The organism is Pseudaquabacterium rugosum (genome assembly GCF_038066575.1).
Lineage (GTDB): Bacteria > Pseudomonadota > Gammaproteobacteria > Burkholderiales > Burkholderiaceae_C > Pseudaquabacterium > Pseudaquabacterium rugosum.
In genome coordinates, this window is the sequence record NZ_JBBUTF010000012.1 from 168069 (window position 1) to 215424 (window position 47356).

The 47356-nt window shown below is 72.8% G+C and carries 48 protein-coding genes and 1 pseudogene (1 of these 49 running past the window's edge); 28 read left to right on the top strand and 21 right to left on the bottom strand.

The window, feature by feature from the left end:
• The 5 genes in view from AACH11_RS14200 to AACH11_RS14220 are tightly spaced (at most 53 nt apart) and all read right to left on the bottom strand, a layout consistent with a single transcriptional unit that may run on beyond the window.
• Window positions 1-766, bottom strand: the beginning of a protein-coding gene (locus AACH11_RS14200) for an FAD/NAD(P)-dependent oxidoreductase (RefSeq protein WP_341374946.1). It extends 821 nt beyond the left edge of the window; the window shows 766 of its 1587 coding nt (coding positions 1-766); the start codon lies at window positions 764-766; the stop codon falls past the left edge of the window.
• 41 nt (window positions 767-807) lie between these two features.
• Window positions 808-1131, bottom strand: a complete 324-nt coding sequence (locus tag AACH11_RS14205; protein ID WP_341374893.1) for a (2Fe-2S)-binding protein — start codon at window positions 1129-1131, stop codon at window positions 808-810.
• An 11-nt stretch (window positions 1132-1142) separates the two neighbouring features.
• Window positions 1143-1946, bottom strand: a complete 804-nt coding sequence (locus tag AACH11_RS14210) for an ABC transporter permease (RefSeq protein WP_341374894.1) — start codon at window positions 1944-1946, stop codon at window positions 1143-1145.
• Between the two features lie 4 nt (window positions 1947-1950).
• Window positions 1951-2742, bottom strand: coding sequence for an ABC transporter permease (locus AACH11_RS14215; RefSeq protein WP_341374947.1), 792 nt, complete (start codon window positions 2740-2742; stop codon window positions 1951-1953).
• Window positions 2743-2795: 53 nt separating this feature from the next.
• On the bottom strand, window positions 2796-3761 hold the full coding sequence (locus AACH11_RS14220; protein ID WP_341374895.1) for an ABC transporter ATP-binding protein: 966 nt from the start codon (window positions 3759-3761) through the stop codon (window positions 2796-2798).
• 192 nt (window positions 3762-3953) lie between these two features.
• Here AACH11_RS14220 and AACH11_RS14225 point away from each other — a divergent pair, with 192 nt between their 5' ends.
• The 8 genes from AACH11_RS14225 (at window position 3954) to AACH11_RS14260 (ending at window position 11575) form a co-directional block, all read left to right on the top strand.
• The gene (locus AACH11_RS14225; protein ID WP_341374896.1) at window positions 3954-4817 is read left to right on the top strand and encodes an IclR family transcriptional regulator; all 864 of its coding nucleotides are present in this window, start codon (window positions 3954-3956) and stop codon (window positions 4815-4817) included.
• A gap of 189 nt (window positions 4818-5006) precedes the next feature.
• Complete coding sequence (locus AACH11_RS14230) at window positions 5007-5945, top strand: LysR family transcriptional regulator (RefSeq protein ID WP_341374897.1); 939 nt, start codon at window positions 5007-5009, stop codon at window positions 5943-5945.
• Between the two features lie 132 nt (window positions 5946-6077).
• The gene (locus AACH11_RS14235) at window positions 6078-7040 is read left to right on the top strand and encodes a TRAP transporter substrate-binding protein (protein WP_341374898.1); all 963 of its coding nucleotides are present in this window, start codon (window positions 6078-6080) and stop codon (window positions 7038-7040) included.
• Window positions 7041-7110: 70 nt separating this feature from the next.
• Window positions 7111-7617, top strand: a complete 507-nt coding sequence (locus AACH11_RS14240; protein WP_341374899.1) for a TRAP transporter small permease — start codon at window positions 7111-7113, stop codon at window positions 7615-7617.
• A gap of 12 nt (window positions 7618-7629) precedes the next feature.
• Window positions 7630-8928, top strand: coding sequence for a TRAP transporter large permease (locus tag AACH11_RS14245; protein WP_341374900.1), 1299 nt, complete (start codon window positions 7630-7632; stop codon window positions 8926-8928).
• Window positions 8929-8971: 43 nt separating this feature from the next.
• Complete coding sequence (pxpB, locus tag AACH11_RS14250) at window positions 8972-9724, top strand: 5-oxoprolinase subunit PxpB (protein ID WP_341374901.1); 753 nt, start codon at window positions 8972-8974, stop codon at window positions 9722-9724.
• A complete protein-coding gene (locus AACH11_RS14255; protein ID WP_341374902.1) occupies window positions 9721-10752 on the top strand; it encodes a 5-oxoprolinase subunit C family protein in 1032 nt (343 codons plus the stop codon). Before pxpB ends, AACH11_RS14255 begins: the two co-directional genes overlap by 4 nt.
• Before the next feature lie 55 nt (window positions 10753-10807).
• Complete coding sequence (locus AACH11_RS14260) at window positions 10808-11575, top strand: 5-oxoprolinase subunit PxpA (RefSeq protein WP_341374903.1); 768 nt, start codon at window positions 10808-10810, stop codon at window positions 11573-11575.
• A gap of 71 nt (window positions 11576-11646) precedes the next feature.
• Here the strand turns inward: AACH11_RS14260 and AACH11_RS14265 are convergent, their stop codons facing one another.
• Window positions 11647-12378 carry a DUF4126 domain-containing protein gene (locus AACH11_RS14265; RefSeq protein WP_423228745.1) on the bottom strand — a complete coding sequence of 244 codons (732 nt, stop codon included), beginning with the start codon at window positions 12376-12378 and terminating at the stop codon, window positions 11647-11649.
• A 474-nt stretch (window positions 12379-12852) separates the two neighbouring features.
• Between AACH11_RS14265 and AACH11_RS14270 the strand changes: the two genes are divergently transcribed.
• From AACH11_RS14270 to AACH11_RS14315, 10 genes are all read left to right on the top strand, one after another.
• Window positions 12853-13836, top strand: coding sequence for a DUF4394 domain-containing protein (locus AACH11_RS14270; RefSeq protein ID WP_341374904.1), 984 nt, complete (start codon window positions 12853-12855; stop codon window positions 13834-13836).
• Between the two features lie 62 nt (window positions 13837-13898).
• The gene (locus tag AACH11_RS14275; RefSeq protein WP_341374905.1) at window positions 13899-14597 is read left to right on the top strand and encodes a methylamine utilization protein; all 699 of its coding nucleotides are present in this window, start codon (window positions 13899-13901) and stop codon (window positions 14595-14597) included.
• Window positions 14598-14618: 21 nt separating this feature from the next.
• Window positions 14619-16985, top strand: a complete 2367-nt coding sequence (locus AACH11_RS14280) for a putative bifunctional diguanylate cyclase/phosphodiesterase (protein ID WP_341374906.1) — start codon at window positions 14619-14621, stop codon at window positions 16983-16985.
• A 124-nt stretch (window positions 16986-17109) separates the two neighbouring features.
• Window positions 17110-17328, top strand: a complete 219-nt coding sequence (locus AACH11_RS14285; protein ID WP_341374907.1) for a hypothetical protein — start codon at window positions 17110-17112, stop codon at window positions 17326-17328.
• Between the two features lie 148 nt (window positions 17329-17476).
• Window positions 17477-18652 (top strand): alpha/beta hydrolase family protein, encoded by a 1176-nt coding sequence (locus AACH11_RS14290; protein WP_341374908.1) that lies wholly within the window; start codon window positions 17477-17479, stop codon window positions 18650-18652.
• 91 nt (window positions 18653-18743) lie between these two features.
• Window positions 18744-19688: a VOC family protein gene (locus tag AACH11_RS14295; protein WP_341374909.1), complete on the top strand. Its 945-nt coding sequence runs from the start codon at window positions 18744-18746 to the stop codon at window positions 19686-19688.
• Between the two features lie 42 nt (window positions 19689-19730).
• On the top strand, window positions 19731-20096 hold the full coding sequence (locus AACH11_RS14300; protein WP_341374910.1) for a Rieske (2Fe-2S) protein: 366 nt from the start codon (window positions 19731-19733) through the stop codon (window positions 20094-20096).
• Window positions 20097-20100: 4 nt separating this feature from the next.
• On the top strand, window positions 20101-21231 hold the full coding sequence (locus tag AACH11_RS14305) for an FAD-dependent oxidoreductase (protein WP_341374911.1): 1131 nt from the start codon (window positions 20101-20103) through the stop codon (window positions 21229-21231).
• Window positions 21232-21244: 13 nt separating this feature from the next.
• Window positions 21245-22036, top strand: coding sequence for a cyclase family protein (locus AACH11_RS14310; RefSeq protein ID WP_341374912.1), 792 nt, complete (start codon window positions 21245-21247; stop codon window positions 22034-22036).
• Between the two features lie 6 nt (window positions 22037-22042).
• Window positions 22043-23026, top strand: coding sequence for a fumarylacetoacetate hydrolase family protein (locus AACH11_RS14315; protein WP_341374913.1), 984 nt, complete (start codon window positions 22043-22045; stop codon window positions 23024-23026).
• A gap of 64 nt (window positions 23027-23090) precedes the next feature.
• On the opposite strand, the gene acuI is transcribed toward AACH11_RS14315, so the two are convergent.
• From acuI to AACH11_RS14380, 13 genes are all read right to left on the bottom strand, one after another.
• Window positions 23091-24086, bottom strand: a complete 996-nt coding sequence (gene acuI, locus AACH11_RS14320; protein WP_341374914.1) for an acrylyl-CoA reductase (NADPH) — start codon at window positions 24084-24086, stop codon at window positions 23091-23093.
• A 103-nt stretch (window positions 24087-24189) separates the two neighbouring features.
• Window positions 24190-24846, bottom strand: a complete 657-nt coding sequence (locus tag AACH11_RS14325) for a glutathione S-transferase family protein (RefSeq protein ID WP_341374915.1) — start codon at window positions 24844-24846, stop codon at window positions 24190-24192.
• A 2-nt stretch (window positions 24847-24848) separates the two neighbouring features.
• Entirely contained in the window at window positions 24849-25196 is a 348-nt protein-coding gene (locus AACH11_RS14330) for a TfoX/Sxy family protein (protein WP_341374916.1), read from the bottom strand.
• 30 nt (window positions 25197-25226) lie between these two features.
• Window positions 25227-26975, bottom strand: a complete 1749-nt coding sequence (locus AACH11_RS14335; RefSeq protein WP_341374917.1) for an MFS transporter — start codon at window positions 26973-26975, stop codon at window positions 25227-25229.
• Window positions 26976-27066: 91 nt separating this feature from the next.
• Window positions 27067-28125: a hypothetical protein gene (locus AACH11_RS14340; protein WP_341374918.1), complete on the bottom strand. Its 1059-nt coding sequence runs from the start codon at window positions 28123-28125 to the stop codon at window positions 27067-27069.
• 156 nt (window positions 28126-28281) lie between these two features.
• On the bottom strand, window positions 28282-29607 hold the full coding sequence (locus AACH11_RS14345) for a FimV/HubP family polar landmark protein (protein ID WP_341374919.1): 1326 nt from the start codon (window positions 29605-29607) through the stop codon (window positions 28282-28284).
• Window positions 29608-29622: 15 nt separating this feature from the next.
• Window positions 29623-30375, bottom strand: a complete 753-nt coding sequence (locus tag AACH11_RS14350) for a PhnD/SsuA/transferrin family substrate-binding protein (RefSeq protein ID WP_341374920.1) — start codon at window positions 30373-30375, stop codon at window positions 29623-29625.
• Window positions 30372-30866, bottom strand: a complete 495-nt coding sequence (locus AACH11_RS14355) for a PAS domain-containing protein (protein ID WP_341374921.1) — start codon at window positions 30864-30866, stop codon at window positions 30372-30374. The genes AACH11_RS14350 and AACH11_RS14355 overlap by 4 nt, the downstream gene beginning before the upstream one ends.
• A 43-nt stretch (window positions 30867-30909) precedes the next feature.
• On the bottom strand, window positions 30910-31272 hold the full coding sequence (locus tag AACH11_RS14360) for a roadblock/LC7 domain-containing protein (protein ID WP_341374922.1): 363 nt from the start codon (window positions 31270-31272) through the stop codon (window positions 30910-30912).
• Between the two features lie 122 nt (window positions 31273-31394).
• On the bottom strand, window positions 31395-32042 hold the full coding sequence (locus AACH11_RS14365) for a hypothetical protein (protein ID WP_341374923.1): 648 nt from the start codon (window positions 32040-32042) through the stop codon (window positions 31395-31397).
• Entirely contained in the window at window positions 32042-32590 is a 549-nt protein-coding gene (locus tag AACH11_RS14370; RefSeq protein ID WP_341374924.1) for a GTP-binding protein, read from the bottom strand. Before AACH11_RS14370 ends, AACH11_RS14365 begins: the two co-directional genes overlap by 1 nt.
• 39 nt (window positions 32591-32629) lie before the next feature.
• Window positions 32630-34582 (bottom strand): hypothetical protein, encoded by a 1953-nt coding sequence (locus tag AACH11_RS14375; RefSeq protein WP_341374925.1) that lies wholly within the window; start codon window positions 34580-34582, stop codon window positions 32630-32632.
• The gene (locus AACH11_RS14380) at window positions 34579-35109 is read right to left on the bottom strand and encodes a hypothetical protein (protein WP_341374926.1); all 531 of its coding nucleotides are present in this window, start codon (window positions 35107-35109) and stop codon (window positions 34579-34581) included. The genes AACH11_RS14375 and AACH11_RS14380 overlap by 4 nt, the downstream gene beginning before the upstream one ends.
• 796 nt (window positions 35110-35905) lie before the next feature.
• Between AACH11_RS14380 and AACH11_RS14385 the strand changes: the two are divergent.
• The 3 genes and pseudogenes from AACH11_RS14385 to AACH11_RS14395 form a co-directional block, all read left to right on the top strand.
• Window positions 35906-36595: pseudogene (locus AACH11_RS14385) on the top strand (ABC transporter ATP-binding protein); the annotation flags it as partial.
• Window positions 36596-37513: 918 nt separating this feature from the next.
• On the top strand, window positions 37514-38728 hold the full coding sequence (locus AACH11_RS14390; protein ID WP_341374927.1) for an ammonium transporter: 1215 nt from the start codon (window positions 37514-37516) through the stop codon (window positions 38726-38728).
• Between the two features lie 2 nt (window positions 38729-38730).
• Window positions 38731-39813, top strand: a complete 1083-nt coding sequence (locus tag AACH11_RS14395) for a hypothetical protein (protein ID WP_341374928.1) — start codon at window positions 38731-38733, stop codon at window positions 39811-39813.
• Between the two features lie 24 nt (window positions 39814-39837).
• Here AACH11_RS14395 and AACH11_RS14400 read toward each other — a convergent pair whose 3' ends face one another.
• Both AACH11_RS14400 and AACH11_RS14405 read right to left on the bottom strand, forming a co-directional pair.
• A complete protein-coding gene (locus tag AACH11_RS14400; protein ID WP_341374929.1) occupies window positions 39838-40725 on the bottom strand; it encodes a LysR substrate-binding domain-containing protein in 888 nt (295 codons plus the stop codon).
• Window positions 40726-40860: 135 nt separating this feature from the next.
• Window positions 40861-41193: a cupin domain-containing protein gene (locus tag AACH11_RS14405; protein WP_341374930.1), complete on the bottom strand. Its 333-nt coding sequence runs from the start codon at window positions 41191-41193 to the stop codon at window positions 40861-40863.
• Between the two features lie 286 nt (window positions 41194-41479).
• On the opposite strand from AACH11_RS14405, the gene AACH11_RS14410 reads away from it, so the two are divergent.
• The 7 genes from AACH11_RS14410 to AACH11_RS14440 all read left to right on the top strand — a co-directional run.
• The gene (locus AACH11_RS14410) at window positions 41480-43084 is read left to right on the top strand and encodes a MotA/TolQ/ExbB proton channel family protein (RefSeq protein WP_341374931.1); all 1605 of its coding nucleotides are present in this window, start codon (window positions 41480-41482) and stop codon (window positions 43082-43084) included.
• A gap of 13 nt (window positions 43085-43097) precedes the next feature.
• Complete coding sequence (locus AACH11_RS14415; RefSeq protein WP_341374932.1) at window positions 43098-43805, top strand: OmpA/MotB family protein; 708 nt, start codon at window positions 43098-43100, stop codon at window positions 43803-43805.
• A gap of 16 nt (window positions 43806-43821) precedes the next feature.
• Entirely contained in the window at window positions 43822-44910 is a 1089-nt protein-coding gene (locus tag AACH11_RS14420) for an HNH endonuclease (RefSeq protein ID WP_341374933.1), read from the top strand.
• A 379-nt stretch (window positions 44911-45289) separates the two neighbouring features.
• Window positions 45290-45709, top strand: coding sequence for a cupin domain-containing protein (locus AACH11_RS14425; RefSeq protein ID WP_341374934.1), 420 nt, complete (start codon window positions 45290-45292; stop codon window positions 45707-45709).
• Window positions 45710-45757: 48 nt separating this feature from the next.
• Window positions 45758-46807 (top strand): Ldh family oxidoreductase, encoded by a 1050-nt coding sequence (locus tag AACH11_RS14430; RefSeq protein WP_341374935.1) that lies wholly within the window; start codon window positions 45758-45760, stop codon window positions 46805-46807.
• Between the two features lie 51 nt (window positions 46808-46858).
• A complete protein-coding gene (locus AACH11_RS14435; protein WP_341374936.1) occupies window positions 46859-47161 on the top strand; it encodes a putative quinol monooxygenase in 303 nt (100 codons plus the stop codon).
• An 11-nt stretch (window positions 47162-47172) separates the two neighbouring features.
• On the top strand, window positions 47173-47356 hold a 184-nt coding region (locus AACH11_RS14440; protein WP_341374937.1), incomplete at its 3' end, for an aldehyde dehydrogenase family protein.

Sequence of the window (47356 nt, forward strand, 5' to 3'; positions counted from 1 at the left end):
CGCGTGCCCCGCGGTGCACCGGCACGCCGGCCGCCTTCAGGCGCGCGACGAACCAGGCGCCCTTGGCCAGCACCGCCGGCTGCGTGGCCAGCAAGGGCAGCGCGGCCAGCTGGTCGGCCAGGCGCGCCTGGTCCAGCACGGCCGCCACCTGCACGCCGGCCTTCAGGTACTGCCAGGCCACCAGATACAGCAGCGGCCCGGTGCCGATGAAGACCACCCGCCGACCGATGGCGCAGGCCTGGGCCTTGAGCGCCACCTGGGCCCCGCCCAGGCTGAAGACGCCGGGCAGCGTCCAGCCCGGCACGGGCAGCACGCGGTCGGTGGCGCCGGTGGCCAACAGCAGCTGGCTGAACAGCAGCGTGCGGGCCGCGGCGCTGGGGCCGTGCAGCAGACTGAGCTGGCCGGTGGCCGGCGGCAGCGCCGGATCCACCCCGGCGGGCAACGCATGCCAGACCAGCGTGTCGGGCCGGTGATCGATCTGCGGCAGCAGTCCTGCGAGGCAGGCGTGCAGATCACGGGCCCGGCCGGCCTCGAAGCCGTACAGCGCACGGGCCGGACGCTGGAAGCCGGGCGGCGGCTGGCGGTAGATCTGGCCGCCGCCGCGCGCGGCCTCGTCCACCAGCACCGGGCGCAGACCGTGGGCCACCAACGTCTGCACGGCGCGCACGCCGGCCGGGCCGGCACCGACCACCACCGGGGGCAGCTGATCGGCCACAGCGGCCTCACCCGGGCCACCAGGACCACCAGAGGCACCCGTGGCACCCATCCCGCCGGACGGCCGGACCCGCGAGAGCGGCATCTGCCGGCTCATGCCCAGCCTCCGTCGGTGCGCACGGCCATGCCGGCCTGCACCGGCGTGCTGCAGGCGCGCAGGCGCGGGCCGCGGCCATCGGGCGCGGCCGGATCATCCAGTTGCACCCAGCAGTCCTGGCAGGCCCCCATCAGGCAGAAGCCGGCATGCGGATCGCCGGTGCGCTCGTGGCGGCGCAGGCGGGCGTGGTGGGTCAGCACGGCGGTCAATACCGTGTCGCCGGCCAGGGCGCGGGCGGGCTGGCCGTCGATGTGCAGCGTCAGCTCCGGGCGACCGGTCTCGGCCACGCGGTGCAGCAGCGGGTCTTGCTCAACCGTCATCTTCAGGGGCCTCATGCCTTGCCCACCAGCACACGGTCCAGGCCGTAGAGCCGGTCCAGCGCCACCATGGCCACGGCGGTGATGGCCACCATCAGCGCCGAGACGGCGGCCATCAGCGGGTCGATCGACTCGGTGGCGTACATGTACATGCGCACCGGCAGCGTGACGGTGGACGGCGCGGTGACGAAGATGCTCATCGTCACCTCGTCGAAGCTGTTGATGAAGGCCAGCAGCCAGCCGCCCGACACGCCGGGCAGGATCAGCGGCAGCGTGATGCGGCCAAACACCGTGGCCGGGCTGGCGCCCAGCGAGGCGGCGGCCTGCTCGACGCTGCGGTCGAAGCCCACCAGCGCGGCCAGCACCAGGCGCAGCACATAGGGCGTGATCACCAGCGCGTGGGCCAGCACCAGCCAGGCAAAGCTGCCGGTGCCGCCCACCAGCGCGAACAGCCGCAGCAGCGCCACGCCCAGCACCAGGTGCGGCACCACCAGCGGCGACATGAACAGGCCGTTGAGCGCCTCACGCCCGGCGAACTGGCAGCGGTTGATGGCCAACGCCGCCGGCACGGCCAGCAGCGTGGCCAGCGTGGCCGAGGCCAGGGCCAGCCACAGGCTGTTCCAGAAGCTCTGCATGAAATCCGGGTGATCGAACACGGCGTGGAACCAGCGCAGGCTCCAGTTCCAGCCCGGCAGGCTGAGGGTGTTCTCGGACGTGAAGGCCACCGCGCACACCACCAGCAGCGGGGCCAGCATGAAGGTGATGACCACCGCGTTGAAGGCCAGGGCCAGCGGCCCGTTGCGTCGCGCACTGCTCATCGCATCACCCCAGGGCCCGGCGCGTGCGGGCCTCCACCAGCCGGTTCAGGCTCACCAGCACGCCCAGGTTGGCCACCAGCAGCACCAGGGCCACGGCGGCGCCCAGCGTCCAGTTCAGCTCATGCAGGTATTCGTCGTAGACGATGGTGGCCACCATCTTCAGCCGCCGCCCGCCCAGCAGGCCGGGAATGGCGAAGCTGCTGGCCGACAGGCCGAAGACGATGAGGCTGCCCGACAGCACGCCCGGCGTGACCTGCGGCAGCACCACGCGCCGCAGCACGGTGAAGGGCGAGGCGCCGAGCGAGAGCGCAGCGTTCTCCACCTGCGGGTCGAGCTTCTGCAGCGCCGTCCACACCGGGATGACCATGAAGGGCAACATCACGTGCACCAGCGCGATGACCACCGCCCACTCGGTGTAGAGCAGGCGCACGCGGCCGATCCCGATGGCCTGCAGCACCGTGTTCAGCACGCCTTCGGGGCCCAGCAGCATGCTCCAGCCGAAGGCGCGCACCACCACGCTGACCAGCAGCGGCGCCAGCACCACCAGCAGCAGGACGGAGCGCCAGGGCTGCGACATGCGGCTGAGCACGATGGCCTCGGCCGTGCCCACCACCGCGCAGATCAGCGCCACCAGGGCCGAGATCCAGAAGGTGCGCCAGAAGATGCCGTGGTAGTAGTCGTCACGCGCGATCTGCAGGTAGTGGTCCAGCGTGAAGGTGCCCGGCTGCGCACCCGTGGCCGCATCGAAGGCGTTGAACGACAGCAGGGCCGTGAGCCCCAGCGGCACCAGCAGCATCAGCGCGAACAGCGCCAGCGCCGGGCCGCTGAGCAACCAGGGGAGTGAGCGGCTCACGATGCCGCCTCGTCCGCGATCACGCGCGGTGCCCCGTCGGGCCAGTCGACGCCGCAGGCCTGGCCTTCCACCAGCGCGGCGCGGCCGTCATTGGGCACCAGGGCGGTCAGCGTGCCGGCCGCCGTGTCCAGCGCATACAGCCACTGGCTGCCCAGGAAGTAGCACTCCTTGACCGTGCCGGCCAGGCGGCCGCTGCCGGCGGGCCGCAGTTGCAGCTTCTCGGGTCGCAGCAGCTGACCGTCGAGCACATTGGCCTTGCCGACGAAGTTGGCGATGAAATCCGACTGCGGCCGCTCGTAGACGGCGTGTGGGTGGCCGATCTGCTCGGTGCGGCCGGCGCGCATCACCACCACGCGGTCGCTGATGGACAGCGCCTCGTCCTGGTCGTGCGTGACCATCAGCGTGGTGGTGCCCAGCGTGCGCTGGATGCGGCGCAGCTCGTACTGCATCTCCTCGCGCAGCTGGGCGTCGAGGTTGCTCAGCGGCTCGTCGAGCAGCAGCACCGGCGGCTGGATCACCAGCGCACGCGCCAGCGCCACGCGCTGGCGCTGGCCGCCGGACAGCTCACGGGGATAACGGTCGGCGTGCGCCTCCAGCCGCACCAGGGCCAGCGCCTCGCGGACCTGGCGCGCGCGGTCGGCGGCCGGCACCTTGCGCATCTCCAGGCCGAAGCCGACGTTGGCCGCCACCGTCATGTGCGGAAACAACGCATAACTCTGGAACACGATGCCCAGGCCGCGGGTGTTGGCTGGCGTGTGGGTGATGTCGCGGCCGGCCAGCGTGATGCACCCACCGCTGACCGCTTCGAAGCCGGCCAGCATCTGCAAGGTGGTCGTCTTGCCGCAGCCCGAGGGGCCCAGCAGCGAGACGAACTCGCCCTGCGCGATGGACAGGTTCAGCCCCTGCACGGCACAGGTGGCGCCGTAGAACTTGCTGACGTCGGAGAGGGTGAGGAAGGACATCGGAACCTCTGGAGAGCCACCGCACCGGTCTGGGGCGATCTGGAAGGGCAGCGTCGTTTGCCGGTCACTCTATTGCAGTGGTCGTGCCAGTCGAACCGAGGTATTCCACTAGTCAGAATCTTTATTGAAATGATTCCGATCAATGGAATACAGAGGCTAGACTGTCCACATCACATTCCACGGAGCAGAGGCATGGACGAGGCAGCAGGCACCACCGGTGGCGTGGCGCGGGTCTTCGCGGTGATCCGGGCGCTGGGCGCGGCACAGGCCGAAGGCGGGCGGGTCACCCAGTTGGCGCGTGCGGTGGGCCTGACCCAGGCCACCACGCACCGTCTGCTGGCACAGCTGGTGGCCGAGGGGATGGTGGAGCAGGACGAGCGCAGCAAGCGCTACCGGCTGAGCCTGGACTTCTTCGCGCTGGCCGCGCAGGCCGGAAACCCCGGTGACCTGCGCACGCTGTGCCGCCCGGCGCTGCTGCGCCTGTGCGGCAGCCTGGGCGACACGATCTTCCTGCTGGCGCGCAGCGGCTTCGACGCGGTGTGCCTGGACCGCGCCGAAGGCCCCTTCCCCATCCGCAGCTTCACCGGTGACGTGGGCGGGCGCATCGCGCTCGGCGTCGGCCAGGGGGCGCTGGCCATCCTCGCCTTCCTGCCCGAGGCCGAGCGCGAGGAGGTCATCCGCTTCAACCTGGCGCGGGTGCGCGAGTACGGCGTCTACGACGAGGTCTACCTGCGCACCGAGATCGAGCGCACCCGCGCCCAGGGCCATGCCGCGCGCAACACCGGCCTGCTCGAAGGCATGGCCGGCGTGGCCGTGCCGGTGCTCGACCGCGAGGGCCGTGCCGTGGCGGCACTGAGCGTGGGCACCCTGAGCGACCGGCTGAACGCCGAGCGCCTGCCCACCGTGGTCGAGCTGCTCAAGCGCGAGGCCACCGCGCTCGGCCCGCGCATCCATCCCTTCGACGCCACGCTGCGCCGCCCGACCCAGAGCCTGGCCGGTGGGCAGGCGGCGGTGGCCGGACGGATCGGGCCGGGAGAAGGCGGCCTTGATGTCTAACGTTAGCCATCAACATCGCTGTACACGGCGGCGCGATGTCGCCGGCAGGCCTCCCCGCACGCTGGACCCCCGCACGCCCGACGGACGGCATCGGCGTCCCGAGCGCCATCCGCTAGATTCAGGGGCCTCTGCAGGAGCCGCACCGGGCTGGATCCGCCAGCTCCTCGTGTTCCGACCGCCCCTCCGCCCATGAACACCCGCTTCCTCGAAACCCTCGTCGTCCTGGCCCGCGTCGGCAGCTTCCGCGAGACGGCCCAGGTGCTCAACGCCACGCAGGCGGCGATCTCGCAGCGCATCGCCAACCTGGAAGACGACCTGGGCGTCGAGCTGGTCGACCGCAGCCAGCGGCGGCTGAGCCTGACGGCCGCCGGTGAGCAGACGGTGCGCCAGGCGCAGCGCATCCTGGAGATGGAGCGCGCGCTGCGCGCGTCCACGCGGCCGGAGGCGCCGCCGGCCGGCCGCGTGCGGCTGGGAGCGATCGAGTCGGTGGTGCGCACCTGGCTGTCGCCGCTGGTGCGGCTGCTGGCCGAGCGCCATCCGCAGATCGAGCTCGACATCACGGTCGACACCGCGCGCAATCTGCAGGAGGCCTTCCGCGCGCGGCGGCTGGACCTGATGGTGCAGAACGATCCCTATGCGCCGGCCGTCGGCAGCATCGATCTGCGCGAGGTCGCGCTGTGCGAGTTCGCGCTGCACTGGATCGCGCGGCCGCAGCGGGTGCCGGGCCTGGGCCCGCTGACGCTGGCCGAGCTGGAGCAGCACCCGCTGCTGACCTTCTCGCGCACCTCCAGCCCCAGCGCCCATGTGCGCGCGCTGTTCGCCGACCGCGGGCTGGAGCCGCGGATCTGCAACTTCCCGTCGGTGGAGTCGATCGTGCAACTGGTGCGCGACGGCTATGGCATCGCGGCCATCCCGCCGGTCTTCGTGCGCCAGGAGCTGGCCAGCGGTGAGCTACGGCTGTGTGGCGGCCCGCCGCTGCCCTCGATGACGATCACCGCGCTGAGCGAGCGCGAGACCACGCCCGCCGTGCGGGCCACCGAGGCGCTGACGGGCGACGTGGTGGCGGCCTACTGCACCGCCGCGCAGCCGGACTGGGTGCGCCCGCTGGCCGGTGCGCGCCCGGCCTGATCAGCAAAACTTGTCATCGATCAACAGAATTTCTCGTTGGACGTGGCTGGCGGCCTGGCTGACAGTCCGCGGCACGCCACGGCCCGCAGGCCGTGCAGCCGTCACCGGTCCCGCCCATCCACGAGGAAGCCCATGATCCGTCGCCTGATCGCCACCGCCGCCGCGGTGCTGTGCACGCTGTCCGCCCAGGCGGCCAGCTGGAACCTGTCGGCCGAGCAGCCCGACGCGAACTACCTGACGCAGAACGTGCGGCAGTTCGCCGACGAGGTGAAGGCCGCCACCAACGGCGCGCTGGAGTTCAAGGTGCAGTCCAACTCGGTGCTGCTCAAGCGGCCCGAGGTCAAGCGCGGCGTGCAGGCCGGCATCGTGCCGGTGGGCGAGGTGCTGATGTCGGCCCTCGGCAACGAGGATCCGATGTTCGAGATCGACTCGATCCCCTTCGTCGCCACCAGCTTCGATGCCTCGGAGAAGCTGTGGAAGGCCGCGCGCGAGCAGATCGCCGCGCGGCTGGACAAGCAGGGCATCGTGCTGCTGTACGGCGCGCCGTGGCCGCCGCAGGGCGTGTTCACCGAGAAGCCGGTGGCCACCATGGCCGACTTCAAGGGCGTGCGCTTCCGCGCCTACAGTGCGTCGACCACGCGCATGGTCACGCTGATGGGCGCGGTGCCCACCACCATCCAGACGGCCGAGGTGCCGCAGGCCTTCTCCACCGGCGTGGTCGACATGATGATCACCTCGCCGGCCACCGGGGTGGACACGCAGGCCTGGGATTACGTCAAGCACTACTACGACGCCCACGCCTTCATCCCGCAGGCCATCGTGATCGCCAACAAGCGCGCGCTGACGGGCCTGCCGGCCGAGCAGCAGGCCGCCGTGATGGCCGCCGCGAAGAAGGCCGAGGCCCGCGGCTGGGCCACCGCCCGTGAACGCACCGGCACGCTGACGCAGACGCTCGCCGCCAAGGGCGTGAAGGTGCAGCCGGTGCCCGCCGCCATCAGCGGCGAGCTGACGAAGATCGGCCAGACCATGGCCGACGAGTGGCTGAAGAAGGCCGGTGCCGATGGCGCCAAGGTGCTGGAGACCTTCCGCCGCTGAGGGCCACCCGCCCGCCCGCCGCACCACGCCCCGCCGACCGCCCGCCACGCCTTGCGCAAGGCCGCCCCCCATGAAACTCCTCGACCGCCTGGCCACGGCCTCCGGCGTGGCCGCTGCCGTGGCGCTGCTGCTGATCGCCGTCATCATCCTGGCCCAGATCGGCGCCCGTCTGGCGGGCAGCCAGATCCCGGCGGCCGATGACTTCGCCGCCTGGGCCATGGCCGCCTCGGCCTTCCTCGGCCTGCCCTATGCGCTGCAGCATGGCGAGCACATCCGCGTCACGCTGATCCTGCAGCGCCTGGGTGGCCGCGCCGAGCGCGCGGTCGAGACACTGGCCACCGCCATGGGGCTGGCGCTGGCCGTCTGGGCGGCCTGGAACGCGGCGCTGTTCGTCTTCGAATCCTGGCAGTTCGGCGAGGTGGCGCAGGGCGTGCTGCGCGTGCCGCTGTGGATCCCGCAGCTGGCGATGCCGGTGGGCCTGACGCTGCTGGCCGCGTTGCTGGTCGAGCGCTTCTGGCGTTGTCTGAGCGGCGCGCCGCTGGCCACCGCGGGCGGCGAGACCGCACGCACGGAATGAGGAGCTGATGCCATGAGCGAGATCACCCAGGCCGCCATCCTGATGGGCGTGCTGTTCCTGGCGCTCGGGCTGGGCCTGTGGGTGGCGCTGGCGCTGCTGGGCTGCGGCCTGGTGGGCCTGATGCTGTTCACCGACACGCCGCCGGGGCTGCTGTTCTCGACCACCGTCTGGAGCGCGACCGCCAGCTGGACGCTGACCGCGCTGCCCCTGTTCATCTGGATGGGCGAGATCCTCTACCGCACCCGCCTGGCCGAGGACATGTTCGCCGGCCTGGGCCCGTGGGTGAGGGGCCTGCCCGGGCGCCTGCTGCACGTCAACGTGATCGGCTGCGGCATCTTCGCGGCGGTCAGCGGCTCGTCCGCCGCCACCGCGGCCACCATCGGCAAGATCACGCTGCCCGAGCTGAAGAGCCGCGGCTATGACGAGGCGATCGCGGTCGGCTCGCTGGCCGGCGCCGGCACGCTGGGCCTGCTGATCCCGCCGTCGATCGTGATGATCGTCTACGGCGTCGCGGCCCAGGTGTCGATCGTCAAGCTGTTCACCGCGGGCGTGCTGCCGGGGCTGATGCTGATGGCGCTGTTCTCCGGCTACATCGCCTTCTGGGCCTGGCGCCACCCGGACCGCGTGCCCGACGACGGCGAACCGGTGCCGCTGGCCGAGCGCTTCCGGCGCCTGCGCCTGCTGGCGCCGGTGACGGTGCTGATCGTCGCCGTCATCGGCTCGATCTATGCCGGCATCGCCACGGCCACCGAGGCGGCGGCGGTCGGCGTGCTGGGGGCGCTGCTGATCGCGGCGGCCGGTGGCTCGCTGACGCGGGCCTCGCTGACGGCCAGCCTGATGGGCGCGGTGCGCACCTCCTGCATGATCGGCTTCATCCTGATGGGTGCGGCCTTCCTGACCAGCGCGATGAGCTTCACCGGCCTGCCGGCGACGGTGGCCGCCTGGATCACCGGCCTGGGCCTGAGCCCCTGGCAGCTGCTGAGCGCGCTGACGGTGTTCTTCGTGCTGCTGGGCTGCTTCCTCGACGGCATCTCGATCGTGGTGCTGACCACCGCCGTGCTGATGCCGGCCGTGCAGGCCGCCGGCATCGATCCGCTGTGGTTCGGCATCTACCTGGTGCTGGTGGTGGAGATGGCGCAGATCACGCCGCCGGTGGGCTTCAACCTGTTCGTGATCCAGGGCATCACCGGCCTGCAGCTGTTCACGCTGGCGCGCATGGCCCTGCCCTTCTTCCTGCTGCTGGTGGCGGCCACGGTGCTGATCACGCTGTTCCCGCAGATCGTGCTGGCGCTGCCGGCGGCCATGGGCTGAGGCCCGCAGCGCTGCGCCGCACGCCGAAGCGATGCCCAAGCCGATGCCCCTCCCCGACCCGACCCCGGTGATACCGATGGGCGACAGCGCGCTGCGCATCGTCCTCGGCGATCAGCCCGACGCCGCGACCGTCGCGCGGGTGCAGGCGCTGGCCGCGCTGCTGCGTGGCCATCCGCTGCCCGGCCAGCGCGACGTGGTGCCGGCCTACACCACAGTGACGCTGCACTACCGACCCGAGGCGCTGGCCGCCGACGACGACCCCTGCGGCCTGCGCCCGCCCTGGCAGCGCCTGGCCGACCAGGTGCGCGGCCTGCTGCGCCAGCTGCGCCGCGCGCCGCCCGCCGCCGGCCGCGAGGTGGTGGTGCCGGTCTGGTATGGCGGCGAGGCCGGACCGGATCTGGCCGATGTCGCCCACGCCTGCGGCCTGGACGCGGAGGACGTGGTGCGGCGCCATCTCGCCTCGGCCCACCAGGTCTGCATGCTGGGCTTCGCCCCCGGATTCCCCTTCATCACCGGGCTGGACCCGCTGCTGCGCACCGCGCGCCGCGGCACACCGCGCACCCGCATCCCGCCGGGCTCGGTGGCCATCGCCCGCGAGCAGACCTGCATCTACCCGCTGGAGACGCCCGGCGGCTGGAACCTGATCGGCCGCACGCCACTGGGCCTGTTCGATCCGACGGCCACACCGCCCAGCCGGCTGCAGCCGGGCGACCGCATCCGCTTCGAGGCCATTGATGCCGAGCGTTATTCGGAGCTGCTCGCCCAGCGCGGGGCAGCCCCCGGAGGCGTGGCATGACCTCGCCCGTGATCGAGGTGCTGCAGCCTGGCCTGCAGACCCAGGTGCAGGACGAGGGCCGCTGGGGCTGGCAGGCCGACGGCGTGCCGGTCGGCGGCGCGATGGACGTCTGGAGCCACCGCATCGCCAATCTGCTGGTCGGCAACGCCGCGGATGAGGCGACGCTGGAGATGCTGCTGCGGGGCCCGCACCTGCGCTTTCCGGCCGGTGCGACCATCGCGCTGACCGGCGCCGAACTGTCGCCGACCGTCGACGGACAGCCGGTGGCCATGGGCCGCGCACTGCGGCTGGCGCCGGGGGCCGAGCTGGCCTTCGGCCGCCGGACGGCCGGACTGCGCGGCTATCTGGCGGTGGCCGGCGGCATCGACGTGCCGCCCGTGCTCGGCAGCCGCAGCACCTATGCGCGTGGCGCGCTCGGCGGCCACGAGGGCCGCGCGCTGCGCGCCGGTGACCGGCTGCCGCTGGGCGTCCGCAGCGCCGCGGGCCCGCGGACCGTGGCCGAGCCCGCGACCTCACCCCTGGGTGCCGACGCCCGCGCCACGACGGGCCCCCCGGCCCTCGACCTCCTCAGCCCGCTGCCCGATCCTGACCCGCAGACCGAGGTGCGCATCCTGGTCGTCACCGGCGAGCACTGGCACGACTTCCCGACCGCGGCCCGGGCGGCCTTCCTGGCCACGCCCTGGCGCATCGGCCCGCAGTCCGACCGCATGGGCTACCGGCTGCAGGGCCCGGCGCTGGCGCCGCCGTCCTGCGGCGAGCTGCTGTCCGATGGCGTGGCCTTCGGCACCGTGCAGGTGCCACCCGACGGCCAGCCCATCGTGCTGATGGCCGAGCGCCAGAGCACCGGCGGCTATCCGAAGATCGCCCATGTGGCCAGCGTCGACCTGCCGCTGCTGGCCCAGTGCGGGCCGGGCCAGCGGCTGCGCTTCGAGGCCGTCACGGCCGACCGCGCCCAGGCCCTGCTCGAAGACCGCGCACGGCACCATGCCCGGCTGCGACAGGCGCTGCTGGCATCGGCCGACACCTGACGGACGATCGACACGTCCCTCCTCCGCCCCGACCTTCCGCTGACGACGACACCCGATGACGACCACCCTCGATCTGAACTGCGACATGGGCGAGGGCTTCGGCGCCTGGCGCATGGGCGATGACCTGGCCCTGCTCGACCAGGTCAGCTCGGCCAACATCGCGTGTGGCTTCCATGCCGGCGATCCGGCCACGATGCAGCGTGTGGTCGGCGCGGCGCTGGCCCGCGGCGTGGCCGTCGGCGCCCATCCGGGGCTGCCCGATCTGGTGGGCTTCGGCCGCCGCGAGATGAAGGTCACGCCGGCCGAGGCCTACGCGATGGTGGTCTACCAGGTCGGCGCACTGGCGGCCTTCGCGCGGGCGGCCGGCGGGCGGCTCAACCACGTCAAGCCGCACGGCGCGCTCTACAACATGGCCGCGCGCGACCGGGCGCTGTCCGATGCGCTGGCACAGGCGGTGCGCGACGTGGACCCGGGCCTGGTGTACTTCGGCCTGGCCGGCAGCCCGATGGTCGAGGCGGCGCGGGCGCTCGGCCTGCGGGTGGCCGAGGAGGTCTTCGCCGACCGCGCCTACGACGACGACGGCCGGCTGGCCGCCCGCGGCACGCCCGGCGCAGTGATCGAGGAGGCCGACGCCGCCGTCGCCCAGGTGCGCGACCTGCTGCAGGGCCGGGTGCGCGCGCTCAGCGGCGCCGTCGTGCGGCTGCAGGCCGACACGCTGTGCCTGCACGGGGACGGCGCCGGTGCCGTGCACTTCGCGCAGCGGCTGCGCGCGGCACTGGCCGCGGACGGCGTGACGGTGGCCGCCCCCCGCCGCGGCGACTGACCCTGCAGGGCCGCCTGCGCGGCCACCCGGAAGGCGGCGCGGCTCAGGCGGCGCGGCTCAGGCAGGACGGCTCAGCCGGTCCGCGCACGCCACCAGCGGTGCAGCCGCAGCCCCAGCCACACGGCGATCGCGACGCCGCACGCGACGGCGCCCAGCGCCAGCCACGGCGCCACCCAGCCCAGCCACAGCAGTACCGGCACGGCCACATCACCGGCCAGCGACAGCCCGATGTTGGACAGCGGCTCCGGCGAGGCATTGACCACCGCCCGGGTGCCGGCCTTGGCCGCATGGGCACTGGCCGCCAGCGTGCCGCCGGCCAGCGCGGCGACCAGCGACCAGGCGGCGCCGTCGCCCCCGAAGGCGCCGCCGAACACACCGGCCGCCAGGGCCGCACCGGCAGGGATGCGCAGCACGGTGTGCACCGCGTCCCAGGCACTGTCCAGCCACGGGAACTTGTCGGCACAGAACTCGACGACCAGCATCACGCCGGCCGCGGCCAGCACCAGCGGGTGCTGCAGCAGGACCAGGCCGGCGGGCAGCGCCACCCAGCCCAGCCAACCGGCCATGCCGGTGAAGAACAGCACCGCATACAGCCGCAGGCCGGCGGCCCAGCCCAGGGTGGCGGCCAGCGCCAGCAACTGGGTCAGATCGAGCGCGGCCAGCGTGGGGCCGGCGGCCGCCCCATCGCCCACCGGCGCCCCGACCTGCGCGGCCTGCACGGCACCACCGACCGCGAGCAGGCCGACGAGGGCCACGGACGGTGGACAGGCGCAGGAGAACGGACGGACGACAGGACGGCTCATGGCGGCAGGGACGGACGGGGGCTCGGGCTCGGGCTCGGGCTCGGGCTCGGGCCGGATCATTGTGGTGGGCGCCCCGACCGGGCCATGGCCACCGCAGCGGGATCCACCCAACGGCCAGCCGGCCCGGCGCGCAGGATGACACGGTGAGCTGTCCGCGGCGGCCGCGGTCTTCGCACGCCCAGGCACCGGCCGGCCACGGCGTCCGCCGGCACACCCCCACCCCGGGGCCGCCGATGAGGTCGGATGCCACACCTCGCGGGTCTTCCGCCATCAAGCGCCCGACCGATCCGGCCGATGCACCGATGACGCACGGGTCACCGCGATCCCGGGCGCTGCGGCGCGGATGCCGGACCGCCCGGTGCCGTCCGGCAGGTCCCGCCCCGCCCGCGTGAGCCCCGCGGCCCGGCGCTGTCCCGCGCACGGGCCGGCCGCCCTCGCCCTCGCCCTCATCCCTGTTCCGTCCATCGCCGCACCATGCCGTTGCTTCCCGCCGACCCGCCTTCGTCCAGCCTGACCCGCCGGCCCGCAGCCCTCCGCCAGGCGCCGGACACCACGGACAGCCCACGCGCCGCACGGATGGCGCGCCAGCCGGCGGCCCCGCTGACCTTGGCACGGACGGTGGCGAAGGTGATGGCGCTGGTGACGGCCGCGCTGGTGGCCGGCTGCGCCAGCCGCCCTGCCGAGCCCCCGCCGCAGGCCCGGCGCGAAACGCTGTGGGTGGTCACCGATGCCGCCGAGCTGCTGCGGGTGCAGGCCGGGCGGCCGCAGCAGGTGCTGCAGCGCACCCCCCTGCGCGGCCTGGCCGGCGGAGAGCGGCTGGTCGGCATCGATTTCCGCGTCGCTCGCGGGCTGCTGTATGCCCTCGGCTCGGGGGGCCGCCTCTACACGCTGGACACCGCCAGCGGCCAGCTGACGCCGGTGGGCGCCGGCGCACCGGTCGCGCTCGACGGCCAGCACTTCGGCGTCGACTTCAACCCGGTGGCCGACCGCCTGCGCGTGGTCAGCGACCGCGGCCAGAACCTGCGCCTGCATCCGGACACCGGCGCCCTCGCGGCCACCGATCCGCCGCTGTCCTGGCAGGCCTCGGCCGGCACCGGGCTGCCCGCGCCCCGCGTGGCCGGCGCGGCCTACACCTACAACACGCGCCAGACCACGCTGACGACCAACTACGCGATCGACCTCGACGCCGGCTGGCTGCTGACGCAAGGATCGGTCGAAGGCCTGCAGCCCGCCATCTCGCCCAACACCGGACAGCTGATGCGGGTGGGTGCGCTGGGCACCGGCGCCCTGGAGGACGCGTCCTTCGACATCGCCGACACCGACAACGCCGCCCTGGCCGCCCTGCGCCGCCAGGGCCGCACCCGGCTCTACGGCATCGATCTGGCCAGCGGACAGACGACGCTGCTGGGCACGCTGGCCGAAGGACGCGCCCTCTGGGGCCTGGCGATCGAGCCCTGAGCACCGGTCGCCGTCCTCACCGCCGCCATCCCCACCCGTCCGCGCACCCCACCCGGCCTCCGATGATCGGTCTGTCCGTGCCGCCCACCCCGCGCTGGCGACCCGCTCCGCTCCGGCGACCCGCTCCGCCCGCCCGGCCCGCCCGGCCCGCCCGCGCGATCACGCTCGCGGCGCTGTCCCTCCTCGCGCTGAGCCTGGGCCCACCGGCGCAGGCCGGCGCGCTCGAGGTGCAGGTGCTCGACGGCGGGCGCGGCCAGCCGCTGGGCGGGGCCGTGGTGTTCCTCGATTCGCCCGAGGCCAAGGCCGCCGCCCGGCCGCTGGCCACCGTCGACATCGCGCAGGGTGAGCGGCAGTTCCAGCCGATGGTCAGCGTGATCCCGGTGGGCACGCCGGTGAGCTTTCCGAACCGCGACACGGTGCGCCATCACGTCTACTCGTTCTCGGCGGTCAAGCGCTTCGAGATCAAGCTCTACGTCGGTCGCCCGGCGCAGGCGGTGGTCTTCGACCAGCCGGGCATCGCGGTGCTGGGCTGCAACATCCACGACCAGATGGCGGCCTGGGTGGTGGTGGTGGAGACGCCGTGGTACGCGATGACCGGCGCGGACGGTCGGGTGCGCTGGCCCCAGCTGCCCCCGGGCCGCTACCAGCTGCGGGTCTGGCATCCCGGCCTGGCGCCGGGCGAGCCGGCCGCCGAACAGCCCTTGACCGTCACCGCCGCCGACGCCCGCCTCAGCGTGCGGCTGGCCGGCATCAGCCCCTGAACCCGACGCGGCCCGCTGCGCATGACGCCGTCCGACCTGCTCCGCGCTCCGGCACGCTGGCGCCTGGGCACCCGCTTCGCCCTGCTGTCGCTGGCGCTGCTGATGGCCGTGCAGCTGGCCGGCTTCGCGCTGATCGGTGACGCGATCGAGCGCAACGCCCGTGGTTCGCTGGCGCAGGAGCTGGCCGTCGGCGAGCGCGTGTGGCAGCGCCTGCTCGCGCAGCGCGCGACACAGTTCAGCCAGTCGGCCTCGCTGCTGGCCGCCGACTACGGCTTCCGCGAGGCCATCCACAGCGGGGACCGCGAGACCCTCGTCTCCGCGCTCGACAACCACGGCGCGCGCATCGGCGCGGCCCTGGTGGTGTGGCTGGATCCGGGGCTGCGCCTGCGGGCGCAGTCCTCCGACGCCGACGGCCTGCTGCTGCCGATGCTGACGCGGCTGGGCCCCCAGCTCGCACGCAGCGGCCAGGCGATGGCCGACGTGACGGGCCGGCCGGTGCAGTTCGTGATGGTGCCGGTGCGGGCGCCGCTGCTGATCGGCTGGGTGGTGATGGGCTTCGCCCTCGACACCCGTCTGCTCGACGAGCTGCACGCGATCTCCGGCGTGCACGGCCTGCTGCGCGGCCGCCAGGCCGACGGCCGCATCCAGCTGCTGGGCAGCAGCCTGCCGGCCGGCGGCAGCGCGGCCCGGACGCTGGCGCCGCTGCCCGCCCAGGCGGTCCAGGCGCGACTGGACGACGCGCCCTACCAGCTGCGCCGCGTCGCCGTGGCCGCCGACGGCGAGGCGACGATCGATCTGTGGCTGGCCCGCTCGGTGGCCGAAGCGGTGGCGCCCTACCGCGCCTTGCAGGCCATGCTGCTGGGCCTGACCGCGGCCGGCCTGCTGCTGTCGACCCTCGGCAGCCTCTGGGCCGCCCGCCGGGTGACGCGACCGCTGGCCACGCTGGTGCAGGCCACCGAGCGCCTGGGCGCCGGCGACCTGCACACCCCGGTCCAGGAGACGGCCCCGGGCGAGGTCGGCGAGCTGGCCACCGCCTTCGAGCAGATGCGCCGCCGCCTGGCCGAGCAGCACGAGGCCGTGCAGCGCGCCGCCTGGTGGGACCGCCTGACCGGCCTGCCCAACCGCGAACAGTTCCGCGCCGCCATCGCCCAGCGCATCGCCGAGACACGGCCGCACGCCGTGGTGATGCTGGATCTCGACCGCTTCAAGCACATCAACGACGTGCTCGGCCATGCCGCCGGTGACCGGGTGCTGTGCGCGGTGGGCAGCCGCCTGCGCGACGCGGTGCGGCCGGAGGACATGGTGGCCCGGCTCGGCGGGGACGAGTTCGCGCTGCTGCTGCCGGACATCGACGCGCACACGGTGCGGGCCCTGGCCGAACGGGTGACGCAGGCCTTCGACGGCCCGCTGGACGTCGATGCGCAGCGTGTGGACCTCAGCGCCGGCCTGGGCCTGGCCTGCTGGCCCGCCCACGCGACGGACGCCGATGCCCTGCTGGGACGCGCCGAGGTGGCGATGTACGCCGCCAAACGCCACACCGCAGGGGCCGAACTGTGGGGCCCGCAGCTGGAGACGGCCAGCGCGCAGAACCTCAGCCTGCTGTCTGACCTGCGCCGTGCGATCGAGCTCGACGAGCTGCGCCTGTACCTGCAACCCAAGGTGCGGCTGGCCGACGGCCGCCTGATCGGCGCCGAGGGCCTGGTGCGCTGGCAGCATCCGCAACGCGGCCTGGTGCCGCCGATGCAGTTCATCCCCTATGCCGAGCAGACCGGCTTCATCCGCGAACTCACGCTGTGGGTCTTCGACGAGGGCGCGCGGCTGCAGGCCGAGCTGGCCGCGCTCGGCATCGAACGCCTGTCCGTCAACCTCAGCACACGCGACCTGATGGACAGCGATCTGCCCGAGCGCCTGGAAGCCATCCTGAGGCGCCGGAACGCCCGCGCCGAGGCCTTCTGCCTGGAGATCACCGAGAGCGCCATCATGGACGATCCGCAGCGCGCCGAGCAGGTCCTCAACCGCCTGGCGGGCCGCGGCTACAAGCTCAGCATCGACGACTTCGGCACCGGCTACTCCTCGCTCGGCTACCTGCGCCGCCTGCCGGTGCGCGAGCTCAAGATCGACCGCAGCTTCGTCAGCGGCCTGGACCGTCAGGCGGCCGACCAGGCCATCGTCAAGGGCACGATCGATCTCGCCCACAACCTGGGCCTGAGCGTGGTGGCCGAGGGCGTGGAGAACGCGGCCACGGTCGAGCGGCTGCGGGCGCTCGGCTGCGACGAGGGCCAGGGCTACCACTACAGCCGGCCGGTGCCGCTGGACGAGCTGCGACGCTGGGCGGCCACGGACCGGGACGCGGCGCCGGCACCGGCACCGCTGGCGACCACCCCCTGATCACTCCCTGATCACCACCGGCCACCGGCCTGTCGTCCGACACGGCCATGCGCCGACGGCCGATGGCCGCCCGGGCCGCCGCGGCCGACGATGCAGACCTGTTCAACCACAGCAGGAGCCTGCCATGATGAACCACCCCAACGCGGACGTGATCGGCCTCGTGCGCTACCGCATGGGTGACGGACCGCTGCGCACCGTGCCCCGTGGCCCGGTCGAAGTGGCCGTCACGGCGCAGGACGCGACGCTGAGCTGGCTGGCCGGCGAAACCCCGCAGTCGGCCGCCGTGCCGATGGTCGAGTACCAGCGGATGCTGGCCTCGCATGCGCTGGTGATGCGCCACTGAGGCACCACGGCGGCGCCACTGCAGCACCACGGCGGCGCCACCGCGGCCCGATCCCGGGATAACCCTCAACCGTCCTGTCAGACCGAAAGCTGGACTGCACCGAATCCGCTGGTGCCAGCCCGGGGGTGGCCGCGAGACTGCGGCCACCATGTTCAAGTACTTCCCCACGAACTACGTCTGGAACCTCTCGGTCGACCTGGCCATCGAGATGGGCGCGCGCATCGGCGAGATCGAGCAGATGTGCGCCCCGCTGCAGGAGGCGGCGCGGGCACCGGACGCCGCCGGCACCCAGGCCTTCCGCGAGACCTGGGTGGCCATGGCCGATCGCCTGTGCGAGCTCGCCGACGAGGATCTGGCCCACGGCCGCGCCTGCTCGGCCGGCGAGAAGCTGCGCCGCGCCGCCAGCTACCTGATCACGGCCGAGCGCCTGCAGGCGCACGACGCACCGGGCCGCCTGCCGCTCTACCGCCGTGAACTGGCCCTGTTCGAGCAGGGCTCGCGGCTGCTGGGCGACCGCGTGCAGCGCGTGACCATCCCCTACGAGGGCCGCGAGCTTTCGGCCCTCTACCTGCCGGCCGAGGGCCTGCGCCCGGGCGAGCGCGCGCCGCTGCTGCTGCAGCTCAACGGCCTGGACTCGACCAAGGAGATGAAGTACCTGGTCGGCCTGCCGGCCTGGCTGGCCAAGCGAGGGGTCTCCTCGCTGGTGCTGGACCAGCCGGGCACCGGCGAGGCACTGCGCCTGCACGGGCTGACCGCCCGCTTCGATGCCGAGCACTGGGCCTCGCGCGTGGTCGACTGGCTGCAGGACCATCCGCAGGTCGATCCCGCCCGCATCGGCTGCGAGGGCGTGTCGCTCGGCGGCTACTACTGTCCGCGCGCCGTGGCCATGGAGCCGCGCTTCGCCTGCGGCGTGGCCTGGGGCGCCAACCACGACTGGCGCGACGTGCAGCAGCGCCGGCTGCAGAAGGAAGGCGACTTCCCGGTGCCGCACTACTGGGCCCATGTCTGCTGGGTCTGGGGCGCCACGGACATCGACGACTTCATGCGCATCGCCGAGGACGTGCACCTGGACGGCGTGGTCGAGCGCATCCGCGTGCCCTTCCTCGTCACCCATGGGGCCAGGGACAGCCAGATCCCGCTGAAGTGGGCCGAACGCACCTTCGAGCAGCTGGTCCACAGCCCGAAGCGCGAGCTCAAGGTCTTCACCGACCGCGAGGGTGGCGCGCAGCACGCCAGCTTCGACAACAGCATCAACGCCGGCCAGTACATCGCCGACTGGGTGGCCGAGGTGCTGGGCGGCCGCACCGCCGCGACCAGCCCCTGAGATCCTCGGTCCGGCCCGGGCCACGGCCTGCCTTCCTCCGACCTTCCGGCCGGTGCGCGCCGCGCGCCGCCGGCCTTGCGAGACCCTCATCATGAACATCATCGGACCGGACACCCTGGTCTTCGGCGTCGACGACGTCGCCGCCTGCGCGCAGTTCCTGCAGGACTACGGCCTGCAGCCCATCGCCCTGACCGCGGCCGGCGGCCGCTTCGAGGCCGAGGACGGCACGGCCATCGTCATCGCCCACGCCGACGATCCCGCCCTGCCCCCGCCCCAGGGCGGCGCCGGCAACCGCCTGCGCAAGACCGTCTACGGCGTGGCCGACGAGACGGTGCTGGCGGCCATCGCCGAGGAACTCGGCCGCGACCGCGAGGTGCGCCGTCTGCCCGACGGCACGCTGGAGACGCACGACGACATGGGCTTCGTGCTGGGCTTCCAGATCAGCGTGCGCCGGCCGCTGCGCACGCCGGCCGAGGCCGTCAACGCCCCGGGCTCGCCGGCCGGCCGCCGGCCCAACGCCACCGCCGTGGCCGAGGACGCCCCGGCACGCCCGCTGACGCTGTCGCACGTCGTCTACTTCGTGCCCGACGAGCCGCGCGCGGCCGCCTTCTACACGCAGCGCCTGGGCTTCCGCTGCACCGACCGGCTGGTCGGCGCCGGCCCCTTCCTGCAGCCGGCCGGCACGCTGGACCACCACACGCTGTTCCTGATCCAGACCCCGCCCTTCATGCAGGGCTGCGAGCACTTCACCTTCCACATGAGCGGACCGACGGCCGTGCTGCAGGCCGGCACCCGCCTGGTCGACAAGGGCTACCAGAGCTTCTGGGGCCCGGGCCGCCACCGCATGGGCTCGAACTGGTTCTGGTACTTCAACAGCCCGCTGGCCTGCCATGTCGAGTACGACGCCGACATGGACCTGCACGACGCGCAGTGGACGGCGCGCGAGGTGCCGATCAGCGCCGACGCCTCGCAGCTGTTCCTGTTCCAGCCGCGCGAGAAGTGGCTGCCCGGCGGCCCGCCGGCGCGCAAGGACTGAGCCGCGGCCCGTCCCGCCACCGCAGACCCCGGACCGCCGTCCATGCCCGAGCCCCTCACGCTTCCCGTCAGCACGGCGGCCCTCTGCCGCGACGGCGATCTGGCCGAAGGCCAGGCCCTCGGCCTGCCCGCGCAGCAGGCCTTCATCGTCCGCCATGACGGCGTGCTGCGGGCCTTCCGCGACAGCTGCCCGCACCAGCCGGGCGCACCACTGGCCTGGCGGCGCGATGCCTACCTCAGCGCCGACGGGCGCCACATCGTCTGCCATGCCCACGGCGCGCGCTTCGATCCGGCCACGGGCGTCTGCACCGCCGGCGCGGCCCTCGGTCTGGGCCTGACGCCGCTGGCCCTGCACATCGACACACAAGGCGGGGTCCACCTCGCCGAACCCCCATCCTCAGGAGACTGACACCATGACCCTCGCAGCCCGACGCATCCTCATCATCGGTGGCGGCTTTTCCGGCATGGCCGCGGCCATCGCGCTGCGCCGCCACGGCGCCGAGGTCGATCTGGTCGAGATCGATCCCGGCTGGCGCTCCTACGGTGCCGGCATCAGCCTGGGCGGCGCCACGCTGCGGGCCTTCGACCAGCTCGGCGTGCTCGATGCCTTCCTGGCGGCCGGCGCGGCCAGCGACGGCGTGCAGCTGCGCCTGCCGCACGGCGCGGTGATCGCCGAGCTGCCGACGCCGCGCCTGGCACGCGCCGACGTGCCCGGCGGTGGCGCCATCCTGCGCCCGGTGCTGGCCCGCATCCTGGCCGAGGCCACGCGCGCCAGCGGCGCACAGGTGCATCTGGGCTGCAGCACGCAGACGATGCAGCAGGATGCCGACGGCGTCGACGTCACCTTCACCGACGGCCGCACGGCCCGCTACGACCTGGTCATCGGCGCCGACGGGCTGTACTCGCGCACCCGCGAGCAGCTGCTGCCCGACGCGCCGAAGCCGGCCTACAGCGGCCAGGCCGTCTGGCGCGCGGTGCTGCCGCGCCCGCCCGAGATCACGACCATCACGATGTGGATGGGCGGCGCGGTCAAGCCCGGCGTCAACCCGGTCGACCGCGAGCACCTCTACCTGTTCCTGACCGAGCACCGGCCGCACAACGAGCGGGTCGACCCGCTCAGCTTCGCACCCACGCTGCGCGCGCTGCTGGAGCCCTTCCCCGATCCGGTGCTGCAGGGACTGCGTGCACGCATCGACGACGGCGCGCAGATCGTCTACCGCCCGCTCGAAGGCCTGCTGGTGCACGGCGACTGGTACCGCGGCCGGGTGGTGCTGATCGGCGACACGGTGCACGCGACCACGCCGCACATGGCCTCGGGCGCCTGCATCGGCATCGAGGACGCGCTGGTGCTGGCCGACGAGCTGGCACGGCACGCGCAGCTGCCGGCCGCTCTCGCCGCCTTCCAGGCCCGGCGCTGGGAGCGCTGCCGCATGGTGGTCGAGAACTCGGGCCGGCTGGGCCGCATCGAGATGGAAGGCGGCTCGAAGGACGAGCACGCGCGGATCACCCGCGAGACGCTGGCCGCGCTCGCACAGCCGATCTGAGGAGACCGCGCCGATGCCCCGCCGCTTCGTCGACATGTCGATCTACCTGGAGAACGACGTGCTGTCCGACCCGCCCCCGCTGGCGCCGAAGATCACCTACCAGTCGCACCAGGACACCTTGCCCGAGTTCATGGCCATGCTGCCGGGCACCACGCCGGCCGACTACCCCGAAGGCCAGGCCGCCGCCGCCGAATGGGTGACGCTGACCACCCACAACGGCACCCATCTGGATGCGCCCTGGCATTTCCATGCCACGCAGGATGCGGGTCTGCCGGGCGGCGCCCGCCCCTCGATCACGATCGACGAGGTGCCGCTGGAATGGTGCTTCCAGCCCGGCGTCAAGCTCGATTTCCGCCATCTGCCCGACGGCCACGTGGTGACGGCCGCCGAGGTGCAGGCCGAACTCGACCGCATCGGCCACACCCTGTCGCCGCTGGAGATCGTCGTCGTCAACACCCGCGCCGGCAGCCGCTACGGCCAGCGCGATTACCTGGGTGCGGGCTGCGGCATGGGCCACGCGGCGACGATGTTCCTGCTGGAGCGCGGCGTGCGCCTGACCGGCACCGACGCCTGGAGCTGGGACGCGCCCTTCTCGTACACCGCGCGCCGCGTGGCCGAGACCGGTGACACCTCACTCATCTGGGAAGGCCACAAGGCCGGCCGCGACATCGGCTACTGCCATCTGGAGAAGCTGCACAACCTGGAGGCGCTGCCCCCTACCGGCTTCCTGATCAGCTGCTTCCCGCACAAGATCCGCGCCGCCTCGGCCGGCTGGACCCGCGCGGTCGCCATCTTCGAGGACTGAACCCCGATGCGCTTCGCCACCCTCGACGACGGCAGCCTCGACGGCCGCCCGGTGCTGGTCGACCGCCACCACGGCCGCTGCGTCGACATCCGGCCGCGGGCCGACCACCTGCTGCAGGTGCTGCAGCGCTGGGACAGCCTGTACGGCGAATTACAGGCCCTGCAGCGGCAGCTGGACGCCGGCCAGGCCGCACAGGCCTTCGACTTCGATCCACGCCTGGCGCGGGCGCCGCTGCCGCGCGCCCCGCAATGGCTGGACGCCTCGGCCTTCCTGAACCACGGCCGGCTGATGGAGCAGGCCTTCGGCACCGAGCCGATCCCGCTGTTCGACACGGTGCCGGTGATGTACCAGGGCGCCAGCGACGACTTCCTCGGCCCCTGCCAGGACGTGCAGCTGCCCGACCTCGCCCACGGCATCGACTTCGAGGGCGAGTTCGGCGTCATCACCGGCGAGGTGCCGATGGGCACCCCGCCCGAGGTAGCGCTCGACCATGTGCGCCTGCTGGTGCAGATCAACGACTGGAGCCTGCGCGCCCTCGGCCCGCACGAGATGGCCACCGGCTTCGGCTTCCTGCAGGCCAAGCCCAGCACCGCCTTCGCGCCGCTGGCCCTCACGCCGGACGAACTCGGCGACCACTGGCAGGATGGCCGCGTGCACCTGAACCTGGCCGTGCAATGGAACGGCGAGCGCTTCGGCGAGCCCCACGGCCGCGAGATGCACTTCGACTTCGGCCGCCTGATCGCCCACGCCGCCCGCACGCGGCGCCTGAGCGCCGGCAGCGTGGTCGGCTCGGGCACGGTGTCGAACGTCGCGCGCAGCGCCGGCTCGGCCTGCATCGCCGAACGCCGCGTGATCGAGAAGATCGACGGCGGCGCCATCCGCACCGGCTTCATGCGCGACGGCGACCGGGTGCGGATGGAGGCACGCGCCGAAGGCGACGGCGGCCGGGGGCCGTTCGGGGTGATCGAGCAGCGGGTGCGGGTGGGCTGATGTCGGACTGATGTCGGACTGATGTCGGGTGAGTGGCGGGCGGGTGCCGATCGGTACGACGGCCTCAGCCCACCTGCCCCACGTCCACCACCACCCGGCCCCTCACCTCACCCGCCAGGATGCGCGGTGCCGTCTCGATGGCCTGCGCCAGGCCGATGTCGCTCAGCAGCGACTCCAGCAGCGCCGGGTCCAGATCGCGGGCCAGGCGCTGCCAGGCCTGCAGGCGCCGCTCGTACGGCACCATCACGCTCTCGACGCCGGCGAGCGTGACGCCGCGCAGGATGAAGGGTGCGACGGTGGCGGGCCAGTCCATGCCGGCGGCCAGGCCGCAGGCGGCGACGACGCCGTCGTAGCGCATCGCCGCGCAGACGTTGGCCAGCACCGCGCCGCCGGCCACGTCGACGGCGCCGGCCCAGGTCTCGCGGGCCAGGGGCTTGCCGGGGCGGGCGTAGTCGGCCCGGTCGACGATGCGGGCGGCGCCCAGGCTACGCAGGAAATCGCCCTGTTCGGGCCGGCCGGTCAGGGCGGCGACCTCGAAGCCCAGCCGCGCCAGCACCGCCACCGCGATGCTGCCCACGCCGCCTGCCGCGCCGGTCACCAGCACCGGGCCGGCGCCGGGCTTCAGGCCGTGGCGCTCCAGCGCCAGCACGCACAGCATGGCGGTGTAGCCGGCGGTGCCGATGCCCATCGCCTGGCGCGCGGTGAACGGCGCCTGCAGCGGCACCAGGAAGCGGCCGGGCACGCGGGCCTTCTGCGCCAGGCCGCCCCAGTGGTTCTCGCCGACGCCCCAGCCATTGAGCACCACCGCATCGCCGACCTGCCAGGCCGGATCGGCCGAGGCCTCGACCGTGCCGGCGAAGTCGATGCCGGGCACCAGCGGCCAGATGCGGGCGATCGGCGCGCGGCCGGTGATGGCCAGCGCGTCCTTGTAGTTCAGCGTCGAGTGGCTGATGCGCACGGTGACCTCGCCGGCCGGCAGCGCGGCCTCGTCCAGCGTGCGCAGGGCGCAGGTCTGCGGCGCATCGGGCGCCGGGCGTTCGATCAGCAGGGCCTGGAACATGGGGTCTGTCTCCTGGGGGGCGGCCGCCGGCGTCAGGGCCGGACGGTCATGATCAGGGGCGTCAGTGCCGGAACCTCGGTGCCGGAACGTCAACGCCAGAACGTCAGCGCAGGGGCGGCCGTGGCGCGCCGGGCAGCATCGCGTAGGGCTCACGCCAGCCCGGCAGCGTGGCCGCGAGCCGGCGTCGCCAGGCGGCGATGGCCGGCCAGGCGGCGTCGATGTCCACGCCGGTCTCCTCGGCCGGGAAGTACACATAGCCGGCCAGCGAGCAATCGGCGAGGGTGGGCCCGTAGCCGACCACCCAGTCACGGCCCTGCAGATGCTGCTCCAGCACGCTGAACGCAGCCTGTACGCGGCCGGCCAGCCAGTGGGTGACGGCCGGCTCCGGCGTCGTCGGCGCGAAGGATTTCAGGAAGCGCTGGGTGGCGAGATAACTGGTGAACTTGTGGTTGTCGAAGAACAGCCAGCGCTGCACCTCGTAGGCCTCGTCGGCGTCACGGCCACCGAGCGCCCCGTGCCGCCGCGCCAGCTCCAGCAGGATGGCGCCGGACTGGCTCAGGCGGCGGCCGTCGGGCGTGTCCAGCAGCGGCACCTCGCCCATCACGCTCATGCCCTCGCGCCAGTCGGCCGCGCGGGTGGCGCCGGCCAGGAAGTCGTCGAAGGACAGGTGCACCGGCTGCCAGTCCAGGCCGAGCGCCTGCAGGGCCAGCGCCACCTTGTAGGTGTTGCCCGATTGGGAGAATCCGTGCAGTCGGTACATGGTCAGGCCTTCGCGGTGGCGGCGCCCTTGCGGCGCGGGGTCTTGGGTGCCGGCAGCGGCAGCGCGGCCGCCGTCTCGCGCAGCAGGCGCTGCAGCAGCAGGCGGTCTTCCAGTTCGTCGGCCAGCAGCCAGTGCGGCCGGGCACCGGGCCAGGGCTGGCCCTCGCGCGGGGTGTCCAGCAGCGCCCGCGCGGCCTCGGTGGGCTTCAGGAAGAGCTGGTTGTCGCAGGCGAAGCCCACCACCCGGCCCTCCAGGTACAAGGCGTACTCGCCGAACATGCGGCGATGGCCCAGGCCGGGCAAGGCCGCCTGGTCCAGCACATAGGCGATGAAATCAGCGTCGGTGGCCATGGGATGTGCTCCTGGCGGCCACCGCAGGCATCACCTGCCCAGGCCGCCCTTGGGGTGCCAGTAGAGGAACTTGGCGTAGATGTCGACGTCCTTGGTCTCGCGCAGCGCCACCAGGCCCACGACCAGCGTCATGCCGGCGATGACCACCGGATACCACAGGCCCTGGTAGATGTCGCCGCTGCCGGCCACCATCGCGAAGGCGATGGTGGGCATCAAGCCGCCGAACCAGCCATTGCCCACATGGTAGGGCAGGCTGAGCGCGGTGTAGCGGATGCGGCTGGGGAACAGCTCGACCAGCGCGGCCGCCAGCGGCCCGTAGACCATGGCCACCAGCACGATCAGCACGAACAGGATGGCGACGATGGCCGGCTTGTTCATCTGCGCCGGATCGGCGCGCTGCGGATGGCCGGCCTGGATCAGCGTGGCGGCCAGGGTCTGGCGGAAGCGGGCGATCTCCTGCGCGCTCTCGACCGTGAAGCCGCTGCGGTCGGGCAGCAGGCGCGCGTTGGGCGGCGTGATCTCGCGCGAGCCGACACCGACGATCGCCCCGCTGCCCGAGGGCAGCTCGACGTTGGTGTACGGGATGCCCTGCTGGGTCAGCGCCCGCTTGGCCAGGTCACAGGCCGAGGTGAAGTCGGTCTCGCGCGCGATCGGGCTGCCCTGGAAGGAGCAGGTCATGGGATCGGCCAGCACCTCGACCGGGGCCCGCGCCTGGGCCTGCACCAGGCCCGGGTTGGCCGCCTGGGTCAGGGCCTGGAACAGCGGGAACCAGCACAGGCAGGCCAGCGCCAGCCCGCCGAGGATCACCGGCTTGCGCCCGATGCGGTCCGACAGCAGGCCGAAGAGCACGAAGAACGGCGTGCCCAGCACCAGCGCGATGCTCATCAGGATGTGGGCCAGGGTGGCATCGACGCGCAGCACCGTGGTGAGGAAGAACAGCGCGTAGAACTGCCCCGTGTACCAGACCACGGCCTGCCCGGCCACCAGGCCGAACAGCGCCAGCGCCAGCACCTTCAGGTGCCGCCACTGGCCGAAGCACTCGGACAGCGGCGCCTGGCTGACCTTGCCGTCCTCGCGCATGCGCTCGAACACCGGCGACTCCGCCATCCGCAGCCGGATGAACACGCTGATGCCCAGCAGCAGCGCCGACAGCAGGAAAGGCAGGCGCCAGCCCCAGTCGTCGAAGGCGGCCTCGCCCAGCAGCTGGCGGGTGCCCATGATCACCAGCAGCGACAGCAGCAGGCCGGCGGTGGCGGTGGTCTGGATCCAGCCGGTGTAGGCCCCGCGCCGGTGCTGCGGTGCATGCTCGGCGACGTAGATGGCCGCGCCGCCGTACTCGCCGCCGATGGCCAGACCCTGCACCAGGCGCAGCAGCACCAGCAGCGCCGGCGACAGCGAGCCCAGCGTCTGGTAGCCCGGCAGCAGGCCGACGCAGAAGGTGGACACGCCCATCAGGACGATCGTCAGCAGGAAGGTCTTCTTGCGCCCACGGGTGTCGCCCAGGCGGCCGAACCAGATGGCGCCCAGCGGCCGCACGATGAAGCCGGCGGCGAAGGCCAGCAGCGCGAAGATGAAGGCGGCCGTCGGATCCAGCCCGCTGAAGAACTGGCGCGAGATGACGGCCGCCAGTGCGCCGTAGAGGTAGAAGTCATACCACTCGAAGACGGTGCCCAGCGAGGACGCCAGGATCACCCGTCGCTCGTCACGGCCGAGGGGCTGCGCCGTGGTGCTGCCGACGGGCTCGTCGGAAGAGCCGGGCGCGGTCGATGTGTTCGCCATGGTGGACTGCCAGGTGGGCCAGGGTGGACGTCAGGGGGGGACTGCGGGGCGGAAAGGATCCGCGCGGAGGAGCGGTCGCGGGCCGGGCCCGTCAGACCATCGGCGGCAGCAGGCGGGCCGGCGGGAACTGCGCGGCCTCGGGCACGCCGTCGGCGGCCGTGGCCGCGCGCTGCAGGATGTGGTCGGCACCGACGCGGCCGAACGACAGCTCGAGCGCGCGGTGCATCAGCCGCACCAGCGCGGCCAGCTCGGTCGGGCTGCCGGCCAGCACCCAGTCGTGGCTCAGCGGCCGCTCCCAGGCGCGTGCGAAGGGCTCGCGCAGGCGGGCGGGCATCGGGCTGCCGGCCAGCAGGCGCAGCGCATCGTTGCGGATCTCGTCGAGCGCCTCACGGTGGTGGCGTTGCACCTCCGCCACCAGCGCGCGCATGACCGCGCCATGGACGCGGGCGGCGATGCCGGCCAGGGGATCCACCGGCTCGGGGGCATCGGCCAGATCGGCCAGATCGGCCACGTCGGCCGCACCGATTGCCGGGGCGGCCGGGGCCGCCGCCCCACCCCCCACCGCGGGCACGGCCGGCGCCGCCCGGAACGGCGCGGCGAAGCCGGCACCGAACGGCGCCGGCCCGGCGGACGGGAACGCCGTCGAGGGCATGGCCATCACCGGCAGCGTCATCGCCGTCCGCAGCGCCGGACGCACGGCCGGCGCACCGGCCAGGAAGGGCAGCACGAACGGCGAGGTGGCGGTGTCATCGGCCGCGGTCGGCCAGGCGCCCGGTGAGCCGAGGAGCCCGGCGCCCCCGGGCCGGGCGGGCGCAGCCGCGGGGGCGACCGGCGGCCTCGCCGGAACCGGCGCGACAGGCTCGGCCGGCGGCCGCACGGCCTGCATCGCCGGCCAGGGATCGGGCGGCAGCGCGTCATCGCCCAGACGCAGGGTGCGGAACAGCTCGGTGTAGAGCCGCTTGCACGAGGCCGCCGGCACGCCCTGGCGGGCGGCCAGCGCGTCGATCAGCTCGATGATGTCGCCCACGGCCTCGCCACGCAGCGCGTCCTGCAGATGCCAGAGCTCGCGCAGCAGCGTGTGCTCGTCGAGCACCGGCGCCAGCGTGGCCAGCAGCGCCCGCCGCCGGATCGATTTGGGATCTCGGTTCAAGTCTCTTGTCCTCCTCGTCGACCGCCGGACTGATCCCCTCAGTCCGGCCGTCTGCCCGATGCGCCGGATGCGCACTCATCCGGTGATCGTGTCATGTCCGTGACCGGTCCCGATCCGACCGCGGCTCAGCGTGGCGGTCGATCCGTGATGTCCGGCTCAGGCGCTGTTCCAGCGCAGCAGGCGAGCGGCTTCCTCGCGCACGGCAACCGGCGCATGGGCGGCCAGCGCGTCCAGCCATTCACGGGCGGCCGGGGCCTGGCCCAGCTCCAGATAGGCCTTGGCGACCAGCAGCTCCAGCTCGCTCTCGCCGTCGGCGCGCGCCGACGGCCGTACGGGAGACGACGTGGCCGCCTGCCAGACGGCGGCCGTGGTCGGCCGGCCCGGCGGGGTCGGCCCGGCCGCCACGCTGGGCGTGGCCACCGGACGAGGGGCGGCCGGAGCCGGAGCCGGGGCCGGGGCCGGGCGTGCCGCCGGGGCCGCCGGGGCCGCCGCCGCAAGGGCACGGGCCGTGGTGGACGAGGCCGGCGCCCGGGCCGAGGCCGGCGGCGACGCCGGCTCGGTGCGGGCGAAGCCGTCACCGCGGCCCAGACGCCACCACCACAGCAGCCCGCCACCGGCCAGCAGCAGCGCGAACGGCGCCCACAACCACGACGCGTCAAGACCGCGTGGCGGCAGGACGGCGGCGATCGGCGCGGGCGCGGGCGCGGGCTCAGCCACGGGCGTCGTGGCACCCGCCGATGTGCCCGTCGATGTGCCGGCCGCCGCGGGGTTGGCGGCAGACCCGGCGACGGCCGCCGCCGATCCTGCCGCGGGCGGAACAGCGGGCGTGGCCTCGGGCGGCGGCAGCACCGGCAGCGACACCGCCGGCACCGGCCCGGCGACCGGCACCGCAGCCGGCGCCAGGGCAGGCGCAGGCGCAGGCGCAGGCGCAGTCGAAGGAGCAGAAGGCGGAAGCGATGGCGCTGCCGACGGCCTTGCCACCGCCGGATCAGCCGTCCCTTCGGCCGGCCGCACCGCCGCCCGGGGCACCGTCGACCAGTCCGGCGCCAGCGCACGGCCGGCCTGCCAGGCACGACGATGGGTCGCGACCAGGACCTCCGACGGCGTGGCCGGCTCGGCCAGCAGCTCGGCCCGCGAGGGCAACACCAGCGGCACGCCGACGCGCAGCCAGAACATGTTGCCGCCGACGAAGGCCTGCGGATTGCGGCGCGCCAACGCCACCATCACCTGATGCGGCGTCAGGCCCGGCGCCTGCACGCGACGCGCGATCTGCCACAGCGTGTCGTTGGGTGCGGTGACGCCGAGTTCGCGGGCCGCCGCCTCGGGCACCCACACGCCGGCCGGCAGGGCGCCGCGCGCGGACCCGCCGGCCACGGCAGGCGGCGCAGCCCCGACCCCCGACGGCCACACGCAGACCAGCGCCAGCAGACAGCAGACCGCCGCCCGCACGGGCGACAGCGCAGACGGAACGACCTTGGACATCGACGCCCTGCCCATTCAGTCCAGCAGCGTGTCCATCAGGTCGATCATGAACTCGGTGTCCTCGGCCTGCGTCGCCTCCCAGCCGCGCAGGGCCAGACCCTCGAGCACCCGGTGATCCGCGCTGTCCGGCACGTTCATCGACAGCAGGGCCTGCAGCAGCGGCTCGGCCATCTCGCGGCAGCGCGGACCGACCAGGAAGACGTGGCGGATCACGCTGATCTCGCTGATGACCAGCGGGCGCAGTTCCTTGCGGATGACCGGGCTCAGCGCCTCGAACGCGTCCTTGAGGAAGAAGCCGACATCGGCCTCGCCCCGCATCAGACGCTTGGCCACCAGCACGTAGCTGGCGCAGGGCACGGGCACGGTGTTGGCGACGTCCAGGTCGGCCGGCTCCAGCATGATCTTGCCGACCATGTTGACGTCCGGGTCGGCCGTCATCGCCACCCGGGTGCCGGGCTGCAGATCCTCGACGCACTGCACGGCCGAAGCCGCGGCCACCGCCACCACCGCCTCGTCGGGCGTGGCCAGCGGCGCGGCCACGGCCTGGAAGCCGTGCTCGCGCACGAGGGCCGCGGCATCGAAGGGGTTGCAGTAGATGAGGTCGATCTCGCCGCGGCCGATGGCCTCGCGCTGACTCTGGAAATCAGGGTACAGCTCCAGGTGCACGCGCTGGCCCAGACGCTTCTGCAGCCAGGTGTTGAAGACGAACCAGCCGGCGATGTGATCGTTCGGAAAATCGGGGCTGACGGTCAGCAGCGGCACGCTCACGACGGGTTCTCCTCGGCGCGCATGCGCGCGTAGCTCTCGATGCATTCGGTGATCCGGGTGCGCGAGGGCTTGCGGCGCACCGAGGTGTAGCCGACGACCTCGCCCGCCCGCACGTTCGGGATCACGGTCGCGTACACCCAGTAATAGGACCCGTCCTTGCGCAGGTTCTTCACGTAGCCGTGCCACTTGTCGCCACGCTGCAGGGTCTGCCACATGTCGGCGAAGGCGGCCGCCGGCATGTCCGGATGGCGCAGGATGTAGTGGGGCTGCCCCATCAGCTCGTCCAGCGTGTAGCCGGACATGGTGACGAAGGCCGCGTTGGCCTGCGTGATGCGCCCCTCGGGATCGGCCCGCGAGACGATCAGCTTGCCGTCGGGATAGGGGAATTCCTCGTCGCGCACCGTCACCGTGCGCACCATGCCGTCGGCATGGCGCAGGGTCTGGACGCGGTCAGGCGCGGCCGGTTGGCCGGCCGGGTCGGAGATGCTCATGGTCGTGCTCGCTGCCGACGGATCAGGTCCTGGCGGCCGGGTCTCAGATGATCTTGCTGACGCTCTCGGCGGCGCGCTTGACGTCGAGGAAGATCAGGCCCAGGCGGGCATTGGGCTTGCACAGCACCGACAGCACGGCATCGGGGCCGGCGTGGGTCATCAGCACATAGCCCTTGCTGCCCTTGACCAGCACCTGTTCGAGCTCGCCGCGCTGCAGTTCGCGCGAGGTGCGGTCACCCAGCGACAGCATGGCCGCGCCCATCGCGCCGACGCGGTCCTCGTCGAGCGACTGCGGCAGCATGGAGGCCATCATCAGGCCGTCGGTCGACAGCACGGCCGAGGCCTCGATGTCGGCGGAAGAGCCATTGAGTTCGGCCAGGATGGAGTTCAGGACGTCTGCGCGCATGGAAAGTGACCTCGGGAAGGAGTCTGGAAGCGGGAGGAAGGAACGGAAGAGCGGAAGAACGGATCGGGCATCACCGGCGGGCGCGCCGGAGGCCCGCCACGCCGATGCCACACCGCCGGGCCTCAAGGCCCGGCACTGACACCGCCGTAACGCACGGCCAGTGTCCAGACCAGGGTGGTGTAGGCCGCCTGGTTGAACTGGGGCTGGCCACCGATGACCAGCAGGAAGCGTTGGCTGCCGACATGCAGCGGCCAGAAGCCGATCTCGGCATAGCCGCTGGCATTGACCAGGCCCCAGCCGTCGCCGCGGGCGCGGGCATTGCGGTGCAACAGGCGTTCATGACGCTCGTGCACGGCCATCAGGTCGGCGGCCAGGGCGGCGAACTCCTCGGTGCTCTCGTGGTTGAAGCCGGCCGAGCCGATGTGCAGGCCGCGGGCCTCGGCCAGCACGGCCTTGCCGGTGTCCGAGAGCTGGGCCAGCAGCTCGGGCAGCATGGTCTCCAGGCTGTCGGACGGGGCCTGCAGCGGCGCGTCCAGGCCCTCGATCAGCCCGCCGGCCTGCATGTGCATCAGCAGGCGCATCGCGTCCTGTTCGGCCATGCCGGTCCAGCGGCCGAGCAGCTCGGTGCTCAGGCGCGGGCTCTCGGGCTCGCGCAGCAGGGCCTGCAACATCCGGCGCGGCGTCTCGTCCTGGGTGCGGCTGACCGCGTAATAGGCCCCGCCCGGTGTCGGATGGAGGTAGAGCTCGCGGTTGAGGACGTAGGTCGACATCACACCTTCAACCCGGGGTCGATCGACAGCAGCAGCGCCTGCACCAGCATCGAGACATCACCGCGCTGACGTGCATCGACCTCGAAGATCGGCGCCTCCAGGTCCAGCTCGGCCAGCTGGCGGTGGTAGTCGTCGACGGTCGGCGTGTTCTTGAGGTCCATCTGCGTGATGCCGATGACCAGCTGGGTCGAGTCGATGAAGTTGCGGAAGGCCTGGACGTAGAACTGCAGGTCCTTGAACGGGGTCGGACGCGTGTTGTCCAGCAGCAGCACCAGGCCGATGCCGCCCTTGGTCAGGATCTCCCACATGAAGTTGAAGCGTTCCTGGCCCGGTGTGCCGTACAGATGCACCTTGGCGTTCTTGCCCAGCACGATCTGGCCGTAGTCCATGGCCACCGTGGTCTTGGGCTTGCGGTCCAGCGTCATGTCGGTGGCCGCCTCGTCGGTGCTGACCGGAGGCGTGTCGCTGATCGATGCGATGGCGGTCGTTTTCCCTGAGCCGACCGGACCCGTGAAGATGATCTTGTGATTGGTTTCTGCCATGGACATCGAAGGCAAGCTGAAGAGCGCGCGGCCGCTGCGGCCGCCTCAATCCTTGACGCGCAGCCAGCGCAGCAGGCGGGTGAAGATGGACCGGCCCTTGGGCTGGGCCCGGCGCTGGCGACGTTCGCCCAGCTTGGCGTCGGTGCTCAGCAGGTCGAGCGCGGCCAGGCCGGCACAGCAGGCGAACACGTAGCGCTGGGGCACCTCGAGCGCCTGCGCCACCTCGACCGCCGACCCCCCCTTGACCGCCAGCATCGCGATCACGCGCAGCGCCTCGGGCGTGTGGGTCAGCCGGGTGGCGTTCGGCCAGCGCTGCAGGTAGAGCGGCGCCGTGGGGTCGATGCCTTCGGGCAGGCGCCCGCGCGAGGTCAGCAGCGCGATGCGCCACAGCAGCGTGTCGGCCCGGTCGACGGCCGCCACCTTGCCCCCCTCGTGCTGCAGGCGCGAGAGCTCGCGGGCGCTGAAGCTGCGCACCCGCAGCGGGATCTCGTAGACCGCCACGCACATCGCGGTCACGCGGCCCAGCTCGAAGGTCAGGTGCACGCGGTTGGTGGTCGCGTCGAAGATCAGCATGCCGGCCGCGGTCTCCACCACGGCCAGGCCCTGGGCCTTGCGCGCCATGCGCCAGGCCTCGCTGACGCCGTCGAGCAGCGTGTTGCGGCGGCTGAAGAAGGCCGCCGGCTCGGACTTCAGCGCCTCGGGGCTGACATCGGGTCGGTCGCCGAGGTAACGCGTTTCCTCAGCAGGATCGATGCGGCGCGGCGGGGGCTGGGTGGCCGGGGCATCGCCGGCGGCCGAGGGCCGGCTGTCGGGCCGGCTGTCGGGCCAGTGGCGGCTGGCGGCCAGGACGGCCGCCGGATCGCCCCCATTCACACCCGCCGACGGGCGGCTGGGCAAGGCGGGTGCCGCAGGCGCCGGGTGCGTGGCCGGAGGGGCGGCTGGGGTGGCCTGCGCGGCCTGGGCGGCTTGACCGGCCTGCGCGGCCAGATGCGCCGCCAGGGAGGCCGCGACACCGGCCGCCGGCTGGACCGACACCAGCGGCCGGGCGCCGGCCACCGGCCGTGGGGTGCCCACGGCCGGCGTGGCGAACGGCTGCAGCGCCTGCAGATCGGCCGCGGTCGGTGCCGGCGCCGCCGCGGGGGGCGACACGGGCTGCGCCGCCGGCGGGGCCACGACGCCGCGCAGAGCCGGCGCCGCGGGAGCGGGCGGGGTCATCGGTGCGGCCGATGCAGCCGGCGTGGCCGGTGCCACCGGGGTCAGGGGCAACACCGGGCTGCCGATCAGCAGTCGCCCGCCATCGGACGGCGGCAGCGGCGCGGCGGCGACCGGCAGCGGCCGCACGGCGGGCGGTGGCGACGGCGACCAGGCCGCCGCCGGCCCCGGCAGCGGCGAGGCCACGCGCAGACCGGAGATCTCGCCGGCCGAACCGGCCGAACCGGCCGAGCCGGTCGAACCGGCCGTCGGCGGCACCGCGGCACCGGCCAGCCCGGGGGGCAGGATCGGGCGCAAGGCGGCGGTGCGCAGCGGCGACAGGCCGACGCTGGCGGCCGTGGCGGCCGCTGCGGACGAGGACACCGCCAGCCCGGCACCCGTGCGCGCGACCCCGCCCGGCGGCAAGGCCACCGGAGGCGGTGCGACCGCCGCGGCCCCGCGGCCGGCGGTGATCGACGCCAGGCGTGCGGCGGCGGCCATCAGCGCGGCCGGGGTGGCCGGCTTCTGCACCCAGACGGTGTCGGGCACCTCCTGCGGGTTGACCGACAACAGGATGCCGGGGCGGCCATAGGCGCGGTGGAAGTCCTCCCACTGCTGGCGCGAGTCCGGGTGATCGTGGTCGAAGATGGCCGCGTCGGCGCTGGTGGCGGCCACCGGCATGAAGGCCGCACGGCCGGCACCGGCCATGAAGTACTCCATCACGGCCTGCGTGCGCGGCGGCAGGCTCAGCAGCGAGACCTTGAGGCGCGCGGGCACCGGCGTGCGGGCGGGAAACAGGTCACTCATGCCTTGAGTTCCGGCGGAACGTAGAACGGATCGTCGGCGTAGGGATCGCCGGCCGGCGGCTCGGCCACCGGCGCGGCGGCCACCGCCTGCCCGGACACCAGCGGGCCCGAGCCGTAGGCGCCATGGGCGACCACCGAGCCGAGCGCGAACGGCAGGCCCGTCTCGCGCGGCAGGCCGGCGGCCAGATGGGACTGCAGCCAGGCATGGTCATCCGGATCGAGCGCCGGACGGGCCAGCGCCAGCAAGGCCCCACGCAGCTCGCGCCCCTTGTCGCCCAGCACCAGGAACAGATCGACCAGGGCCCCGAACAGGCGGCTGCCTTCACCGGTCTCGGCCAGCAGCCGCACCCGCTGGGCATGGGCCCGCAGATCGTAGGGCTGACGCGCGATGCGCATGGCCAGCCAGCGCCAGGCCTCACGCGGCTCGACCCGGCTGCGGGCCTCGATCGACAGCGCCAATCCGCGCTCGGCCTCGAGCACGAAGGCCGGATCGCAGGCCGTGAGGACCGCGGCGGCGTCGCCGCTCATGACCGCGGGGCCCCGGTGGGCCCGCACAGGCCGCCCGGACAGCACGCCAGAAGGGCGGCCACCGGAGCAGTCCCGGTCAAGGACCGCACAGGACCCGGAACGGACGGCAGACCCCTCGCCCGGGCCGCCATGGCGCATGTGATGTCTCGGAACAAGAACTGCTTTCTGAGGGCGAGGAAGGACAAGTCGCGACATTGTGGTGCACGCCCCCTGAACGCGCGTATCCCCAGAACCCGAAACGGATCAGGCCTGCCGCCGACCGGCGGACCGGCCCGTTCCGCCCGGAACGCCCATTCCAGGCTGCGCCAGACGCATTTCGACACATCCAGGGCCGCCGCACGCGCCCCGGCACCTGACACGAAAGGTCATCGGCAGCGTCGCTCCCGCGACACGGCCGAGCCGGTTTTTGCATCTGGATCATGGACAGAGCGCGCCGGATCGGCTAGGCGCACCGGCCGCGCGGCCTCCCCCCTGAACACGGGACCGACCCGCCGGCCCCGCCGCGCCCTCGCGCCGGGACCGCGGCCACCACCGTCCGTCGCGGACCCTCCGTCTGCCCCGCAAGCTGTAGGGCAAGCCCCGGTCGGGGACGGTTCAGGACATGCGCCACGCGGACGCTCGGCCCTGCTGGCGCGGCAGGCCACGCGCCGCCGCGGCTGGCTCAGCCCTTGACATAGGGAGAGGCCGCCGAGGCGATCGGGTCACAATCGGCTCCTTCCGGTCCTGGTCCGGCCTGCCCGGCCTTCCCTGCTGCCCCATGCGTGACGCTGCCGCATCCTCGATGTTCCACCCCGCCATGGGCACGCCCGAACCGGTGGCCGTTCTCACGGGGGTGCACAAGCACTATCAGATGGACCAGGTCGACGTGCCGGTGCTGCGCGGCCTAGATGTCCTGATCCGTCCGGGCCTGTTCACCGTCATCCTCGGTCCGTCGGGCAGCGGCAAGACGACGATGCTCAACCTGCTGGGCGGGCTGGACAAGCCCGACCGCGGCGAGATCACCGTCGCCGGCCAGCGCCTGAACGATCTGCCCGACGACGAACTGGCCGACTTCCGCTCGGCCAACATCGGCTTCGTCTTCCAGAACTTCAACCTGCTGCCGGTGCTCTCGGCCTACGAGAACATCGAGTACCCGCTGGTGATCGCCGGCGTGCCGCCCGCCAAACGCCATAACCGCGTGACCAAGCTGCTGGCCGCCGTCGGCCTGAGCGACCGCGCGAAGAACAAGCCGGGCGAGCTCTCCGGCGGCCAGCGCCAGCGCGTGGCCATCGCCCGCGCACTGGTGCGCCGGCCCAAGCTGGTGATCGCCGACGAGCCCACGGCCAACCTCGACAGCCGCACCGGCAAGGCCATCCTGACGCTGATGCGGCGCATGCAGACGCGCTACGGCATCTCCTTCGTCTTCTCCTCGCACGATCGCGAGCTGATCCATGCCGCCGATGACCTGATCACGCTGACCGATGGCGTGATCCGCAGCGTGCGGCGCTGGCAGAAGCCCGAGCTGCCGCCGGCCATCGTCCACCCCGAGGGCTACGAACACGATGCCGACGACCCGATGCGGGGGCCGGATGCCGCCTCGCTGGCGGCCGCCCGTGCGGCCGCGACGGGCCAGATCGCCGTGCCCGTCCGCCATCCGGGCCTGGCCTCGGCCGCCGTGGTCGCGCCCGTGTCCCTGCCCGTGCCCGCACCGGCCTCACCGGGACCGGCGGCAGCCCCCGTGACGCCGGTGGGCCCGTCGGCGACCGAACCCGGCACGCCCGCCGCCGTGCAGGCGCACGATCCGGCGCCGGCCTCGGACACCTCGCCCCCCCCGGCCACCGACGACGACCTGTTGCGGCTGGACCCCGATCCGGCCGAGGCCACCTCGGGCTGGGCCCGCGGCGACGACCTGCCGCCGCTGCTGCCCGAGCGCAGGCCCGCGCCGCCGTCGACGACGACCACGGCCGGGACCGAGGCGGCGACGGCCGCCCCCTGGGCCGGCCCACTGGGCCAGCCGGCCGGCCAGCCCTGGCATGCCGCACCGTCACGCTGGCACCGCAACGATCCGGCCAGCACCGACGAGGCCCCGGCGGCGGACGGCCCCCCCGGCGCGCTGACGCCTGACGATGACGGTCTGGACGTGATCGAGCTGCCGCCGGAGTTCTATGTCGAGTTCGAGGCCACCCACGTGCCGCCGTCGCCCGGCGAGGACACCGTGTTCAACGAACTGCTGGCACTGCCCGAACTGACCGCCGAGGACTTCGACAGCCCGCCCGTGCCGCCGCCGGTCAAGCGCCCGCGCCCCTACGGCATGCGCTGAGCGTCCGGCGCCGGTCGGCCGCACGACCGGCCATCCCTCCTCACCGCCCTTCCCGCCGCCCGACGGCGATGCCTCTCGCCGCTCCCGTTTCTGCGCAGTACCCCGATGAACGATCTGGTCAACACCGCCTGGGTGGCCGTCTGCGCCGCCCTGGTCTTCTTCATGCAGGCCGGCTTCGCGCTGGTCGAGGGCGGCCTTTCACGGGCCAAGAATTCCGTCAACGTGATCATGAAGGTCTACCTCGGCACCTGCCTGGCCGGGATCACCTTCTGGGCCTGCGGCTGGGCGCTGGCCTTCGGTCCGAGCGCCGGCGGGCTGGTGGGCACGGGCGGCTTCGCCGTCGATGCGCTGCCGCCCGGCCAGGCGGTGAACCTGGTCTATCAGATGATGTTCGCGGCCACCGCGGTGTCCATCGTCTCCGGTGCGGTGGCCGAGCGCATGCGCTACGGCGGCTATCTGGCCTTCGCGACCGTGATGTCGCTGGTGATCTACCCGGTGTATGCCCACTGGTCCTGGAACGAGGCCGGCTGGCTCAAGACCATGGGCTTCGTGGACTTCGCCGGGGACGGTGCGGTGCACTCGGTGGGCGCCTGGTGTGCGCTGGCCGGTCTGCTGGTGCTGGGGCCGCGGCTGGGGCGTTTCGCCAAGTCGGGTGAGGCGCGCGAGATCCCGGGCCACAACCTGCCGCTGGTCGCGCTCGGCGGCTTCGTGCTGTGGCTGGGCTGGTTCGGCTTCAACGGGGGCAGCATCAGCGGACTGGACAGCGCCAATCTGGGCCGGGTGCTGCTGGTCACCCATCTCGGGGCCTGCGGCGGTGGTGTCGGTGCGCTGCTGTTCCAGAAGCTCAGCGGGCGGCCGGTGCTGATGTCGGCCAGCGTCAACGGCAGCCTGTGCGGGCTGGTCGCGATCACCGGCGGCGCGGCGACGATGGCGCCGGTCTGGGCGCTGCTGAGCAGCCTGATCGCCGGCGCGCTGTGCGTCTGGGGCGCCGAGCGCATCCGGGCGCTGCGCATCGACGACGCGGTCGACGCCATCGCCGTGCACGGCATCGGCGGCACCTGGGGCCTGCTGGCCGCCGGCCTGTTCCATGACGGCGACCTGCTGAACCCGCAGCGCGTGCTGGTGCAGCTGGTCGGCGCCCTCGCCGCCCTGGCATGGGCGCTGCCCACGGCCTGGCTGGCCTTCAAGGCCATCGACCGCGTGCTGGGCCTGCGTGCGCCGACGCTCAACGAACAACGCGGCCTGGACCACACCGAGCACCACGAGATCGCCTATCCCGAATTCCAGGATCCGCCCGGCGGCCTGGCGCGCGGAGCCTGACGGTGGACGCGCGGACCCGACGCCGCTGTGCGGCACTGGCCGTCTTCGAGCCGCTGCTGGGCGAATCGGAACTGATGGAGGCCCTGTGGCTGTGCGAGGACCGCATGGGCGGCGAGTCGGTCACCGACATCCTGCGTTATGTGGACCTGGTGGGCGAGCAGCACGGCATCGACACCGCCGTCCGCAAGCGCCTGTACGGCGCGCTGCACACCGCGCTGCGGCGGTCGGCGGACGACCTGCCGCTCGATCCCTGGCCGGTGATGGCCGCACGGCGTGCGCAGCAGCAGCAGCAGCAGCCGGCCGGCGGGGCCGTGCCGGTGATGCCGGCGTTCGCGGTCGCCGCTACCGGCGAGGCGGCGGACATCCCGGACGGGCTGCAGCCGCACGCCGCGATGCCGCCGGCCGCCCAGCCGGCCGCCTTCAGCCTGGGCAGCAGCTGGAGCGGCCCGCTGCCGGCGCAGGGATGGCCCGCCCCCGTCACCCCCACCGTCACCCCCACCGTCACCCCCACCGTGAGCGCCCTGGCGCCGGCCCGGGCGGCCACCCACACCGCCCAGCCGAGCGCCGGCCCGCTCCTGGACACCGGCCCGGTCAGCGCGGCACCGGCGACGCCGACCATCGAGGCGCAACCCATCGAGGCGAGCGCGGCACCGGTCATCGCCGGCCCGGCCAGCCGCCCCGACGCCCGGGAGACGGCGCCCGACGACGATCCGGACGTGCCGGCCGTGCAACGGGTGTTCGCCGACATCGTCGATGCGCTGTGTGCCGAGATGCTGCAGTCCCATGCCGCTGCGCATGCGGATTGGGTGCAGGCCTGTGGCGAGCAGCTCGGTGCGCCGCTGCAGGACACCCCGGGGCGGGCGGCGCTGGCCAGTCTGGCGCTGTCGGTCGACAGTGGACAGCGGCGGCGGGCCTGGCGCCTGACGCGCTCGACCGCCGATCTGTCCGCCCTGCTGACCGGCCTCTATGTCAGCCTGTGCGAGGCGCTGGGGCCGGTGGCGGCCGACCAGGTGCTGGGCCGTGCGGTGCGGGCCGCCGAGCAGCGGCCGGCGGCCCGCGAGTACCCGCCGCGCGGCCTGCTCTGAGCCCTCCGGCTCCGTGGCCGGTGCTCAGCCGGTGCGGGCCGCGTCGACGATGCGCTGCACCAGCGGATGGTGCATGCCGCGGCGCGCGCGGATCGCATGGATCTCCTCGTGCAGATCGCCGCAGCGGCCCAGGCTCGACAGGCCATGGCTGCGCGGCAGGTCCGCCGCGCCGGCCGCACTGACCGGGAACACACCCAGCCCGCGTTCGGCGAACAGCGCCAGCAGCGCGCTGTCCTCGAACTCGCCGACGATGTGCGGCCGCAGGCCGTGCTGTTCGAACCAGGCATCGAGCCGCAGCCGCAGCGCGGCATGTGCGGTCGGCAGCAGCAGGGGCAGATCGTCCAGGCACTGCGGAAAGGGCCGGCCGGCCGCCGCCTCGGCCCAGACCGGCGGCCCCATCCAGACGATCGGCGACGACAGCAGCCGCTCACTGCCCAGGCCCAGCCCTGGCGTGGCCGGCGCACCGTGCCCGGCCAGCACCAGATCCAGCCGGTGCAGCGCCAGTTCGCCCAGCAGATGCGCGGACTCGCCTTCGTGGCACAGCAGTCGCAGGCGCGCATCGCCCAGCACCGGGGCCAGCAGCGCATGGACAGCCAGCTTGGACAGGCCGTCGGTCAGGCCCACGGCCAGGCGAAGCACCGGCTCGGTGGCCGCCTGGCGCACCTCATCGGCGATGTGCTGGCCGATGCGGAAGATCTCCTCCGCCCGGGCGCAGGCCGCACGGCCGGCCTCCGTCAGCACGACGCCGCGCCCGGACGGCTTGAGCAGCTGATGGCCGAGCGAGCGCTCGAGCGCACGCACCTGCTCGCTGACGGTCTGCACTGCCAGACCCTCACGTTCCGCCGCACGGCTGAGGCCGCCCTCCTTGGCCACCAGCCAGAACAGGTAGAGATGCCGGTAATTCAGGTGCATGCCATGACGGATCCGGCGCGGGGGACCCGGGTTCCCCGTGGGTCATCGGCGATCGACAGCTTGCGCCACCGTGCGGTGCGTGCCGGAAGCGGAACCGGGGCCGGGGCCGGGGCCGGGGCCGAAACCACGGCGGGATCAGGCATCCGCCTGGCCGGCCAACGCATCGCCCGAGGGGCCCGGCGTGTCGGCGGTCGGGTGCAGATGCACGGCCAGCCAGGTCGTGCCCTCGGCCGTCCGCAGCACGCTGTGCGGCAGGCCGGCCGGCAGGAACAGGCTGTCGCCGACGACCAGATCGACCGTCTGCCCATCGACCTGCATCCGGGCCTGGCCGCTCAGCAGCAGCACCCACTCGTCCTGCGGCTGCACCCAGGTCTGCGGCGTGATGTGCGCGCTGCTGACGATGCGTTCAACGACGAGATTGCGGTGCTGCAACAGGATGTCGAAGCGCTCGCCCTGGTCGGGACTCACAGCGTCAGTGAACAGGTTGCGGATCCGCGATGCCGCCGCCGGCGGCCGACGAAGGTCTTCTGGCATGGGCAGACTATATCGGCCGGGCTCCGGCGTCCGGCACCCACGCGATGCCCGGTCATCGGGGATCCCGGCCGCCGTCAAGGTGAATATGCCCTGTGGTCCGGACCCCGCATTCACCCACGGACAAGGGGGCCGGCATCCGCAGACGGGATGACAAGATCGGCGAGGCGCCTGCCGCCCGGAACGAGGGGCTGGCAGACGATCCCCAGAACGCCCATTCCCGATGCACGACTTCTTCCAGAGCCCGGCCTTCACCTGGGCGCTCAACGCGCTGTTCTTCGGCCTGTGCGCCTGGGCCTTCGTCCATGCACGGCGCTGCCTGATCGACGGACGGGCGGCCAGCTTCGTCGACTATGCCCCGTCGCTGATGACCTCGCTGGGTCTGTTCGGCACCTTTCTGGGCATCTTCGTCGGCCTGCTGCAGTTCGATCCGGCGCAGATCGACGGCAGCATCACGCTGCTGCTGGGCGGGCTGAAGACGGCCTTCGTCACCAGCATCATCGGCATGTTCTTCGCCATCGCCTTCAAGGTGCTGCACACCCGTCATCAGGATGCGCGGCCCGCGGACGGCGACTCCTCACCGACGGACGCCGTCGGCCCCGCCGACATCCATGCCGTGCTGCAGCGTCAACATGAGGTGCTGGGCACCATCGCCCGCGGCATCGGCGGCCAGGACGAGCGATCGCTGGTGGGCCAGCTGCAGATGCTGCGCACCGACGTGGCGGACTTCCGCTCGTCCACCGGCCAGCGCCATGACGCCTTCGAGGCGCGGCTGCTGGCCCAACTGGACAACTTCGCGGCCATGCTGTCGCGCTCGGCCACCGAGCAGGTGATCACCGCGCTGCAGCAGGTCATCGTCGAGTTCAACCAGAAGCTGACCGAGCAGTTCGGCGACAACTTCAAGCGCCTGGATGCGTCGGTGCAGCGCCTGGTCGAATGGCAGGACGGCTACCGCGAGCAGCTGGGCGAGATGAGCCGCCTGTACCGCCTGGGCACCGAATCGATCGACGCCACGCGCGTGGCCGTGAGCGCCATCGGCACCGAGACCGCGCGCATCCCGCAGGACATGCGCCAGCTGCACGAGGTGCTGGCGGTCAACCAGCACCAGATCGCCGAGCTGTCGCGCCATCTGGACGCCTTCGTCACGCTGCGCGACCGGGCGGTGGGCGCGGTGCCGCAGATCCAGCAGCAGCTCGACGAGGTCGGCCAGCGCCTGGTGGTCGGCGCCGAGCGCGTGCAGATGGTGCTGATCGAGGGCTCGCAGCAGTTCGAGGCCTCCGTGCGTCAGACGCAGGGCAGCCTGGTCCGCACGGCCCAGGACGTGGCCGGCCAGTCCGAGCACATCGCCAGCGAGATGAAGGACGCACTCGAGATGCTGACGGCCAACACCGAACGCATCCGCAGCGGCATCACCAGCGCGATCGCGCAGTCGATGACCGCCGTCGAGACCCGGGCCCAGGAGATGGTCGCGCGCAGTGCCGAGCTGGCCCAGGGCCTGCTCGGCAGCGTGCAGCAGACCCTGCAGACCACGGTGGCCGCCAGCGAGCGCGCGCGCACCGAGAGCCAGCGCACGCTCGACAGCGCCAACCAGGCCATGGTGCAGCATGCCGAACGCTCGCTGCAGGCGGTCGAGCGCCAGGTGGAAGAGGCCGTCGGTCGCACCCATGCCGCCGTCAACGAGCAGCTGCGCCAGCTCGACGAAGCCCTGGGCAAGCAGCTCAACGCCGCACTTCAGGAGCTGGGCTCGTCGCTGGCGTCGATCGCCGGCCACCTGATGGACACCTACCGCCGCGGCGGTGAGCGCGAACGCGCCCGCCCGCTGTCCTGAGCGAGCGCACCGCATGGACAAGATCTTCGGCCGTCCGCCCCGCGCGGCCTCGCAGGACAGCGCCGAGCACTGGGTCAGCGTCTCGGACCTGATGTCGGGCCTGATGATGGTGTTCCTGTTCATCAGCATCGCGCTGATGCGCCACGCGCTGGCCGAACGGGACAAGGTCACGGACGTGGCCGCGGCCTACCAACGCAACCAGGTGGCCCTGCACGAGGCGCTGCAGCAGGAGTTCGGCGCCGACCTGACGCGCTGGAACGCCGCCATCGACCGCGACACCCTGTCCTTCGAGTTCAAGTCACCGGACATCCTGTTCGGCCTCGGCTCGGCCGCGATGACGCCCCGCTTCAAGGACGTGCTGGACGACTTCTTCCCGCGCTACATGAGGGTCCTGGGCCACTTCCGCGGCTCGATCCAGGAGGTGCGCATCGAAGGCCACACCAGCTCGCAGTGGGACACGCACACGCCACCGGAGGAGGCCTATCTGCGCAACATGGAGCTGTCACAGGCACGCACACGCTCGGTGCTGTTCTTCGTGCAGGGCCTGCCGGCCAGCCAGGAAGACCGCCAGTGGATCCGCCGCAACATCGCCGCCGTCGGTCTGTCATCGAGCCGGCCGGTGCTCGACGCCACGGGCGCCGAGGACGGCGGAAAGTCACGCCGCGTGACCTTCCGCGTGATCTCGAACGCCGAGTCGGCGATCCGGCAGCTGGTGCGATGACCTCACGGCGCCCGTCATGAAGCTGCACCATGACTTCTCCGCCCTGTGGCGCATCGCCGAGGCGATCGGCGCGCCGCGGCGACCGTTCTCGCTCGAGCGCGGCAGCCACATCGACGAGATCGAGGCCCGGCTGCAGCAGGGCGTCGAAGTCCGGCTGGAAGACCTGGGTGCGGTCTCCGGCCTGCTGGCCTACGAGGGCCGCCAGGTCCTGCTCTACATCCCGGACCAGGGGCCGCACATCAGCGCCGTGCTGGCCGGCAACCGCGAGCCGGGCAAGAAGTTCCACGTCGCCTGGTGCGAGACGCTGGAGAAGATGAAGGCCTCCGGCCGCTTCAACCGCTACATCGCCACCACCGACGTGAGCGGCGAGTTCCAGCTCAGCGGCAGCGTCGACCAGGTCCGCGAGATCCAGGGCCGGGCCGGGCTCTACGTCTGCCAGCTCTGCCTCAACCTGCTGAACTACCGCCAGTGCCGGGTCCTGCGCAACGCCAGGCGCCTGCGCGAGACCTTCGACCTGACGGACTTCTTCAGCACCTACGCTTCCTGCTTCACGCACCTGCCCAGACGCGGCCACGTGCGCGACGGCGAATCGCTGTACGCACCGGACTGGCCGCAGATCTCGCAACGGCTGCGCGCGGCCGCCGGCTGGTCCTGCAGCGAATGCCGGGCCGACTGCAGCGACCATCGGCAGCTGCTGCACGTCCACCATGTCGACGGCGACAAGCGCCACAACACGCCCGCGAACCTGAGGGTGCTGTGCAAGGCCTGCCACCGCCTGCAGCCGATGCACGAGCACATCGTGCTGAGCCGTGAGGAGACGCGGACGATCAACGGCCTGCGCCGCCAGGCCGGCTTCTTCGACGGCGACTGGGACCAGCTGCTGCGCTACGGCGATCCGGCCAGCCACGGCCTGCTCGGCCTGGCCAGCCACCACGGCTGGCCACCGCCCGAGATCGAGCTCGCCAGCCGCACCGGCGGCCCGGCGGTGGAACTGGCCTGGCCAGCCCGCCGCCTGGCGATCTCGCTGCGCGGCGACACCGAGGCACCGCCCGGCTGGCGGGTGATGGATCTGGCGGACACGGCCAGGGCTTATTTCGATCGTTGAGCGCGCCCGCATGAGGCCGTCGCAAGACACCTCACTTCGGACGCTTGCGGCCTCGTCGGCCTGAGTGCCACGATCCTGAACCTCGCCGCACGGCACGCCCGTGCCGCCTCCGGGCGCCGCCCTGTGCGCCGGATCCAGGACCGTGGTCATCGGCACCACGGCACCACGGCACCACGGACCCGCGGCCTGATGCGCACGACGGGTGAGGCCCTCGACGCTCCCCACACACCGCAGGTCGACCGGCTGTCGCGGCTGTCGGCATCGGCCGGCGCCATGGCAACGCACCTGGCACGGCGGCCGCTCGTCGCACCATATTGCTTTTTTTATTCATAAAGCTCTATAGTGTCGCCACACCCCGAGACCTGATCCCGCCCGCACCATGATCCTCAAGACCCCGTCGGACGCCGCCGTCCTCAAGCCCGAGTCGCTGCCCGTGCACGAGCGTGGGGGCGGCGCCCGCACCACGCCCCTGATCTCGCCGGCGCTCGGTGGCCGCAGCTTCCTGACCGGCTACACCGCCTTCGACGGTGGCACCGAAATCCCCTTCCACAGCCACGATTGCGAGGAAAGCGTGGTGTTGATGGAGGGGCGGGCGATGCTCGACATCGATGACCGATCGATCGAGCTGAAGGCGCACGACGTGACCTGGATCCCGCCCAACGTCCCGCACCGCTTCCGCAATCTGTCAGCGGACCAGCCGATGAAGATCCTCTGGATCTACGCCCATGCCAGGGCGACCCGCACGCTGACGGCCAGCGGCGAGACCCGACCGATCGCCGCAGAGCACGGCTTGCGCTGAAAACGCGATCCATCTCTTTTCCTGCCCTGCTTTCCGGAGACCCTGTCCATGCCCCACACCGTCCACGCGGACGCCCTCACCCGCTTCGGCACCGACGTGCTGCGCACCTTGGACGTGCCCGAGCCCGATGCGCATCGCCTGGCCGACAGCCTGGTGGTCGCCGAGCTGTGGGGACACTCCTCGCACGGCATGCTGCGGCTGCCCTGGTACGTCGAGCGCCTGCGCCGCGGCGCGATGAAGGCCCGCACCGCGGCCACCGTGGTGCAGGACAGCGGGGCCATCGTCGTGCTCGACGGCCAGGACGGCATCGGCCAGGTCCTGACCCAACAGGCGATCGAGCTCGGGGTCGAGCGCGCCCGCCGTCATGGCATCAGCGCCGTGGCCGTTCGGCACTCGAACCATTTCGGCACGGCCGCGTACTTCACCCGGCAAGCAGCCGCGGCCGGCTGCGTCGCCCTGCTCACGACGAATGCCTCGCCGGCCATGGCCCCCTGGGGCGGACGCGAGAAGGCCCTGGGCACCAACCCCTGGTCGATCGCGGCCCCGGCAGGCCGCCACGGCGTGGCGGTGATGGACATCGCGAACACGGCCGTGGCCCGCGGCAAGATCTACCTGGCTGCCGAGCGCGGCGAGCCGATTCCGGCGGGCTGGGCCGCCGATGCCCAGGGCACGCCGACCACCCGCGCCGAGGACGCCGTGCACGGCCTGATCCTTCCGATGGCGGGCCACAAGGGCTACGTCATCTCCTTCATGATGGACGTGCTCTCGGGCGTGCTGACCGGCAGCCATTTCGGCGCCAACATCGCCGGCCCCTACCAGCCCGACCGCCGCAGCGGCTGTGGCCACCTGCTGCTGACCATCGACATCGCGGCGATGCAGCCCCGCGCGACCTTCGAGTCCCGCATGGAAGCGCTGATCGACCAGACCAAGGCCGTGCCGCGTGCACCGGGTGTCGAGGAGATCTTCTTCCCCGGCGAGCTCGAGGACCGCCACACCCTGCGCCTGCGCGAACGGGGCATCACCCTGGCCGACACCACCTGGAACAGCCTGCGACAGCTGGCCACGGACAGCGGCATCGGCCTGCCCACCACGGTCTGAGCACGTGCCGGCACGGCCCGCACGCCCTCCTCACGAGACATCCCCTTGCCCATGATCGCCCTCATCGTCTCCCTGAACGTGCACCCCGAACGCATGGATGCGTTCCTGGCCGCCATCACCGAAAACGCCCGTCGCACCTTCGAGGACGAGCCCGGTTGCCTGTACTTCGACGTGACCCAGGACACCCAGGATCCGACCCACTTCATGTTCTACGAGCTGTACGCCGATCAGGCCGCGATCGAGGCCCACCGCCGCATGCCGCACTTCGCGGCCTGGCGCGCGGCCGCCGACGTCTGCGTGGTGCCTGGCAGCCAGAAGAACACGGTCTGCCAGCGGCTTCAACACCACGCCTGAGGAGCATCGAGATGTCGAGCACCGTCATCACCCTCGACCCGGCCACCGGCGCCGAGATCGCCCGCCATCCGGCCTGCACGCCGGCCCAGGTCGAGGCCGGCCTGGCCACCGCCCACGCCGCCGCCCTCGCCTGGGGCCGCCAGCCGCTGTCGGTGCGCCTGGCCGGCGTGCGCCGCCTCGCGCAGGCCCTGCGCG

What these genes read in the sequence shown, in the direction of transcription:
- AACH11_RS14205 (WP_341374893.1), bottom strand. Translation starts at nt 1,131, where the DNA reads ATGACGGTTGAGCAAGACCCGCTGCTGCACCGCGTGGCCGAGACCGGT.
- AACH11_RS14210 (WP_341374894.1), bottom strand. Translation starts at nt 1,946, where the DNA reads ATGAGCAGTGCGCGACGCAACGGGCCGCTGGCCCTGGCCTTCAACGCG.
- AACH11_RS14215 (WP_341374947.1), bottom strand. Translation starts at nt 2,742, where the DNA reads ATGCTGCTGGTGCCGCTGGGGCTCACGGCCCTGCTGTCGTTCAACGCC.
- AACH11_RS14220 (WP_341374895.1), bottom strand. Translation starts at nt 3,761, where the DNA reads ATGTCCTTCCTCACCCTCTCCGACGTCAGCAAGTTCTACGGCGCCACC.
- AACH11_RS14225 (WP_341374896.1), top strand. Translation starts at nt 3,954, where the DNA reads ATGGACGAGGCAGCAGGCACCACCGGTGGCGTGGCGCGGGTCTTCGCG.
- AACH11_RS14230 (WP_341374897.1), top strand. Translation starts at nt 5,007, where the DNA reads ATGAACACCCGCTTCCTCGAAACCCTCGTCGTCCTGGCCCGCGTCGGC.
- AACH11_RS14235 (WP_341374898.1), top strand. Translation starts at nt 6,078, where the DNA reads ATGATCCGTCGCCTGATCGCCACCGCCGCCGCGGTGCTGTGCACGCTG.
- AACH11_RS14240 (WP_341374899.1), top strand. Translation starts at nt 7,111, where the DNA reads ATGAAACTCCTCGACCGCCTGGCCACGGCCTCCGGCGTGGCCGCTGCC.
- AACH11_RS14245 (WP_341374900.1), top strand. Translation starts at nt 7,630, where the DNA reads ATGAGCGAGATCACCCAGGCCGCCATCCTGATGGGCGTGCTGTTCCTG.
- pxpB (WP_341374901.1), top strand. Translation starts at nt 8,972, where the DNA reads ATGCCCCTCCCCGACCCGACCCCGGTGATACCGATGGGCGACAGCGCG.
- AACH11_RS14255 (WP_341374902.1), top strand. Translation starts at nt 9,721, where the DNA reads ATGACCTCGCCCGTGATCGAGGTGCTGCAGCCTGGCCTGCAGACCCAG.
- AACH11_RS14260 (WP_341374903.1), top strand. Translation starts at nt 10,808, where the DNA reads ATGACGACCACCCTCGATCTGAACTGCGACATGGGCGAGGGCTTCGGC.
- AACH11_RS14265 (WP_423228745.1), bottom strand. Translation starts at nt 12,378, where the DNA reads ATGAGCCGTCCTGTCGTCCGTCCGTTCTCCTGCGCCTGTCCACCGTCC.
- AACH11_RS14270 (WP_341374904.1), top strand. Translation starts at nt 12,853, where the DNA reads ATGCCGTTGCTTCCCGCCGACCCGCCTTCGTCCAGCCTGACCCGCCGG.
- AACH11_RS14275 (WP_341374905.1), top strand. Translation starts at nt 13,899, where the DNA reads ATGATCGGTCTGTCCGTGCCGCCCACCCCGCGCTGGCGACCCGCTCCG.
- AACH11_RS14280 (WP_341374906.1), top strand. Translation starts at nt 14,619, where the DNA reads ATGACGCCGTCCGACCTGCTCCGCGCTCCGGCACGCTGGCGCCTGGGC.
- AACH11_RS14285 (WP_341374907.1), top strand. Translation starts at nt 17,110, where the DNA reads ATGATGAACCACCCCAACGCGGACGTGATCGGCCTCGTGCGCTACCGC.
- AACH11_RS14290 (WP_341374908.1), top strand. Translation starts at nt 17,477, where the DNA reads ATGTTCAAGTACTTCCCCACGAACTACGTCTGGAACCTCTCGGTCGAC.
- AACH11_RS14295 (WP_341374909.1), top strand. Translation starts at nt 18,744, where the DNA reads ATGAACATCATCGGACCGGACACCCTGGTCTTCGGCGTCGACGACGTC.
- AACH11_RS14300 (WP_341374910.1), top strand. Translation starts at nt 19,731, where the DNA reads ATGCCCGAGCCCCTCACGCTTCCCGTCAGCACGGCGGCCCTCTGCCGC.
- AACH11_RS14305 (WP_341374911.1), top strand. Translation starts at nt 20,101, where the DNA reads ATGACCCTCGCAGCCCGACGCATCCTCATCATCGGTGGCGGCTTTTCC.
- AACH11_RS14310 (WP_341374912.1), top strand. Translation starts at nt 21,245, where the DNA reads ATGCCCCGCCGCTTCGTCGACATGTCGATCTACCTGGAGAACGACGTG.
- AACH11_RS14315 (WP_341374913.1), top strand. Translation starts at nt 22,043, where the DNA reads ATGCGCTTCGCCACCCTCGACGACGGCAGCCTCGACGGCCGCCCGGTG.
- acuI (WP_341374914.1), bottom strand. Translation starts at nt 24,086, where the DNA reads ATGTTCCAGGCCCTGCTGATCGAACGCCCGGCGCCCGATGCGCCGCAG.
- AACH11_RS14325 (WP_341374915.1), bottom strand. Translation starts at nt 24,846, where the DNA reads ATGTACCGACTGCACGGATTCTCCCAATCGGGCAACACCTACAAGGTG.
- AACH11_RS14330 (WP_341374916.1), bottom strand. Translation starts at nt 25,196, where the DNA reads ATGGCCACCGACGCTGATTTCATCGCCTATGTGCTGGACCAGGCGGCC.
- AACH11_RS14335 (WP_341374917.1), bottom strand. Translation starts at nt 26,975, where the DNA reads ATGGCGAACACATCGACCGCGCCCGGCTCTTCCGACGAGCCCGTCGGC.
- AACH11_RS14345 (WP_341374919.1), bottom strand. Translation starts at nt 29,607, where the DNA reads ATGTCCAAGGTCGTTCCGTCTGCGCTGTCGCCCGTGCGGGCGGCGGTC.
- AACH11_RS14355 (WP_341374921.1), bottom strand. Translation starts at nt 30,866, where the DNA reads ATGAGCATCTCCGACCCGGCCGGCCAACCGGCCGCGCCTGACCGCGTC.
- AACH11_RS14360 (WP_341374922.1), bottom strand. Translation starts at nt 31,272, where the DNA reads ATGCGCGCAGACGTCCTGAACTCCATCCTGGCCGAACTCAATGGCTCT.
- AACH11_RS14365 (WP_341374923.1), bottom strand. Translation starts at nt 32,042, where the DNA reads ATGTCGACCTACGTCCTCAACCGCGAGCTCTACCTCCATCCGACACCG.
- AACH11_RS14370 (WP_341374924.1), bottom strand. Translation starts at nt 32,590, where the DNA reads ATGTCCATGGCAGAAACCAATCACAAGATCATCTTCACGGGTCCGGTC.
- AACH11_RS14375 (WP_341374925.1), bottom strand. Translation starts at nt 34,582, where the DNA reads ATGAGTGACCTGTTTCCCGCCCGCACGCCGGTGCCCGCGCGCCTCAAG.
- AACH11_RS14380 (WP_341374926.1), bottom strand. Translation starts at nt 35,109, where the DNA reads ATGAGCGGCGACGCCGCCGCGGTCCTCACGGCCTGCGATCCGGCCTTC.
- AACH11_RS14390 (WP_341374927.1), top strand. Translation starts at nt 37,514, where the DNA reads ATGAACGATCTGGTCAACACCGCCTGGGTGGCCGTCTGCGCCGCCCTG.
- AACH11_RS14400 (WP_341374929.1), bottom strand. Translation starts at nt 40,725, where the DNA reads ATGCACCTGAATTACCGGCATCTCTACCTGTTCTGGCTGGTGGCCAAG.
- AACH11_RS14410 (WP_341374931.1), top strand. Translation starts at nt 41,480, where the DNA reads ATGCACGACTTCTTCCAGAGCCCGGCCTTCACCTGGGCGCTCAACGCG.
- AACH11_RS14415 (WP_341374932.1), top strand. Translation starts at nt 43,098, where the DNA reads ATGGACAAGATCTTCGGCCGTCCGCCCCGCGCGGCCTCGCAGGACAGC.
- AACH11_RS14420 (WP_341374933.1), top strand. Translation starts at nt 43,822, where the DNA reads ATGAAGCTGCACCATGACTTCTCCGCCCTGTGGCGCATCGCCGAGGCG.
- AACH11_RS14425 (WP_341374934.1), top strand. Translation starts at nt 45,290, where the DNA reads ATGATCCTCAAGACCCCGTCGGACGCCGCCGTCCTCAAGCCCGAGTCG.
- AACH11_RS14430 (WP_341374935.1), top strand. Translation starts at nt 45,758, where the DNA reads ATGCCCCACACCGTCCACGCGGACGCCCTCACCCGCTTCGGCACCGAC.
- AACH11_RS14435 (WP_341374936.1), top strand. Translation starts at nt 46,859, where the DNA reads ATGATCGCCCTCATCGTCTCCCTGAACGTGCACCCCGAACGCATGGAT.